General features: G+C 70.8%; 36 protein-coding genes (1 of these 36 running past the window's edge). 15 read left to right on the top strand and 21 right to left on the bottom strand.

Annotated elements, in window-relative coordinates; all coding sequences use genetic code 11:
- On the bottom strand, positions 1–1,135 hold the 5' portion of the coding sequence (locus ACIBBB_RS33715) for a protein kinase (RefSeq protein ID WP_398988834.1). Its footprint begins 116 nt before the window's first position; only the first 1,135 of its 1,251 coding nucleotides appear in the window; its start codon is at positions 1,133–1,135; its stop codon lies beyond the left edge, outside the window.
- 176 nt (positions 1,136–1,311) lie between these two features.
- Complete coding sequence (locus tag ACIBBB_RS33710) at positions 1,312–2,982, bottom strand: protein kinase (protein ID WP_398988832.1); 1,671 nt, start codon at positions 2,980–2,982, stop codon at positions 1,312–1,314.
- A 500-nt stretch (positions 2,983–3,482) separates the two neighbouring features.
- On the opposite strand from ACIBBB_RS33710, the gene ACIBBB_RS33705 reads away from it, so the two are divergent.
- From ACIBBB_RS33705 to ACIBBB_RS33685, 5 genes are all read left to right on the top strand, one after another.
- Positions 3,483–6,836 carry an FHA domain-containing protein gene (locus ACIBBB_RS33705; protein ID WP_398988908.1) on the top strand — a complete coding sequence of 1,118 codons (3,354 nt, stop codon included), beginning with the start codon at positions 3,483–3,485 and terminating at the stop codon, positions 6,834–6,836.
- Between the two features lie 321 nt (positions 6,837–7,157).
- On the top strand, positions 7,158–8,558 hold the full coding sequence (locus ACIBBB_RS33700) for an ABC transporter substrate-binding protein (RefSeq protein ID WP_398988830.1): 1,401 nt from the start codon (positions 7,158–7,160) through the stop codon (positions 8,556–8,558).
- Between the two features lie 4 nt (positions 8,559–8,562).
- Positions 8,563–9,927, top strand: a complete 1,365-nt coding sequence (locus ACIBBB_RS33695) for a carbohydrate ABC transporter permease (RefSeq protein WP_398988828.1) — start codon at positions 8,563–8,565, stop codon at positions 9,925–9,927.
- The gene (locus ACIBBB_RS33690) at positions 9,924–10,841 is read left to right on the top strand and encodes a carbohydrate ABC transporter permease (RefSeq protein WP_398988826.1); all 918 of its coding nucleotides are present in this window, start codon (positions 9,924–9,926) and stop codon (positions 10,839–10,841) included. The genes ACIBBB_RS33695 and ACIBBB_RS33690 overlap by 4 nt, the downstream gene beginning before the upstream one ends.
- A gap of 138 nt (positions 10,842–10,979) precedes the next feature.
- Positions 10,980–13,223, top strand: coding sequence for a CDP-glycerol glycerophosphotransferase family protein (locus ACIBBB_RS33685; RefSeq protein ID WP_398988824.1), 2,244 nt, complete (start codon positions 10,980–10,982; stop codon positions 13,221–13,223).
- Positions 13,224–13,279: 56 nt separating this feature from the next.
- Here the strand turns inward: ACIBBB_RS33685 and rph are convergent, their stop codons facing one another.
- The 8 genes from rph to ACIBBB_RS33645 all read right to left on the bottom strand — a co-directional run bounded on the left by rph (position 13,280) and on the right by ACIBBB_RS33645 (position 28,227).
- Positions 13,280–15,874 carry a rifamycin-inactivating phosphotransferase gene (gene rph / locus ACIBBB_RS33680; protein ID WP_398988822.1) on the bottom strand — a complete coding sequence of 865 codons (2,595 nt, stop codon included), beginning with the start codon at positions 15,872–15,874 and terminating at the stop codon, positions 13,280–13,282.
- Between the two features lie 136 nt (positions 15,875–16,010).
- Positions 16,011–17,177: a glycosyltransferase gene (locus ACIBBB_RS33675; RefSeq protein ID WP_398988820.1), complete on the bottom strand. Its 1,167-nt coding sequence runs from the start codon at positions 17,175–17,177 to the stop codon at positions 16,011–16,013.
- Positions 17,174–20,107, bottom strand: a complete 2,934-nt coding sequence (locus ACIBBB_RS33670) for a CDP-glycerol glycerophosphotransferase family protein (RefSeq protein WP_398988818.1) — start codon at positions 20,105–20,107, stop codon at positions 17,174–17,176. The genes ACIBBB_RS33675 and ACIBBB_RS33670 overlap by 4 nt, the downstream gene beginning before the upstream one ends.
- A complete protein-coding gene (locus ACIBBB_RS33665) occupies positions 20,104–23,655 on the bottom strand; it encodes a CDP-glycerol glycerophosphotransferase family protein (RefSeq protein WP_398988816.1) in 3,552 nt (1,183 codons plus the stop codon). Before ACIBBB_RS33665 ends, ACIBBB_RS33670 begins: the two co-directional genes overlap by 4 nt.
- A 76-nt stretch (positions 23,656–23,731) precedes the next feature.
- Positions 23,732–24,601: a TylF/MycF/NovP-related O-methyltransferase gene (locus tag ACIBBB_RS33660; RefSeq protein WP_398988814.1), complete on the bottom strand. Its 870-nt coding sequence runs from the start codon at positions 24,599–24,601 to the stop codon at positions 23,732–23,734.
- A 59-nt stretch (positions 24,602–24,660) separates the two neighbouring features.
- Positions 24,661–25,449, bottom strand: coding sequence for a methyltransferase domain-containing protein (locus ACIBBB_RS33655; RefSeq protein ID WP_398988812.1), 789 nt, complete (start codon positions 25,447–25,449; stop codon positions 24,661–24,663).
- Positions 25,450–25,583: 134 nt separating this feature from the next.
- The gene (locus tag ACIBBB_RS33650) at positions 25,584–27,287 is read right to left on the bottom strand and encodes a glycosyltransferase family 4 protein (RefSeq protein WP_398988810.1); all 1,704 of its coding nucleotides are present in this window, start codon (positions 27,285–27,287) and stop codon (positions 25,584–25,586) included.
- Positions 27,288–27,609: 322 nt separating this feature from the next.
- Positions 27,610–28,227: a TetR/AcrR family transcriptional regulator gene (locus ACIBBB_RS33645; protein ID WP_398988808.1), complete on the bottom strand. Its 618-nt coding sequence runs from the start codon at positions 28,225–28,227 to the stop codon at positions 27,610–27,612.
- A gap of 162 nt (positions 28,228–28,389) precedes the next feature.
- Here ACIBBB_RS33645 and ACIBBB_RS33640 point away from each other — a divergent pair, with 162 nt between their 5' ends.
- Positions 28,390–29,334 (top strand): ABC transporter permease, encoded by a 945-nt coding sequence (locus ACIBBB_RS33640; RefSeq protein WP_398988806.1) that lies wholly within the window; start codon positions 28,390–28,392, stop codon positions 29,332–29,334.
- Positions 29,327–30,154 (top strand): ABC transporter ATP-binding protein, encoded by an 828-nt coding sequence (locus ACIBBB_RS33635; protein WP_398988804.1) that lies wholly within the window; start codon positions 29,327–29,329, stop codon positions 30,152–30,154. The genes ACIBBB_RS33640 and ACIBBB_RS33635 overlap by 8 nt, the downstream gene beginning before the upstream one ends.
- A 75-nt stretch (positions 30,155–30,229) precedes the next feature.
- Here ACIBBB_RS33635 and ACIBBB_RS33630 read toward each other — a convergent pair whose 3' ends face one another.
- The 3 genes from ACIBBB_RS33630 to ACIBBB_RS33620 all read right to left on the bottom strand — a co-directional run bounded on the left by ACIBBB_RS33630 (position 30,230) and on the right by ACIBBB_RS33620 (position 36,893).
- On the bottom strand, positions 30,230–35,269 hold the full coding sequence (locus ACIBBB_RS33630; RefSeq protein ID WP_398988802.1) for an NAD-glutamate dehydrogenase: 5,040 nt from the start codon (positions 35,267–35,269) through the stop codon (positions 30,230–30,232).
- Positions 35,270–35,670: 401 nt separating this feature from the next.
- Positions 35,671–36,342: an HAD family hydrolase gene (locus tag ACIBBB_RS33625; RefSeq protein ID WP_398988800.1), complete on the bottom strand. Its 672-nt coding sequence runs from the start codon at positions 36,340–36,342 to the stop codon at positions 35,671–35,673.
- A 44-nt stretch (positions 36,343–36,386) separates the two neighbouring features.
- Entirely contained in the window at positions 36,387–36,893 is a 507-nt protein-coding gene (locus ACIBBB_RS33620) for a DUF6912 family protein (protein WP_398988798.1), read from the bottom strand.
- 295 nt (positions 36,894–37,188) lie between these two features.
- Between ACIBBB_RS33620 and ACIBBB_RS33615 the strand changes: the two genes are divergently transcribed.
- Complete coding sequence (locus ACIBBB_RS33615; RefSeq protein WP_398988796.1) at positions 37,189–37,635, top strand: Rv3235 family protein; 447 nt, start codon at positions 37,189–37,191, stop codon at positions 37,633–37,635.
- A 416-nt stretch (positions 37,636–38,051) separates the two neighbouring features.
- Here ACIBBB_RS33615 and secA read toward each other — a convergent pair whose 3' ends face one another.
- Complete coding sequence (secA, locus tag ACIBBB_RS33610) at positions 38,052–40,901, bottom strand: preprotein translocase subunit SecA (protein WP_398988794.1); 2,850 nt, start codon at positions 40,899–40,901, stop codon at positions 38,052–38,054.
- A gap of 240 nt (positions 40,902–41,141) precedes the next feature.
- On the opposite strand from secA, the gene ACIBBB_RS33605 reads away from it, so the two are divergent.
- Together ACIBBB_RS33605 and ACIBBB_RS33600 are read left to right on the top strand one after the other, a co-directional pair.
- Complete coding sequence (locus ACIBBB_RS33605) at positions 41,142–41,747, top strand: GNAT family N-acetyltransferase (RefSeq protein WP_398988792.1); 606 nt, start codon at positions 41,142–41,144, stop codon at positions 41,745–41,747.
- 54 nt (positions 41,748–41,801) lie between these two features.
- A complete protein-coding gene (locus ACIBBB_RS33600) occupies positions 41,802–42,992 on the top strand; it encodes a winged helix-turn-helix domain-containing protein (RefSeq protein WP_398988790.1) in 1,191 nt (396 codons plus the stop codon).
- Here ACIBBB_RS33600 and ACIBBB_RS33595 read toward each other — a convergent pair.
- The 7 genes from ACIBBB_RS33595 to mtnA all read right to left on the bottom strand — a co-directional run bounded on the left by ACIBBB_RS33595 (position 42,985) and on the right by mtnA (position 51,803).
- The gene (locus ACIBBB_RS33595; RefSeq protein WP_398988788.1) at positions 42,985–43,746 is read right to left on the bottom strand and encodes a response regulator; all 762 of its coding nucleotides are present in this window, start codon (positions 43,744–43,746) and stop codon (positions 42,985–42,987) included. The two genes, ACIBBB_RS33600 and ACIBBB_RS33595, sit on opposite strands and share 8 nt — an antisense overlap.
- A 191-nt stretch (positions 43,747–43,937) precedes the next feature.
- Positions 43,938–44,627: a ribosome hibernation-promoting factor, HPF/YfiA family gene (gene hpf / locus ACIBBB_RS33590; RefSeq protein ID WP_398988786.1), complete on the bottom strand. Its 690-nt coding sequence runs from the start codon at positions 44,625–44,627 to the stop codon at positions 43,938–43,940.
- A gap of 314 nt (positions 44,628–44,941) precedes the next feature.
- Positions 44,942–45,664: a ComF family protein gene (locus tag ACIBBB_RS33585; RefSeq protein WP_398988906.1), complete on the bottom strand. Its 723-nt coding sequence runs from the start codon at positions 45,662–45,664 to the stop codon at positions 44,942–44,944.
- Between the two features lie 144 nt (positions 45,665–45,808).
- Positions 45,809–47,662 carry an LpqB family beta-propeller domain-containing protein gene (locus ACIBBB_RS33580; RefSeq protein WP_398988784.1) on the bottom strand — a complete coding sequence of 618 codons (1,854 nt, stop codon included), beginning with the start codon at positions 47,660–47,662 and terminating at the stop codon, positions 45,809–45,811.
- Positions 47,652–49,742: an MtrAB system histidine kinase MtrB gene (mtrB, locus tag ACIBBB_RS33575; RefSeq protein ID WP_398988782.1), complete on the bottom strand. Its 2,091-nt coding sequence runs from the start codon at positions 49,740–49,742 to the stop codon at positions 47,652–47,654. Before mtrB ends, ACIBBB_RS33580 begins: the two co-directional genes overlap by 11 nt.
- A gap of 1 nt (position 49,743) precedes the next feature.
- The gene (gene mtrA / locus ACIBBB_RS33570) at positions 49,744–50,421 is read right to left on the bottom strand and encodes a two-component system response regulator MtrA (protein WP_005486885.1); all 678 of its coding nucleotides are present in this window, start codon (positions 50,419–50,421) and stop codon (positions 49,744–49,746) included.
- 233 nt (positions 50,422–50,654) lie between these two features.
- The gene (mtnA, locus tag ACIBBB_RS33565; RefSeq protein ID WP_398988780.1) at positions 50,655–51,803 is read right to left on the bottom strand and encodes an S-methyl-5-thioribose-1-phosphate isomerase; all 1,149 of its coding nucleotides are present in this window, start codon (positions 51,801–51,803) and stop codon (positions 50,655–50,657) included.
- Positions 51,804–51,986: 183 nt separating this feature from the next.
- Here mtnA and ACIBBB_RS33560 point away from each other — a divergent pair, with 183 nt between their 5' ends.
- The 5 genes from ACIBBB_RS33560 to ACIBBB_RS33540 are packed head-to-tail and all read left to right on the top strand — an operon-like array spanning position 51,987 to position 57,519.
- Positions 51,987–53,237: a hypothetical protein gene (locus ACIBBB_RS33560; RefSeq protein WP_398988778.1), complete on the top strand. Its 1,251-nt coding sequence runs from the start codon at positions 51,987–51,989 to the stop codon at positions 53,235–53,237.
- A 4-nt stretch (positions 53,238–53,241) separates the two neighbouring features.
- Positions 53,242–53,931: a DUF4129 domain-containing protein gene (locus ACIBBB_RS33555; protein ID WP_398988776.1), complete on the top strand. Its 690-nt coding sequence runs from the start codon at positions 53,242–53,244 to the stop codon at positions 53,929–53,931.
- Complete coding sequence (locus tag ACIBBB_RS33550) at positions 53,928–55,217, top strand: DUF4350 domain-containing protein (protein ID WP_398988774.1); 1,290 nt, start codon at positions 53,928–53,930, stop codon at positions 55,215–55,217. Before ACIBBB_RS33555 ends, ACIBBB_RS33550 begins: the two co-directional genes overlap by 4 nt.
- Entirely contained in the window at positions 55,214–56,197 is a 984-nt protein-coding gene (locus ACIBBB_RS33545; protein ID WP_398988772.1) for an AAA family ATPase, read from the top strand. The genes ACIBBB_RS33550 and ACIBBB_RS33545 overlap by 4 nt, the downstream gene beginning before the upstream one ends.
- A gap of 11 nt (positions 56,198–56,208) precedes the next feature.
- The gene (locus ACIBBB_RS33540) at positions 56,209–57,519 is read left to right on the top strand and encodes a DUF58 domain-containing protein (protein WP_398988770.1); all 1,311 of its coding nucleotides are present in this window, start codon (positions 56,209–56,211) and stop codon (positions 57,517–57,519) included.
- Positions 57,520–57,671: the final 152 nt, after the last annotated feature.

Raw genomic sequence — 57,671 nt, 5'->3', positions numbered from 1 at the left:
CACCCAGCGTTATACGGCGCTTGCGCACCGCCTCCGCCTTGTGGCGGGCCGACCCGGGCCTGCGCTGGCCGGCCGCGCGCGGGGCCCTGGCCGTACCGCGCGCACCGCCCGCCAGCTCGTCGGGGGCCGGGACGCGCATGCTCGTGTGGGTGTCCCGGTTGGAATCGGGGGCCGCTCCCGGAACGAGCGAGACGGCGCCCCGGCGGCGCTGCTGCTCGCCCGCCGGTACCTGCGGGGCGTCGGCGTCGCCGTACGGCCGCTCCTCCTCGGTGGGCCCGCTGTCGGGCTCGTCCACCTCCAGGGAGGGGATGCCCGCGAGCTGGGGAAGCTGCTCGCGGAGCCGGGCGGCCAGCTCCGAGGCGCGCAGCCGGGAGGCCGGGGCCTTGGCCAGGCACTGGACGAGGAGCTGCCACAGCTCGTCGGGGATGCCGGGCAGCGGGACGACGGTCTCGGTGACATGGCGGCGCAGGACGGCTCCGGGGTGGCCGCCGCCGAAGGGCGTGAAGCCGGCGAGGAGCTCGTAAAGGACCGTCGCGAGCGCGTAGATGTCGACGGCGGCGCGCGGTGGCAGGCCCTCCACGATCTCGGGCGCCAGGTAGTCCGGCGTACCGATGATCTTCGTCGCCTTCGTACGGCGGGGGGTGTCGATCAGCTTGGCGACGCCGAAGTCGGTGAGCAGCGCCGGGTGCGAGCCGCCGGGGCCGATCGGGCCCTCCATGTCGAGCAGGATGTTCTCCGGCTTGACGTCGCGGTGGACGACCCCGGCGGCGTGCGCGGCGGCGAGGCCGTCGGCGACATCGGCGACGACGGCGACCGCGGCCTCGGGGGCGAGCCGGCGCTCGCGGTCGAGGCGGGTGCGCAGGTCGGTGCCGCGCACCAGCTCCATGACGAGTGCCAGGTCGTTGCCGTCCACGACGAGGTCGCGGACGGCGACCACGTGCGGGTGGTCGAGTCCGAGCAGCGCGGTGCGCTCCTGGACGAAGCGCCCGACCAACTCCTGGTCGGAGGCGAGGTCCTCGCGCAACAGCTTGATGGCGACGGGCCCGTCGGGTCCCTCGCCGAGCCACACCGTGCCGGCGCTGCCCCGCCCAAGAATCTGATGGGCGGTGTACCGGCTGCCGATATTCCGTGCCAAGACTGCTCCCTCAGCGGCTGGCTTTGCCCATCAAAGTACGCGGGTATCGGGGTGTTCAGTGCCCGGTACCGCGTCAACGTTCACTTCTACGGGGGAATTGATCCCGCGGGAGTCGACAAAGCGACAGAAGCGTCGGAGCCGCACCGGTGCCGGTGGGAGCCCCACCGGCGCCGGTGTCAGTTGCCTCCGGTGGACCCGGAGGTGGTTCCCGAAGTGGATCCGGTGTCCGAACCGCCGAGTTCCGTGACCCAGTCGGACACCGTGTTGACGGTGTCCTTGATCGCGTTCCAGTAGCTCTTGCCCTCGCCGATCCAGTCCTGGAGCGGGGTGAGCTCCCAGACGAGCCAGCCGGCGACGAAGAGCAGGACCAGCGTGAACAGACAGCCCTTGAGGCAGCCGAGGCCGGGGATCCGCATCGGGTTGGCGCCGCGCTGCCGGGGCGGGCGCGGCGCGGGCTGCTGGGGCGGCGGCTGCTGCGGCGGTGCGTAGCGCTGCTGCTGCTGCGGGGGCGGCGCGTACCGCTGCTGCTGCGGCGGGTGGGGCTGCTGGGGCGGGTACGGCTGCGGGGCCCGCTGCTGCTGACGCTGACGCTGCTGCTGGGGCGGCGGCGGGGGCTGCTGGCCCTGGGGCCGCTGCGGCCTGCGCCGGAGCGGGTCCTCGCTCGGGTCCAGGTACTGGACCTGGGTCTGTTCGTTGCGGTCGCGCGCGGCCCTGAGCTGGCTCTGCCAGGGGTGCGGGTCCTCGGGCCGCGGTCCGGCGTCGGGGCCGCCCGGACCGACGGGCATCACCGACGTCCGGTCGGCCGCGCCGGCCGGGGCGCCCGGCGCGTTCGTCGGCATCACGCTGGTCGCGGCCGCCGGGTCGTACGATCCCGCGTTGCTCGGCAGGACCTGGGTCGGGTCGGCGGCGCCCGGCTCACCGGGGACGGCGGTGGGCGACGGGTCGGGCGCCAGCAGGGCCCCGACCCCCATCGCGGCGTTGACCTGGGCGGAGTTCGCGTGCACGCCGATGCCGGAGGCGACGGTGCGCAGGGCGCGGGCGAGATTCACCGCGCTGGGCCGCTCGTCCGGCTCCTTACGGAGGCAGCGCTCCATGACCGTCCACAGCGGTTCGGGGACGCTCGACGGACGGCGGGGCTCCTCACTGAGGTGGCGGTGGAGCACTTCGAGTGCCGTTCCGCCCGCGAACGGCGGGCGGCCGGTGACCAGCTCGTACAGCAGGATGCCGGCGCCGTAGATGTCGACGGCGGACGTCTGCGGACGGCCTTCGGCCGACTCCGGCGCGACATAGGCGGGCGTGCCGACGAACTCGTGCGTCCGGGTCAGTCCCGGGGAGTCCGCGAGCCGGGCGATGCCGAAGTCGGTCAGCATCGGGTGCAGCTGGTCGCCGTCGTCCTTCAGCAGGACGTTGGCGGGCTTCAGGTCGCGGTGTACGACGCCGTCGGCGTGGCTGGCGGCCAGCGCGTCCGCGATCTGGGCCGTGAGCAGCGAGGCCGCGACGGGACTGAAGGGGCCGTTCTGCCGCAGGTAGTGGTGCAGGTCGGGGCCCTCGACCAGATCCATGACAAGGGCGAGGAGGTCACCCTCGACGACGAGGTCACGGGTGCGCACGATGTTGGGGTGGGTCAGGCGGAGCAGGACGGAGCGCTCGCGCAGGAAGCGCATCACCACGTCCGCGTCGTTCGCCAGCTCCTCCTTGAGGACCTTGATCGCGACGGTCTCGCCGGGCTGCCCGGCCACCGCGGCCTCGGCACCGGCGGTCTCGCGCTGACGGGCTCTCCAGACGGTGCCCGTGGCGCCGCGCCCGAGGGGCTCCTCCAGGAGGTACTTGCTGCCTACCGGCCGCACGTCACGCTCTCCCTGCTGCTGGTGGTCCTTGCATGGCCCCGGGGCCACCCGGGTGTCCGACCCACTTTAGGGCCTGTCGTTCGAATCTTGCCGGGCTCGCGGGGTCCGGCACGCACGCTCCCTGATCCAGCCTGATCCGAAAGACAGACCCTAAGAGGTCGCGCGAGGTTTCCCGTCGCGGTCATGTTCGAGTGGAAGACGCGCGCCCCTGACGGATGGTTGCCAGTCACGTGTACCCGCGGGGTCCACGGATGATCCCAACCCGCTCCCAACCATGCACTTTTGCACCCACAGCCGACCATTCAAGATCACTTACCCATGGTCCGTGGGCGTGTTGTCAGTGGCAGGTGCGAAGATGCCATCCAGCACCCGGTGTGTGGGGTCGTTCGCTCACCGTCCGTGCCGACCTGTACCGGACGATGTGTCGGTGCCGGGTGGGGGGATTCACACAGGGCAGCACCCCTGCCGGGCACCCCGCGCAGAAGGGACCGCTGACGGCGATGCAGATCCGGCTGACCGTCCTCGCGCCGCGCGGCGGCCATCCCGCGGCGCGCGCGTGCGACGTGCTCGTCACCGCCCCGGCGGGGACGGCTCTCGCGGCCGTCGCCTCCGGTCTGGCCACGGCCGTCGCCGGCCCCGACGTCTCGGGCACCGTCGTGCTGTACGCGGGGCGGGAGCGGCTGGACGCACAGCGCCGCACCCTGGGCGAGCCGCCGCTGGTGGACGGCGCCGTGCTCTCCCTCCAGGTCCCCGGCGAGGACGACGCGCCCGCCGACGACGTCCCGGCCCAGCTCCATGTGGTCGCGGGTCCGGACGCGGGCGGGGTGCATCTGCTGCACGGCGGACAGGTCAGGATCGGCCGTTCGGCGGACGCCGACGTACCGCTCGACGATCCGGACGTCTCACGGCTGCACTGCGCGGTGACCGTCTCCGACGACGGTCACGTCTCGGTGGCGGACCTGCATTCCACGAACGGCACGACGCTCGAAGGCGTACGGGTCGGGTCCGCGGCGGTGCCGCTCCCGGCGGGCGCCCTGCTGCGGCTGGGCGAGTCCGCGCTGCGGCTCACCTCCGGCGGCCGGACGCCGACGCTGGCGGCCACGCCGGACGGCGAGGGGCATCTGCGGATCGCGCGCGGAGGCGTGACCGGCGCGGGCGGCGGCGACGCGGGACCGGGACCGGGGAGTTACGGGGGCGCGCGGTCCGGCGCGGACTCCGGGTCGTACGGAACGGACGCCGACGCCGGCGGGCGGACGGTCCAGGCCCACACCCACGGCGGTCATGGCGGCCCCGCCGTCACACCCCGCGTGCCCGACCCCCGCACCCCCCGCTCGGACGCCGACACCCGCTACGGCGACGCCCTGTACGTGCCGGTGCCCGGCGCCGCCCGGCGTCCCGCGCACGACCGGGCCGAGAGTGACGAGACTCACGGCGCAGCCGACGACGACGGCCCGCAGGGACACAGCCGTACGCCCGTCTCCCGACGCCAGGGCACGCCCACACGCGGCACGGAGCTTCCCGAGGGACCCGGCAGGCGACGCGGCGGGATAGGCGCCTGGGCGAGGCGGCTGGCCGGCACCCGCGACGAGGACTTCCCCGAGGACGGCGTCCCGGCCTCCACCGGCTCCGCCCCCCGCACCAGGGGCCGGGCGCCCCTCGACGAGACCTGGCCCGACCCCGCCTGCGTACTGATGACGGCGCTGGGCCCCGGCCCCCGGCTCTGGGAGCGCGGTCCCTCCCATCCCGAATCACTCGTCCTGCGCCTCGGCACGACGGAGCGCCCCTCGCCCGACGGATCCGGCCCGCTGCCCTCGGTCCCGGTGACCGTGAGCCTGCGGGAGGCCGGTTCGCTCGGTCTCGCGGGCCCCAGGGAGCGGCTGACCGGCCTCGCGAGGTCGGCCGTGGCGCAGCTCGCCGCGCTGCACTCCCCCGCCGACCTGGAGATCGTGCTGGTCAGCTCGGACCGGACGAGAAGTGTGGAGCAGCGCAAACGGGAGTGGGGCTGGCTCGGCTGGCTCCCGCATGTGCGGCCCGCCCACGGCCAGGACTGCCGGCTGCTCCTCGCCTACGACCGGGACCAGGCCACCGCCCGGCTGGGCGAGCTGATGCGCAGGCTGGACGACGGGCCGCTCGGTACGGGGTGGGCGTCGGCCGACAGCAGGTCGATCGCCGAGGCCGCCGGGCGGTACGAGGGGACGGCCACGCTGCTGGTCGTGGACGGCGACCCCGGTTCGTCGGCACTGCGCGAGACCACCGCGCGGCTGGCGGGCGCCGGTTCCGTGGCCGGTGTCCATGTGATCTGTCTCGCCGAGACCCCGGCGGCCTCGCCCGTCTCCCCGGTCGCCGCGACGTACGAGACGGCGTGCGCGGCCTCGCTGGCCTTCCGCGAGTGCGGGGCGGTGGCCATGCTGAGCGGCGATGTGGCGACGGCCCTGCGGCTCCTCCGTACGGCGGTGGGACAGCCCGCCGGGCACGGCACGGTCGCGACGGTGGACGCGGTGTCCCCGGCGTGGGCCGACCGTTTCGGCCGGGCGCTGGCCCCTCTGCGTACGGAAGCGGGCAGCGCCGCCGCCTCGGGCCGGAGCCGGCCGGCCGCGGAGCTGCCCAGGTCGGCCAGGCTGCTGGACGAGTTGGGGCTGGCGCGGGCGACGCCCGCGTCGCTGATGGCCCGCTGGGCGTCGGCGGCGGGGAACACCACGGTGCTCGGCACGGGGCCGCACGGCCCGGTGACCGTGGATCTGGTGGAGGAGGGCCCCCATCTGCTGATCGAGGGCCCGCCGGGCAGCGGCCGTACGGAACTGCTGCGCGCGGTCGCGGCCTCGCTGGCCGCGGGCGGCCGACCGGACAGGCTCGGTCTGCTCCTGGTGGACGGCGCGGGCGGTGAGCGCGGCGAGGGTCTGGGGGCCTGTACGGAACTGCCGCATGTGACCGAGCACCTCGTGGCCTCCGACCCGGTCCGGATGCGGGAGTTCGCGCAGGCGCTGGGGGCGGAGCTGAAGCGGCGCGCCGAGGTGCTGGGGCGGCTGGACTTCGCCGAGTGGCACAACAGACGTGAGGTCGCGGAGCGGATGGTGGGCCAGCGCGCGCCGAGCCCGGCAGAGCAGCGCGGTTCGCGGCGGGAGCGCGCCGAGCAGCAGGTCGCCGGCCCCGGGGCGCCCTCGGGGGGCACCTCTGGTGTGCCGGTCGCGGGTGAGCCGGAGCAGCAGCCGACCGCCGCGGGCACAGGCACCGGCAGCGCGGGCAGTGGCACCGGCGTCGCCCCGGACGGCGGCACCCTGCGGCTGCGCCAGACCTCTGCCCGTACGCGCGGCGAGCCCGGCCCCGGCCCCGTCCTCCCCCGGCTCATCGTCCTCGTCGACGACTACGACGCCCTGGTCGCGCCCGCGCTGGGCAGTCCGGGCCGCCCGGCGGCCGGTTCGGTCGTACGGGCCCTGGAGGCGATCGCCCGGGACGGTGAGCGGCTGGGCGTCCATCTGGTCGCCACGTCCGCCCGCCCCGAACGAACGTCGGAGACGGACCTGGCCGGCCGCACCCGGCTGCGGGTGGTGCTGGACACGCCACCGGCAGCGCCCGGCCCGGACGATCCGCTGCCGGGCCGCGGCAGGCTCGGGCATCCGGACGGCCGGGTGACGCCGTTCCAGGGCGGGCGGGTGACCGGCCGGATCCCGCGTACGGCGACGCTGCGGCCCACGGTCGTCCCGCTGGAGTGGGAGCGCATGGGCGATCCGCCGACGCGCCGGCCGGTACGGGAACTGGGCAACGGCCCCACCGACCTGGCCCTGCTCGCAAGTGCCCTGGAAAGAGCGGCCCGTTCGGTGTCGGCGGTGCCGGTGAGCCCCCTGGGCCGGGTCTGACGGCGCCCCTCGGCCGTCGGGCGGTCAAGGGGTCGCCCAGTGGCCGAAAGCGGACATCCTGAGGTCGGAATTCATTTCTGTCCGGATCTCGGCAGCCGCCCTGCCTTCACATCTCTGAAATTACCCCTACGTCCGTAAACCACGTCACGAGCCCATCACGATCTTCGAATTGAAGCTCAAGACAGTATTGCGGCCTACGGTCACGGCGCGTAGGACTTACCGCACGGGACAAGGACGGCGTCGTCGGCTCGCTCGGGGCGCCGGTCCGCATGCGTAAACATGCGTCAAGATCCGCACGCGCACGGGAGAGACGGGGCAGTCATGCGTACAACTCTTAATGGCCGCAAGGCGTTTGGAGCCGGAGCACGCTCAGCAGGCCGAGGTTCACACAGAGCGGCGGTGGCGGCCGTGGTCGTCGGCGCCGTGGTCCTCACCGGCTGCGGTGGCGGCTCCGATGACAAGGAGGACGGTGGCGGCGCGAGCGAGAAGCCCGCGGCCACGGTCGAACTGCCCACGTTGGACGGCGAGAAGATCCAGGTCGCCGCGGTGTGGACCGGCCCGGAGCAGGCCAACTTCACCAAGGTCCTGGACGAGTTCGAGAAGCGGACCGGGGCGACGGTGACCTTCGTCCCCGCGCAGGACCCGATCGTCAACTTCCTCGGCACGAAGATCGCCGGCGGCAGCCCTCCCGATGTCGCGATGCTCCCGCAGGTCGGCGCGATCACGCAGGCCGTGGAGAAGAAGTGGGCCAAGCCCGTCGGCGCCGAGGCGAAGGCGCAGCTCACGAAGAACTACAGCAAGGGCTGGCAGGACCTCGGCGCGGTCGACGGCGAGCAGTACGGCGTCTACTACAAGGCCGCCAACAAGTCGCTGGTCTGGTACAACAACACGGCTTTCGAGAACGCGGGCGCGGCCGAGCCCAAGACGTGGAAGGACTTCCTGGCGACCGCCGACACGATCTCGGCGTCGGGTGTCACCCCGGTCTCCGTCGGCGGCGCCGACGGCTGGACCCTCACCGACTGGTTCGAGAACATCTACCTGTCGCAGGCCGGCCCGGACAAGTACGACCAGTTGGCCAAGCACGAGATCAAGTGGACCGACCCGTCGGTGGCCACCGCCCTGACGACGCTCGCCGAGCTGTGGGGCAAGCCCGCCCTGATCGCCGGCGGCGCGGACGGCGCGCTCCAGACCGAGTTCCCCGCCTCCGTCACCCAGACCTTCACCGGCGGTGACGCGCCGAAGGCCGGTATGGTCTTCGCCGCGGACTTCGCCGGCGTCAACGTGACCGAGGCCGGCGCCAAGGTCGGCACGGACGCGAAGGTCTTCCCGTTCCCGGCCGTGGGCGCGGACTCCCCGGTGGTGACCGGTGGCGACGCGGCCGTGGCGCTCACGGACAGCAAGGGCGCCCAGGCGCTGCTGACCTTCCTGGCGTCCACGGACGCCGCGCAGATCCAGGCGGAGGCCGGCGGCTTCATCTCGCCGAACAAGGCCCTGGACGGCAAGGCGTACCCGAACGACGTGCAGCGTGACATCGCCAAGGCGCTCATCGACGCCGGTGACGACTTCCGCTTCGACATGTCGGACCAGATGCCGCAGTCGTTCGGCGGTACGCCCGGCAAGGGCGAGTGGAAGGCCCTCCAGGACTTCCTGAAGAATCCGAAGGACGTCAAGGGCGCTCAGCAGCAGCTGGAGTCGGACGCCGCCAAGGCCTTCAAGAGCTGACGCGGTGACGTCGGCGACAACAGGGGGCACCGACACCGCGGTGCCGGCGCCCCCGCCCCCCGCCAAGGGGAAGCGCAAGAGCGTGACAGGCACACGTAAAGGCCTCGCGGTGGCGTTCCTGCTGCCCGCGCTGGTCCTGCTGGGCGCGCTCGTGGTCTACCCGATCGGGTTCTCCGTCTACAGGTCGTTCCTCGACCAGTCCGGCGACAACTTCGCGGGCTTCGACAACTATGTGGAGATATTCACCGAGGACACCATCCGGACCGCGATCAAGAACAACTTGATCTGGGTGGTGGTGGCCCCGACGGTCGCCACCGCACTCGGTCTGATCTTCGCCGTACTCACCGAACGGGTGCGCTGGGGAACGGCGTTCAAGCTGATCGTCTTCATGCCGATGGCGATCTCGATGCTCGCGTCGGGCATCATCTTCCGGCTGGTGTACGAGCAGTCTCCGGAGCGCGGCATCGCCAACGCCGTCGCCGTGGGCGTGCACGACACGTTCTCCGAATCGGCCGGCTACCCCAAGGCCCGCCCGCTGCCGGTGCATCCGCTGAAGGCGGGCGACGCCAAGGGCTCGTTCGTCACCAAGCAGCCGGTCGCGGCGGGCACTCCGGTGCTGATCCCGCTGGTCGGTGTGCCGCCGGGCAAGATGCCGTCCGACGCCGAGCCGGCCAAGGCGGCCGAGAGCGGCGGCGGCGAGATCACCGGCACCGCCTGGCTGGACTTCACCAAGGGCGGCGGCGGCAAGCCCAACGTCGTCGACTCCAAGGAACTCGGCCTGGGCGGCCTCACGATCGAGGCGGTCAAGGACGGCAAGGTCGTCGCGTCGGCCAGTGCGGCGTCCGACGGTACGTTCACCCTGCCGGCCTCGGCCGACGGAGCCGTACTCCAGCTGCCCGAGAGCAACTTCAGGGAGCCGTACAACGGCGTGGACTGGCTCGGCCCCTCCCTCGTGACCCCCGCGATCATCGGCAGCTATCTGTGGATGTGGGCGGGCTTCGCGATGGTGCTGATCGGCGCCGGTCTGGCGAGCATGCCGCGTGAACTCCTGGAGGCGGCGCGGGTCGACGGCGCGAACGAGTGGAACGTGTTCCGCCGGATCACCGTCCCGCTGCTCGCACCGGTCCTGGCCGTGGTCATGGTCACCCTGATGATCAATGTGCTGAAGATCTTCGACCTGGTACTGATCATCGCGCCAGGCTCCTCCCAGGACGACGCGAACGTGCTGGCGCTCCAGCTCTACCGCTCCTCGTTCGGCACGGACGCCAACGTCGGCGTGGGCAGCGCGATCGCCGTATTCCTCCTGCTGCTCGTGATCCCGGTGATGCTCTTCAACATTCGCCGGATGCAGAAGGAGAACCGCCGATGAGTACGACTGACACAGCGGTACAGGCGAAGCGGCCCCTGCCGGCCGAGACATCGGTCAAGCCGAAGCCGTCCCTGCCCGCCCGGATGGCGGCGAAGGCCGGCGGCGGAGTGGTCTCGGTCTTCCTCATCCTGGTCGCGCTGTTCTGGATGATGCCGACGATCGGTCTGCTGGTCTCCTCGCTGCGCGGCTCGTCGGACATCGCGGCGAGCGGCTGGTGGGAGGTCTTCACCAAGCCGGCGCAGCTGACCACCGAGAACTACTCGGAGCTGCTCTCCAACGACATCATCACCAACTCCCTCTGGTCCACGGTGATGATCACGGTCCCGTCGACCGTGCTGGTCGTGGTGATCGGCTCGCTCGCCGGTTACGCCTTCGCGTGGATGGACTTCCCCGGCCGCGACTGGTGGTTCATGCTCGTCGTCGGTCTGCTGGTGGTGCCGGTCCAGGTCGCGCTCATCCCGGTCTCCGAACTCTTCGGCGAGATCGGGATCTTCGAGACGACCTTCGGTGTGGTGATGTTCCACGTCGCCTTCGGACTCCCCTTCGCGATCTTCCTGTTGAGGAACTTCTTCGCGGAGATCCCGCGGGAGCTCCTGGAAGCCGCGCGTCTCGACGGCGCGGGCGAGATCCGGCTGTTCACGCGGGTCGTGATGCCGCTCGGCGGTCCCGCGATCGCCTCGCTCGGCATCTTCCAGTTCCTCTGGGTCTGGAACGACATGCTGGTGGCGCTGATCTTCGCGGACTCCGACTCCCCGCCGATCACGGTCGCCCTCCAGCAGCAGGTACGGCAGTTCGGCAACAACATCGATGTGCTGGCGCCGGGCGCCTTCCTCTCGATGATCATCCCGCTGGCCGTCTTCTTCCTGTTCCAGCGGCAGTTCGTCTCCGGGGTCATGGCGGGGGCGGTCAAGTAGGGCCGCTTCGGCCACCCGTTCGACGCGGAAGTACGCCAAAAGGGGCGGGCCGGTTCAACTACCGGCCCGCCCGGCGTATTTGTCCCCCGTATGCCACGTCTGGCGTAACCAGGTCACTCCATCGGCCGTTCCCGAGCCATGGCCCGGTTCAGCATCATCGTCCCCGCGTACAAGGTCCAGGCGTACTTGCAGGAGTGTCTGCGGTCGGTGCTCGACCAGACCTATGAGGATTTCGAACTCATCGCCGTGGACGACGGATCACCCGACGCCTGCGGGGCGATCATCGACGAGACCGCCGCCGGGGACCCTCGCGTGGTCGCCGTGCATCTCCCGGAGAACGAGGGCCTCGGCCCGGCCCGTAACGCCGGAATGGCCCATGCCACGGGCGACTATCTGATCTTCCTCGACGGCGACGACACCCTCACCCCCGGCGCCCTCCAGACGATCGCGGACCGGCTCAAGGAGACCGACGGGCCCGACGTCCTTGTCTACGACTACGCCCGTACGTACTGGTCCGGGGAGGTCGTCCGGAACGTCCTCTCCGACCTGCTCGCCGAGAGCGGCCCCGCGCCCTTCCGACTCACCGACCGGCCAGGTCTGCTGAGGGTACTGATGGTCGTCTGGAACAAGGCCTACAGCCGCGAGTACATCGCCCGGCAGGGCTTCAGCTTCCCGCCCGGCTATTACGAGGACACGCCCTGGACCTTCCCCGTCCTGATGGCCGCCGAGTCGATCGCGACGCTCGACCGCGTCTGCGTGCACTACCGGCAGCGGCGCCAGGGCAACATCCTCTCCACCACCAGCCGCAAGCACTTCGACATCTTCGACCAGTACGACCGCGTCTTCGCCTTCATCGACTCACGGCCCGCGCTCGACGACTGGCGCCCCGTGCTGTTCCGACGGATGCTCGACCATTTCTCCAAACTCGTCGCGGCCGGCGGGCGGTTGCCGCGCCGCAGCCGCCCCGAGTTCTTCCGCCGGGCCCGCGCCCATCACCGCCGGCACCGCACCCCGGGCTCCGCGCCGCTGCTGCGGGCCCGGCTGCGCCACACCCTGCTGCGGTTCGGCGCCCACCGCACGTACCGCGCCCTGTGGACGGCGCAGCACCTGCAACTCGGCGCCCACCGGATCGCCACGACGCTCGGCCGGGCCCTGCGCGCCGGGGCGCTGCATCTGCACTACCGGATCCAACGGTGCCTGCCGGTACGGGAGAACAGGGCGGTCTTCGCGGCGTACGACGGCCGGGGCTACGCCTGCAACCCTGCGGCCATCGAGGAGAAGGTCCGCGAACTCGCCCCGCACATCGCCACGTCGTGGATCGGGCGCGCGGAGTACCACCACACCGTGCCCACCGCCACGCGCAAACTGCGCCCGGGCAGCTTCGGCTACTGGACGGCGCTCGCCCGCGACAAGTACCTCGTCAACAACGTCAACTTCGACCCGCGCCTCGTCAAGCGCCCGCGGCAGGTCCTCCTCCAGACGCACCACGGCACCCCGCTCAAATCCATGGGCCTGGACCTCCAGGACCACCCTGCCGCCGCGCGCCGCACCGAGTTCGACCGGCTCCTCGCGGGAGTCGACCAGTGGGACTACTCCCTCTCGGCGAACCGCCACTCCACCCTGGTCTGGGAGAAGGCCTATCCGGCCGGGCACACGGCGCTCGAATACGGCTATCCGCGCAACGACGTGTTCCAGCGGGCCACTTCGGCCGACGTCGCCCGGCTGCGGGAGTCCCTGGGCATCCCCGACGGCTTCACGGCCGTGCTGTACGCGCCCACACAGCGCGACTACCGGCGCACCCCGTACGTCCCGCTGGACCTGGAGCGGCTCGCCCAGGCGCTGGGTCCGCGCTTCGTGGTGCTGACCCGCGCCCACCACACGTACGAGGCCCCGCTGCCGCACACTCCGCACCCGCGCATCATCGACGTCTCGGGCCATCACCGGGTCGAGTCCCTGTGCCTGGCCGCGGACGCGCTCGTCACGGACTACTCGTCGCTGATGTTCGACTACGTGAATCTGGACCGGCCCGTGGTGATCCACATCGACGACTGGGACGCGTACGAGGCGGCCCGCGGCACCTACTTCGACGTCCGCGCCTTCCCCCCGGGCGCGGTGGCGCGCGACGAGGACGACCTGATCGACATCTTCACCACGGACCACTGGCGCGGCTCCCGCTCAGCCCAGCTGCGCGCGGCCTTCCGGGCCCGGTTCTGCCCGTACGACGACGGTCTCGCGGCCGAGCGGGTGGTACGCCGGGTCTTCCTCGGTGAGACGACCGGCCTGCCGGCGCCGGTCCCCCTGGAGAAGCGCACCCCGGCGCCCTCCCCGGTGTCGCTGCCGCAGCAGCGGCACGGGCGGAACATGTCGGAGGTGAGGCGCTGAGGCGCCGTCGGCGGGGCTGCTGGTCGGTCAGGGCGGGATCTCGACGTACCCGTCGGTCAGGGCAGGATCTCGATGTACCCGTCGGTTCCGTGCACGCGGATCCGCTGACCGTCCCGGATCAGCCGGGTGGCCTTCTCCACGCCCACGACGGCCGGCAGGCCGTACTCCCGGGCGATCACCGCACCATGGGTCATCAGGCCGCCCACCTCCGTCACCAGGCCCGCGATCCCGACGAACAGCGGCGACCAGCTGGGGTCCGTGAAGGCCGTGACCAGGATGTCGCCGGCTACGAGATCGGCCTCCGCCATGTCCAGGATGACGCGGGCCCTTCCCTCGACGGTCCCGGCGGAGACCGGCAGGCCGACCAGGGCGCCGGCCGGCACGTCGTCGCGCCGGTACGCCCCGGTGACGGCCTCACCGTCCGAGGTGAGCACCCGGGGCGGGGTGAGCGCGTGGTACGACCGGAACGCCTCCTTGCGCCGCTGGATGAGCCGGCCGTCCACCTGGTTCGAGCGCACGGCCTCATGGAGCTCCTGGAACGTGAGGGAGAAGATGTCCTCCTTCTCAGGAAGCACACCTGCCCGCACGAGGCGCCCGGCCTCCTCCAGCAGGGCCCGCTTGTAGACGAAGTAGCGGCTGACGATGCCGTACTTCGGGTACTCCCGGTATCCGACGAAGGCTCGGACCTGGTCGATCATCCGCTTGGTCTCATCGGCCTTCCGGTCCCCGTCCGGCAGGGCCCGCAGGCGTGACAGCACGTCCCGTTCCTTCTCCCGCGCCTTCCGCCGCCCTTGCTCGAAGCGCCGCCCGGCGGCGCCCGGCCCGAAGTTCCTGACGTTGTCGAGGATCACTGGCACGAGCGTGGTGGGGCGCTCGCGCCAACGCGGTCTCGTGATGTCGATCTCGCCGACGCAGCGCATGCCGTACCGGTCGAGGTACGCCTCCATGGCCTCGCGCGCCTCGGTCCCGCCCGCGAGTCTCGCCAGCTCGTCCAGGAAGGCTTCGTCCTCGGCGTGCTCGACGCCCCGCAGGAACGCCACCACCTGCGCGTGCGGGCGGATCACGTCCGCGACGTCGAGCAGCGCCAGTCCCATCTCCGACGTGACGTTGTCGGGGGCGGAGAGCGTCAGCGTGTCCGCCGCGTTCTTCTCGCCCAGCCACTCCCGCAGCTTGTCGTTGAGCCACCACGTGGCCTCCATCCCCGCCATGATCGCCTGATGGCTCAGCGGATCACCGAGGACCCGCTTGTGCTCCTCGAAGGCCTCCAGCAGGAAGTCGAACAGCGCCGGTCCGGTCTTCGTCCGGATGTCGCGCTCCAGGGCCGCGACGGAGACCCGGCTGCGCTCGATCAGCTCGGTGACGATGGCCGGATCGGGCTCGACCGGGGCGGACGCACGGCCGACGGGCGGCCTGTCCGGAAGCGACGGGATGAAGCCATCACGGTCGAGGACGGTCTCCAGAGCGTCCCGGATCAGCGGATCGCCCCTCCCCATGGCGTCCAGGAGGCCGGCGCGGCTCGCGGGTGAGGCCAGGCGCCGGGTGACATCGACGAACAGCCTCCCGCCGGCCTCGTGCATCGGCACCATGGCCGTCAGCTGCCATATGGAGAGCCCCAGGGGCTTCATGGGGTCGGTCATCATCTGCCCGTGGCCGACGGAGACGTAGACGTGATTCTCCTGGTCGCCGGTCTCGGGGATGGGGAACAGCGTCGTGATCGGCCGGCTCTGAACGAACTGGAAGCCGTCGTCGGCCAGGCACCATTCGATGTCCTGCGGGCGCCCGAAGTGCGCTTCGATCCGCCGCCCGAGCTCCACGAGCCGTACGACCTGCGCGTCCGTGAGCGCGGGCTGCTCCCGCCGCCGCGAGTCGACCGTCACTTCCCGCGTACCACCGGCCGGCAAGGCGTGAACGGCACGCTGTTTGGCGGAGATCGCCTTGGCGACGACTTCGCCGTGCCTCACCTTGAAGAGGTCCGGGTTCACCAGCCCGGAGACCAGGGCCTCGCCGAGACCGAAGCCCGCGTCCACGGTGGCGACCTTCCGGTCACCCGTGACGGGGTCGGCGGTGAACAGGACGCCGGCCGCCTGCGGGACGACCATGCGCTGTACAACCACGGCCATCTGGACCGTACGGTGGTCGATACCGTTCCGCCGCCGATAGATCACGGCCCGCTCGGTGAACAGCGAGGCCCAGCACCGGCTGACGTGCCGAAGGATCTCCGCCACCCCGACGACGTTCAGATACGAGTCCTGCTGCCCGGCGAAGGAGGCCGTCGGCAGATCCTCCGCCGTCGCGCTGGACCGGACGGCGTAGGCGGCCTCCTCACCGAGCCGGGCAAGCGCGCGGGTGATCGCCGCCGCGAGATCACCCGGGACGGCGACCCCTTCGACGGTCCGGCGGATCCGCGCGCTGAGCGTACGGATCGCCTCCCGGTCGTCCGGGTCCACGCGCGACAACTGATCGAGCTGATCGTCGATGAACGGCGCTTCCGCCATCACCCGCCGGAAGGCGTCCGTCGTCACACAGAACCCGTCCGGCACGCGGATGCCGTCGATCCGCGCCAGCGCGCCGAGGTGCGCGCCCTTGCCGCCCACATGGGCGACCCTCGTCCCGTCAACGTCTTGGAGATCCAACACGTACCGCTCGATCACTTTCGCGCCCCCATTTCCGCAGGCTGTGCCATCGGCCGCCGATTCTGCGCCACCCCCCGGGCCTTGCCGCAAGCCCCCCGGTGCGCTATACGTTGAGAGTGGCAAGGAGAGAGTTCTCCTTGCCATTGCCTTTTGCCTACCGGTCCAGCAGATCGAACAACTCGTGCCAGCGGCGCAGGATCTCCGTCTCGGAGTAGCGCTGGACGTTGGCGCGCGCCCGGTCTCCCAGGGTGTCCCGCAGGCGGGGGTTGCCCGTCAGCCGTAGCAGGCGGTCGGCCAGTGCGTCCGTGGCGCCCGGGGGTGCGAGAAGGCCGTCGTCGCCGTCCGTGATGATCTCCCGGACGCCCGGCGCGCAGTCGAACGCCGCGCACGGCAGCCCGCTCGCCATGGCCTCCATGAGGGCCAGCGGAAACCCCTCGCCCCGTGAGGACTGGACGAAGACCGAGCTCTCGGCCAGCGCGGCCGGCACGTCGTCGGTGCGGCCCAGCCAGTCGACCGAACCATCCAGCCCCAGCGCGGCGCACTGCTTCTTCAGTGCGGGCGCGTCCTGGCCGGCGCCGTAGATGCGCAGCCGCCAGTCGGGGCGCTCTCCGGCGACCATGGACCAGGTCTCCAGGAGCAGGTCGATGCCCTTCTGGTCGTCCAGTCTGCCGATGCTGGCGACGGTCTTCCCGGTGCGGGGCGAGGGGAGTTCGGGCAGGGAGCCGAGTGCGTTGGGCATGGCGCCGACGTTGTCGAAGCCCTCGCCGATCCAGGCGTCCGCGTCCTCCTGGGTGAGGGTGAGCCAGCGGTCGACACGGGGGTAGCTGTTCTTGATCCAGCGGTAGCGGTGGCAGCGCTTGCTGTATTCGTACGACTCGTGGCTCATCCCGATCAGCCGCAGACCCGTGGTGTCGGCCTCCAGGACCCACTCCATCGGCCAGACCTGGGTGACGATCACCAGTGCGCCGGGCCCGGCCGTCTGGAAGATCTCCGAGAGTCGGGCCACGGCCCGCCGCTTGTCCGCCACCCTGGCCGCTTCGCGGCGGCGGGCGCGCAGGTCGAAGCGGTCGAGTGGCGTGCGCGGCTGCCAGGGGGTCGGGGGGTGGGCGGGGTAGAGCGCGGTCACCGGATAGGCGGGCGGCTCGGGGAGGGTCAGTTTCAGCTCCGCCTCGTGGATGCCGACGACCTGGACGCGATGGCCGTTCGCGCGGAACAGGCGGGCCATCTGGTGGGTCCAGGCGGTGACACCGCCGAGGATGTCGGTGGCGTTGGCGAGGAGGATCAGCTCGCGGGGGACGGTGGCAAGCGCGGTGTCGGTCACCGGCGGGTCCTTCCTGCGAAGAGCACGTCCACGGCGGTACGCGCGGCCTGGCCGCTCTCGTAGCCGCCGAACTTCTGGGCGAAGCGGGCTCGGTCGGCCCGGTGCGCGGTGTCCGACTGCTTCAACTCGTCCATCGCCCGCAGCAGTTCGTCCTGTGTCCCGACCACCGGTCCGGGGGCTTCGGCGCGCAGGTCGAAGTAGCTGCCGCGCGCTGCCACGTACGCGTCCAGGTCCGGTGCGAAGAAGACCATCGGCCGGTCGAGCAGGGCGTAGTCGAACATGATCGACGAGTAGTCCGTGATCAACACGTCGGCGAGGCAGAGCAGTTCGCTGACGTCGTGGTGGCCGGACACGTCGATCACCGTGCCGGGCGGACAGACGGGCAGGACGGCGGACTCCAGATAGTGGGCCCGTACGAGCAGGACGTACTCGTCACCGAAGCGCTCCGCGAACTGCCGCACGTCGAGCGGCAGTTGGATTGTCCGGCCCTTCTTCGGCATCCCCCGGAAGGTCGGCGCGTACAGCGCCACCTTGCGGTGGTCGGGGATCCCGAGCGCGGTCGCGAGCGCCGGGCGCGGGAATCGCCCCTGGGTCTCGTCGGTGGCGCGGGCGCGCACGAGCCGGTCGTTGCGCGGATAGCCGCAGCGCACGAGGGATTCGGCGGGCTGCCGGTAGTCGCGCGCGAGAGTCGTCACGTCGTGCTCGGACCGTACGAGGAAGTGGTCGAACCGGGCGAGCGCGGTGCTCAGCTTGTCCCGCTCGGAGGCGTTCTGCGCCTTGATCCGGCTCTCCGCGAAGCCCATGCGCTTGTACGCGGAGCCGTGCCACGTCTGGAGGTACGTGGTCCGGGGAGGCTTCTTCAGGTCGAGCGGAAAGCCCTGGTTGTCCACCCAGAACTGGGCGCGGGCCAGGGTCCACAGATAGCGCCAGGACAGCCGCCGGACCAGCCGCGCGTCCGCCGGGAAACCGTCGGCGGACGACGCGTACGACCAGGTGCAGCGCACCTTGCGGCGGCCCTGCGCGCGCAGTTCCTCGTACATGGCGCGCGGGCTGTCGCCGTAGCACTTGCCCATATGGCTCTCGAAGACCACCGAGCCCTTGCGGACGGGGAGCCGGATCAGCAGCCGGTTGTAGACGCGCGTCTTGAACGGGCGGGCGGAGAGCCGGCCGAAGCGCCGGCGTGCCCCCTTGGCCAGCCTCCTCAGCTTGCGGGCCGGGCGGAAGTGGGTGAGGTAGTGGACGGCCGCCGCCGCGATCCGTCCGGGGCGGCGGCGCGCTTCGAGTTGCAGCGCGAGGTGGTGCTTGACCGTGACGTACGGCTTCCAGGTGTCGCCGAACAGCCGGCCCCGGCGCGGCCGCGCCCGATAGCTGCCCGCCGCTTCGACCCGGTCCCGCTCCAGGAACAGCGGGCCGCTGGTGGTGCCCACCGGCGTGTGAAGGGCGAAGTGCGGGTCGCACACGCGGTCCCGCGCCCCGCCGACGCGCAGCAGCGCGCCGATCTCGACGGAGGCACGCCAGCGCACGGCGTCGCCCTCGCGCCACACCTCGTCCACCGGGGCCCGGAACCTGCGCCGCCCGTCGCTGCCGCGTACCAGGAACTCCAGTGTGGCCGTCAACGGGGCGTCGGGAGCGAGCAGTCGGAGCGGCGCCGGAAGCCGTCCTTCGAGGACGAGCTTCTCGCCCTCCTGGCCGCAGTGGGTGAGGCGGTTCATCAAGGGGGTGCCTGCGAGGGGCCGGTACTGGTGGCCCAGCTCCGTGACGTCGAGTTCCGCCCGTTCCCCGGGGTCGTCGGGCAGCGCCGCGCGCCAGTACACCCGGCCGTCCCGCTCGGCCAGCGCCGAGGCTACGGCGTCGGGCCTGCCGAGCGCGTAGCCGGCGGCCAGTACACCGTCGGCGTCGCCGTCGGCGAGGAGTTGGAGACAGACCCGCTCCAGGGGCGGCAGGCCGGCCCGGAGTTCCGGGTCGGTCCGGGCCGCGGGCAGCGCTGCGACCAGGGCGGCGGCGCGGGCCCGCCCATCCGCGTCGAGCTTCGGGAACTGGCGTGCGAGCGGCACGAGTTGGTCGGCGAGGAAGGCCCGGTCGCGGGCCGCGCGGAGGGCCGCATCGTTGCGGAGCAGGGGCAGTTCGGCGACGCGTACGTGCGCGGCGAGCTGTCCTTCCAGCGCGTCGGCCGGGTCGGGGGCCGCCCGGCCGCTGACGACCAGGTTGGGGACGAGGGAGATCCGGCGTGCGGCGGCGGCCAGTTCGGCGCCGAACAGGATCTCGGCGCGGTCCAGGTCCTCGGCGTAACGCAGCCCCGCCCGGTCGAGGAGAGCGGTACTCACACAGAATCCGGTCACCAGGGCGTCGGCGACGACGAGTTCGGGGGCGTCGGCCAGATCGTCGACGGTGCGGGAGCGCGCGTACAGCTCACTCTCGACGATCCGGACCGGGGGCTGCTCCTTGGCGCGGCGGCCCGCGCGCCGGGTCCACCGGCCGGCCACGAGTTCGGCGCCGGAACGTTCGGCGGCCTCCCACAGATTCCGGCAGGCGTCCTGCTGGAGGCGCTCGCCCTCGCCGAGGACGGTGACGTACCGGCCTCGTGCCTGGTCCAGGCCGTGGTTGCGCAGCGCGGCGGTGGTGGGGGCCTCGGCTCCCGAGGTGACGACCCTGACGCGCGCGGGGTCGAGCGCGGCGAGTTCGTCGGCCACGGCGCGTACGTCCTCGGCGGCCGACTCGGCGTCGGCGAACCCCACCGCCCCGGCCCGCGCGCCACTGCCCGGCCCACCGTCAACGGGGCCGATGCCCGCCGGCCCCGCGACCGTCAGGCCGAGCACCACCACCGCCTCGGTGGCGCGCATCGTCTGGGCGACGACGGACTCCACCGACCGGCGCAGCGCCTGCGCGTCCAGTCCCGCGGTGACGACGCAGCTGATCTCGACCGCGCTCATGCCCCGCCCCCCACGGGCATCAGGTCCGCGACACGGGCGGCGGCGGTGCCGTCGTCCAGATCGCAGAACGTCTCCCGGAACCGGTCGTACGCGTCGCCGGGCACCCGGGTCCGGGGGGCGCGCAGGGCCGCCACGAGCGCGGCGGTGTCGGCCACCACCGGCCCCGGCGCCGCGGACTCGAAGTCGAAGTAGAAGCCGCGCAGGGTGTCCCGGTAGTGCTCCAGGTCGTAGGCGTGGAAGTACATCGGCCGGCCCGTCTGCGCGAAGTCGAACATCAGCGACGAGTAGTCGGTGACCAGGGCGTCGCTGATCAGCATCAGCTCGGCGACGTCCGGGTAGCGCGACACGTCCCGTACGAAGCCGGTCGCGCCGCGCCCCGCGCCCGGGACCGTACCGCCCACCAGGTAGTGGCGGCGGACCAGCAGGACATGGTCGTCCGCCAGTTCCCGCGCGGCCAGTTCCAGATCGAGCCGGAGGTCGAGCCCGTAGCGACCGCCCTTTCTGGGCTGGTCCTCCCGCCAGGTCGGCGCGTAGAGGATCACGCGCTTGCCCTCGGGAATCCCGAGGTGGTCGCGCAGGGCGGCGGCGACCTTGGCCCGGTCGGACGCGTACAGCAGGTCGTTGCGCGGATAACCGCACTCCAGGACCGTGCCGTCGTATCCGAAGGCGCGGCGCATGATCGGGGTGGAGAAGCTGTTGGGCGAGACGAGCACACTCCACTGCTCGGCGCGCCTCGGCAGGGTCGCGATGTACGCCTCGTCGGCGTGCGCGGTGCCCGTCAGATCGCGGCCGATGCGTTTGAGCGGGGTGCCGTGCCAGGTCTGGACGACGTGCTGGCCGTCCGCCCGCTCGAACCATTCGGGCAGTTGGGTGTTGCTGACGACGCATCGGCTGCGGGCCAGCGCCTCGTACCAGTCGGCACTGTGCAGTTCGACGGCGCGGACGTCCCTCGGCAGGGCCACCTGCCGGTCGCGCACGACCCACAGATGCTCCACGGGGGCCCGCCGGCGCACCAGCTCCTCGTGGACGGCGCGTGGTGAGTCGGAGTACTGCCTTCCGTCGAAGCTGCTGTAGAGGACGGCGTCCCGCGGCGGGCCCGCCGCGCGGGAGTTGGCATAGACGCGGCGCAGCCGCTGCTGCCGGTAGGCGCCCCGGTCCTGCTCCGGGAGCACGGACCCGGAGTGCAGCTGGAGCATGTCCTGCTGGTGCCGGTCCAGGGTGAACTCGCGTCCGTCCAGGGTCCGTACGAGGGGGAGCGTCTGGTGCCGCGAGGGCTGGATCCGGACGGGGGTGTAGCGTTCCGGGTCGCTCTCGCCCGGCTCGCGGACGTACAACCGCCAGCGTCCCTCGGGCAGTTGGCGCACGCCGTTGAGTCCCTCGACGGCGCCGGGCAGCAGGGCTGTCCGGAACCGGCCGTCCGGGAGGATGCTGACCGGGAAGACGTTCTCCTCGCGGTGACCGACGTGCCGCAGCACCAACTCGGCGGCGCGCAGGGCGGGTTGGCTGCCTTCCAGGACCAGCTCGCCGTCCGCCGTCCAGTCGACCGTGTCGGCCACCGGCTGCTCGGTCTGGTCGCTGAGGACGAGATCGCCCGCCGCGTTGGCGGTGACGAACAGTTCGCGGCCGTCGCCGAGGCCGTAGTGTCCGGGCCGGACGGCGCCCCGGGCGGCCACGGCGAAGCGGCTGCCGTTGGCCCGTACGAGATGGACGCCCCAGGGCACGGTGGACCGCCGTCGCGCCGCGGGGTCGCCGAAGACCGACAGCGGGACGTCGGCGCTGAATGTGCCGTCCGCGAGGCGGAGCGGGAACTCGTGGACGTCCTTGGTGTACCAGTTCTGGACGGCCAGCGCGCTCGGCGGGCGGTTGGTGGCGTGGAGCAGCCCCTCGATGCGCACGGCGCCGTCCGCCGCGTCCGTGCCGCCGTCCGCCGTCGAGTGGTGGCCGTGGCCGGTGAGCAGGGCGTGTACGGGCTCGACGCGCAGTTCGAGCTTATTGCCGGAGAGCGTGGGCACGACGCGCGTGGTGTCGTCCACGTAATGCACGGCCGGCACGGCGGGCCCCGCGGCCGAACCCGTCAGCCGCAGCGGTGCCCGGCGCAGCCGTCCCGCCCCGAACACCCCCATCTCCAGCTTCCACACGGTGCGGGAGATACGGGGACGAGCGGCCTTCGCCTTCGCGAGCCGGACCGGGTCGACCACGGTCTCGAACCCGGCCCAGTCGTAGGCGTGCAGCCCCTGCCTGGACTCGTACGTCGCCGCCGGCATCCGCACGGTGCGCGTCCGCAGCGGCAGCACTCGCCGCTTCCCCGTGCGCAGCCAGGCGACCTTGACGGACTTGCGGCGCGCGTCGGCCGGCACGTTGCGTACGTACGCGTAGCCCTTGAGGTGCAGTCGCCCGTCGCGCCATACGGCCTCGGTGAGATGCGAGGTCACCGGCAGCTCCTTGGGCCTGAGGGTGGCGACGGCCCGGGGCAGACCGCCGGTGAGCATCGGGTACTCGGCGCGGGACCTGCGCAGTCCCCGGACGCCGAAGGCCCCGGGGTCGGCCTTCTCATGGGCCAGCAGTGCGAGGAGTTCGGGCATCCGGCGTTCCCGGATCAGATGCCACTTGACGCGCAGATGCAGCGGCAGGGCGTCGAAGACACTCTGGTCGACCCTCGCGGCGAAGGCGTTGGCGTGGTCGAGGAAGGCCGTGTGGAATTCGGCGTCGCCGTCGGGCAGCGCCTCGATGAAGAGCCACAGATCACCGGAGAGGACATGGTGGTGGTAACGGCGCTCCGCGTCGGCCCAGTCGGTGTCGCCGCCGCCCGCGTCCGTACGCCGCTGCCCGGCGAGGAAGTCGCTGACCGACGACACGGCGGTGACCCGGTCCCGGATCCCCCTCGGCACGGCGCGCTTCGCGGTGATCGAACCGTCCCTGGTCCGCCAGTGGTAGACGGGCCCGGACAGCACGTCCACACCGCTCGCCAGGAAGTACGCGGGGAGTACGACGGCGATGTCCTCGTACAGCACCCCGACGGGAAAGGCGAAGCCGTGCCGGTCCCAGAAGGACTTCCGGAACACCTTGTTGCAGGCGATACGGTCCCCGAGCAGCACCCAGTCGCGGGTGATCCGCGTCCCGGAGCGCTCGGTCGCCATCGACTTACGGAACATGGGCGCCTGTACGAGCGCGCCGCCGGGACCGAGCCTGAGCACATTGCCGGTCGCGAAGTCGGAGCCGGAGGCGTCGAGCGCCGCGAGCATCCGCTCGTACGCGTCCTCCGGCACGACGTCGTCACTGTCGACGAAGGTGAGGAACTCCCCCCGGGCGCACGTGACTCCGGTGTTGCGCGCCGCGCCGAGCCCGGCGTTCTCCTGCTCGACCAGCCGGAAGCGTTCGTCCTGTTCGGCGAACCGTCTCGCGATCCGTGCGCTCCCGTCCGTGGATCCGTCGTTCACCATGACGATCTCGGAGTCGGCCATGGTCTGTCCGGCCAGTGAGCGTAGACAGTCGTCGAGATAGTCCTCCACGTTGTAGATGGGCACGACGACGGTGAGGCGGGGGGTCATGCGTGGTGCACGGTCCTTCCGAACTTCCGGACTTCCGAACTTCCGAATGCGGAACAGCGGTCGACTGGCGGTGGATTCAGGGCTTGACCGCGATCCGGCCCTCGTCCATGCGCAGCATGAGCAGCCGTTCGCCCGTCTTCTCCAGGAACTCGTCCACGGCCTGGCGGGAGCCCTGCCAGTAGCCGTAGTCGTCGATGAGCAGCACACCGCCGCTCACCAGCCGGGGGTAGAGAAACTCCAGTTCATGCTTGGTGGAGGCGTACCAGTCGGTGTCCAGGCGCAGGATGGAGATCCGCTCCGGCGCCTGCTGCGGCACGGTGTCCTCGACCATGCCCTGCACGTAGTGCACCCGCTCGCCGGGGTAGGGCACCTGCTCGAAGCCCGCCTGTACGTCCTCCAGCGAGGCGATGGCCCAGATCGGCCGGTCCTTGCCCTGCGCCGCGAGCAGGTCCTCGGCGGACTTGCCGTCGCGCCGCAGATCCTCGGCGGTGGGCGGCGGCATTCCCTCGAAGGTGTCGAAGAGATGCAGGCCGCGGTCCGTCTCGCCGAGGGCGAGCAGCGTCTTGGCGCAGGCCTGCATCGAGCCGCCGCGCCAGACTCCGCACTCGACGATGTCACCGGGGATGTTGTGCCGTACGACATGGCGGGTGGCGAGGATGAAGGCGTTGAGCCGTTCCGGGGAGGTCATCGTGTACGGCTTGACCGCGCGGATGATCGACTTCGCCTCGTCGTCGTAGTCGGCGGGGAGCGCCGCCGCTTTGGGCTTCGGCTTCGGCTTGGGCTGCGCCGGTGCCTGTGCCCCGGCCTTCGCGGTGGCCGGCCGGTCCGGCGCCGGTACGGCGGCGGGCGCCGACGTCGCCGACCGCGGAGCGGGGACCGGGAGCCGCCTGAGCTGATATCCGGTGAGCTTTTCGAGTGCGCCGTTCACTGCGCTTCGCCATGCCATGCCGACGGACGGTACGCGCAGAACTCAGCAGATGTCACCTTTCGTCAACTCCCGCTTGGTTATGCCTCTTTCGTGTTTTTCTTTGCCGTTACGGGCTGCGCGGCTCCGGGCTGTGCCTCCGGGGACGGCGCGGGTACGAGGGGGGCGGCGGGGGTCTTGGCGGGGGCGCCCCGGCCGCGGCGGTCGCGACCGGCGACCGGCTCGGGCAGCGGAACGGAGTCGACGCCGCCGACGCGGTTGGCGTACCGGACGGTCAGTTCACGTACCGCGTACTCCCACACCCGCCGCCTCGGCCGGCGCGGCCTGCGGAACACCCCGACCGAGTCGCCCCAGTAGGCGCGCTTGCCGTCGATGGCGGCGTAGTCGAAGCGGATGCCCCTCATCGGCGGGAAGTCCGTGTAGGCCTCGGCCAGTTCGAGTCCGGCGAAGGCGGCCATGGCCCTGAACCCGTCGGGGTAGTACCGCCAGCAGTCCTGCGCGTCGTGCACATGGCCGCGCGAGGGCGCCGTGACGAACGCCAGCCCGCCGGGCCGCAGGACGCGCGAGATCTCCATCATCGACGCCCAGAAGAACGGGATGTGCTCGAAGGCCTGGCCGGAGAGCACGAAGTCGGCGGTCCGGGACCGCACCGGGATGCGGTACGGCCGGGGCATCACGATATCGACGTTGGGACCGTCGAGCACGTCGACGCCGATGTACTCGACATCGCGCCCGTCGAGCAGACCGCGGTGGGTGAGCGACTGGTTGGGCGAGATGCGCGAGCCCAGGTCGACCACCCGGTGGCGGCCGGACGCGGGCATGTACTCCTTGACGCAGAGCTCCATCTGCTCGTACGCGGACTTGTGCACGGTGACTCACTTTCAAATCCGGCTCGTTGGGTGCGGCGCTCCCCCGACGCCGGTCACGTCTCGTCTCCCGACGTTCGAGGACATCAACGCCCGTACGGCCGTATGGTCACGTGATCACCCGTCGGCCCGACCGGTCAGTTCGCGGTCGCCCCCGCCGGGTCGCCCGGCTCCGTCTCCTCCCCCGGACCTGGCCGGCCTCCGGGCGCCTGCCCGCCTCCGGGTGCCGTTTCGCCCACCCCCGGTTTGCCGAGGGCCGCTCCGTCCAGCGGGACCGTCGCGGCGACGGTCGCCTTCGCCGGGGCCGCCAGCAGCTTCCGGTAGACCCCGTCGAGGATGTCGGCCTGCGTCTCCCAGGTCCACTGCTCCAGCAGTCCCGGGCGGTCGTACGCCTTGCGGTAGGCGGCCGGATCGTCGAGCACGGCCCGCGCCGCCCGTACGAAGTCGGCCGTGTCCTCGGCCCGGAACACCTCGCCCTGCCCGGTCTCGCGCACCTTCGCGGCCATGGTGCGTACGTCGCTGACGACGATGGGCAGCCGGGCGCGCGCGTACTCCATGAACTTGGTGATCAGGGCGAGTTCATGGTTCGGCCAGTGGTGGATAGGGATGACGCCGATGTCGGCGGGGGCCAGGAAGGGCACGATCTGCCAGTGCGGTACGTACGGCAGCGGGTGGACGCGGTCGGCGACACCGAGCTCCGCCGCGTGGTCCAGCACCTTGCGTACGACCCACCCGTCGGGCGCGGGGACGATGAGCGCCGCGTGCGCGCCCGGCAGTTGGGGCAGCGCCTCGATGAGGGTGGCGAGCCCGCGCTGCGGGGCGAGGGCGCCGCTGTAGACCAGCAGCGGCGTGGCGGCGTCGATGCCGCACAACTCCCGCAGATCCGGGACCGGTTCATGGGCCCGCCCGGCGGGCGGGCCGGCGTCCGGGGCGTTGAGCACGACGACGGGCGTCCGGGGCAGCCGGTGCTCCTTGTGAAGCAGCTCGGCCAGCGTCTGGGAGACGGTGACGACGGCGTCCGCGCACCGCCCGTACTCCCGCTCGTGCGCGACATGGGCGGGCATCCAACGCCGGTATCCGGCACGGGGTTTGATGCCCGGCAGATACTCGTGCGCGTCCCACACGAGCTTCACGCTCCGGCCTCTGCCCCGCGCGCGGTGCACGGCACGGGCGGCGACTCCGATCATCCGGAAGTCGTTGGCGTGGATGAGGTCGGGTTCGAGTGCGTCGACGACGGGGCCGAAGGCGAACTCGTAGTCCCACAGATACGGTTCGAGTCTGCGCCAGCAGCGGTCGCCGAGCAGGGCGCGCCACATGGCCGTACGGAGTCGCTCGGGCAGCGAGTCCGGGTTGCGTCTGCCTTCCACCAGGGCGAGTTGGCGATGCCGGAAGCCGACCCAGCGGGCCAGGATCCGGGCCGCCGTACGGCGGATCAGGAATCTCCGGCCCTCGGCGGACCTGCGGGCCAGCAGATCGGCGCGCCAGGCCTTGACCCACTGCTTGCGGTGGTGGGCGATGCCGCCGCGCCGGTAGGCGAAGAGCCGGGGCAGAACGACTCTGCGGTAGTCCCTGCGGCGTTTGGCGAGGGTCATCACGACGGGGACCAGCTGGACTTGAGCGTCGCCGATGGTCCAGCGGTGCCGGTCGCGGTCCGGCGACTGGCCGAGCAGCACCACGTCCCAGCCGGCGTCGGCCATGGAGCGGGCGGCCTTCTGCACACGGGAGTCGCCGTTGACCGCGTTGTCGACGAGCATGACGACCCGCCCCCGGCCGCGTCCCCGGGCGCCCGCGGCGACCGGCTCCCGGGGCCGCCCGGAATCTGGTGTGGAAGCGACCGTCATGGCGCCCGTCCTTCGGCTCGTCCTCGCGCGTTCGGCTTCGCGCCCGTCTTCGCGGAGGGACCTGCCCTGGTCCGCCCCACCGGGCAACGAAGGTTCGTCCACCAGGGCTACGGAGGCGGGGGTCATGTCACCCGTACGGCGGCTGCGAGCGGCCGGGAGGGCGCGCATGGGCGCGAGGGGGAGCGCGTAGATGCGAAGGTGCGCGCGTTGACGCGCTCGTGCGCGTACGTGATGAGCGGGCGTACGTGATGAGCGGGCGTACGTGGTGAGCGTGAGGTCGCGCGTCGGGCCGGGCGGTTGGGATGCGGGCGGCGCGGCTCGATCAGGCGGTGCGGTCGCGGGTCAGCGCGGCGACCGCCGTGGTGGCGAGGTCGTCGAGATAGCCGGCGGGCAGGTCGCCCCGTACGACGACGAGACGCCAGTAGAGCGGACCCGCGATGAGGTCGAGCGCCCGGTCGGGGTCGGTGCCCTCGGGCAGTTCGCCGCGGGCGACCGCCTCGCGTACGACCACGGCCGCGATGCCCTTCTCCTTGTCCAGCAGCGCCGATTTGATCGCCTCGGAGATCTCCGGATGCCGGGCCGCCTCCACCAGCAGGTCGGGGATGACTCGGGAGGCCAGCGGGTGACGCAGCGCGTGCGACGCCACTTCGAGCAGGGCGCGTACGTCTCCGTACAGCGAACCGGTCGCGGGGACGGGCAGCCCCTGGGCCGCGACGGCGGAGACGAGGTCGAGCACCAGCGCCAGTTTGGACTTCCAGCGCCGGTAGACGGCGGTCTTGCCGACACCGGCCCGCCGGGCGATGCCCTCGATGGACATCCGCGCGAAGCCGACGGCGGCCAGCTCCTCGAAGACGGCGGAGCGGATGGCGTCGGTCACATCCTCACGGAGCACGGCGGCTCCCGCTGGGGCGCGGCGCGAGAGGCGGGGGTCCGTGGGCATGCCGACGAGCATAGCGTCATGGACGTCACGACGAAACGGTTGCGTTGCGACGTGCTTCCGCTCTAATCTCATCGTTACGACGAAACGGTCCCGTTCCGTCGGTCCGACCCTGCTATCCCCCACGCCGTCTTCGTTCGATGTCCCTCGTCGAAAGCGACCTCTGTGAGCCAGACGACCGCATCCCCCGCCCCGGTCCGGGCCCCCGAAGCACCACCGCGGGCATCGGCCCTTCCGCTCCCGGACGACCTGCGCGCGCTCGCCGCCCGGCACGGCCTGACCGAGAGCGGCGCCCGTCCCACGCTCCTCGCCTATCTGCGCGGGCTGTACTCCCGCCGCCACTTCGTCACCGCGCTCGCCACCGCCCGGCTCACCTCGCAGTACAGCCAGGCGAAGCTCGGCCAGCTCTGGCAGATCATGACGCCGCTGCTCAACGCGACGGTCTACTACTTCATCTTCGGCGTCCTGCTCAACACCAAGGACGGCGTGCCTGACTACGTCCCGTTCCTGGTCACCGGTGTCTTCATCTGGACGTTCACCGCCGGCACCATCACCGCGGGGACCCGCGCCGTGTCCGGCAACATCGGTCTCGTACGCGCCCTGCACTTCCCGCGTGCCTCGCTGCCCCTCGCGTTCGCCCTCCAGCAGTTGCAGCAGCTGATGTTCTCCCTGGGCGCGCTGACAGTCATCCTGGCCGTCTTCGAGCAGTACCCGAGGCCCGCCTGGCTGCTGGCCGTGCCCGCCCTCGCTCTCCAGACCGTGTTCAACACCGGGCTCGCGATGATCTTCGCCCGGCTGACCGCGTCGACGCCCGACATCGCGCAGCTGATGCCGTTCCTGCTCCGTACCTGGATGTACGCGTCCGGGGTGATGTGGAGCCTGGACACGGTGTTCAAGGACGAGGCCGTACCGCATCTGGTCCGGCTGGCGCTCGAATGCAACCCGGCGGCCGTCTACATCGACCTGATGCGCTTCGCGCTCATCGACAGTTTCACCGCCGGTCAGCTCCCGCCCCACGTCTGGCTGGTCGCCACCGGCTGGGCGGTGCTGGTCGGGGCCGGCGGATTCCTGTTCTTCTGGCAGGCGGAGGAGAAGTACGGCCGTGGCTGAGACCGAGCGTGTTCCGACCGTCGTCGTCGACGGCGTCCACATCACCTACAAGGTGCACGGCACCAAGGGCGGCAAGGGCAGCGCCACTTCGGCGCTGAGCCGGATCGTCTCGCGCCGGCCGGCCCCGGGAGTGCGCGAGGTGCACGCCGTACGGGGCGTGAGCTTCGTCGCGTACAAGGGCGAGGCCATCGGCCTCATCGGCTCCAACGGCTCGGGGAAGTCGACCCTCCTCAAGGCGGTCGCCGGTCTGCTGCCACCGAGCCGGGGCAACGTCTACACACGGGGCCAGCCCTCACTCCTCGGGGTCAACGCGGCGCTGATGAGCGATCTGACGGGCGAGCGCAACGTGATACTCGGCGGGCTCGCGATGGGCATGACGCGCGAGCAGGTCAGGAGCCGTTACGCCGACATCGTGGAGTTCTCCGGGATCAACGAGAAGGGCGACTTCATCACCCTGCCGATGCGCACCTACTCCTCCGGCATGGGCGCGCGGCTCCGCTTCTCCATCGCGGCGGCGAAAGCCCATGACGTGCTGCTGATCGACGAGGCACTGTCCACGGGGGACGCCCGGTTCCAGAAGCGGAGCAAGGAGCGCATCGCCGAGCTACGTGCGGAGGCGGGCACCGTCTTCCTGGTCAGCCACAGCAACAGGACGATCACCGAAACCTGCGACCGGGCGATCTGGCTGGAGTCGGGGACGCTGCGGATGGACGGGCCCGCGGCGGAAGTCGTCGCGGCGTACGAGGAGTTCACGGGCAAGAAGCCCGGCGGGAAGCCCGCCGCGAAGAAGCCCGCCACGCCCGCCCGGCCCATCACGTAGCGCCGTACGAAACGTCGTACAACGCGGGAGGGGCGCCCGGCTCCGGCCGGCGCCCCTCCCCTCACTCATGTGCCGTTACGCGTGCGTCCGCAGCAGCGTACGCATCGTCCGCATCGCGACCGACAGATTCGCCAGGTCGAAGGAGTCCGAACTCTGGATCTCCTCCAGCGTGGTGCGTGAACGCCCGAGGATCGCCGCGTTCTTCTGCTCCCACGCCTTGAAGCGCTCCTCCGGCGTCGACGTCCCGTTGCCGACGGACAGCACGTCCGACGCCAGGGCGGCGTGCGCCGCGTACAGGTCCTCGCGGATCGACGCGCGGGCCATGGACTGCCAGCGGTCGGCCCTCGGCAGCTCGATGATCCGGTCCATCAGCTGCGTGATCCGCAGCCGGTCACCGAGGTCGTAGTACACCTCGGCGACGGCCAGCGGGTCCTTGCCCGTACGGTCGGCGATCTGCACGATGTCGAGCGCCGGGAACGCCGCGGAGAATCCGGCGACCCGCAGCGCCAGCTTCTCGGGCACGCCCACCGAGGTGAGCTCCTCCACGATGTTCTGGTACCACTCCAGGTCGGCGCCGCGCAGGAGTCGTGGCAGCTGCCCCCACACCTGCTCCACGCCTTCGGAGAAGAACTCGACCGTCTCCGCGATCTCCACCGGCTGCGGCCGGTTGCCGAGCAGCCAGCGCGTGCCGCGCTCGACCAGTCGCCGTGAGTGGAGCCGGATCCGGGTCTGGACGTCGGCGCCGACGGTGTTGTCCAGCGCCTCGACCGCGTCCCACACCGGACCGAGACCGAAGATCTCCCGGGCGGCTGTCTGCGCCCGTACGATCTCCTCGATCGACGCCCCGGTCTCCTCGCGCAGGCGGTGCAGGAAGGTCGAACCTCCCGCGTTCACCGTGTCGTTGACCAGCACCGTCGTGATGATCTCGCGGCGCAGCGCGTGCGCGTCGATGTGCTCGGAGAACTTCTCGCGGAGCTGCGCGGGGAAGTACGCGTGCAGCAGCTTGCGCAGATACGGGTCGTCGGGGAGCTTCGTGGAGATCAGCTCGTCGGCGACGGTGATCTTGGTGTACGCGAGCAGGACGGCCAGCTCGGGCTGGGAGAGCCCCTTGCCGCCGTTGAGCAGTTCGCGGATCTGGCGGTCGGTCGGCAGGAATTCGAGCTGCCTGTTCAGGCTGCCGTCCCGTTCCAGCCGGCGCATGAACCGCTGGTGGGCGTGGAGCAGGGAGGGGGCCTGGAAGACCGCGTTGGCGAGCGCCACGTTCTGCGCGTAGTTGTTGCGCAGGACCAGCTTGCCGATCTCGTCGGTCATGGCCGCCAGCACCTTGTTGCGCTGCTTGACGGTCATGTCGCCTTCCTTGACAAGGCCGTTGAGCAGGATCTTGATGTTCACCTCGTGGTCGGAGGTGTCCACACCGGCGCTGTTGTCGATGGCGTCGGTGTTGATCTTGCCGCCCTGGCCGTCGGCGCCGCGCCGGGCGAACTCGATCCGGCCGAGCTGCGTCGCGCCCAGGTTTCCGCCCTCGCCGACGACCTTGGCCCGCACGTCCTCGCCGTTGATACGGATGGCGTCGTTGGCCTTGTCGCCCACATCCGCGTTCGACTCGGCGGACGACTTGATGTACGTACCGATGCCGCCGTTCCACATCAGGTCGACCGGGGCCTTGAGGATCGCCCGCATGAGATCGGCCGGCGTCAGCTTGGTCACGCCCGCCTCGATCCCGAGCGCCTCACGCACATGCGCGTTGACCGGGATCGACTTCGCGGTACGGGGGTGGATCCCGCCGCCCTGCGACAGCAGCGACTTGTCGTAGTCGGCCCAGGAGCTCCGCGGCAGCTCGAAGAGACGGCGGCGCTCGGCGAACGAGGTGGCCGCGTCCGGGTTCGGGTCGATGAAGATGTGCCGGTGGTCGAAGGCGGCGACCAGCCGGATGTGCTCGGAGAGCAGCATGCCGTTGCCGAAGACGTCACCGGACATGTCGCCGACGCCCGCGACGGTGAAGTCCTCGGTCTGGGTGTTGTGGCCCAGTTCGCGGAAGTGCCGCTCGACGGACTCCCAGGCGCCGCGCGCCGTGATGCCCATGCCCTTGTGGTCGTAGCCGGCGGAGCCGCCGGAGGCGAAGGCGTCGCCGAGCCAGAAGTCGTAGGCGATCGCGACCTCGTTGGCGATGTCGGAGAAGCTCGCGGTGCCCTTGTCGGCGGCGACGACCAGATAGGTGTCGTCCTCGTCGTGCCGCACGACGTCGGCCGGGGGCACGACCTCGCCGCCCACCAGGTTGTCGGTGATGTCGAGGAGGGCCGAGATGAACGTCTTGTAGGAGGCGATGCCCTCGGCCAGCCAGGCGTCCCGGTCCACGGCCGGGTCGGGGAGGTGCTTGGCGACGAAGCCGCCCTTGGCGCCGACGGGCACGATCACCGTGTTCTTGACCATCTGCGCCTTGACCAGACCCAGGATCTCCGTACGGAAGTCCTCACGCCGGTCGGACCAGCGCAGACCGCCGCGGGCGACCTTGCCGAAGCGCAGGTGCACGCCCTCGACCCGTGGCGAGTAGACCCAGATCTCGTACGCCGGGCGGGGCGCGGGCAGGTCGGGGATGGCCTGCGGGTCGAACTTCATCGACACGTAGGTGTGGTGCTTCTCGCCCGCGCCCCTGCGGCCTGTCCCGTCGTGCAGCTTGCTGGCGCTCTGGAAGAAGTTCGTCCGCAGCGTGGCCTTGATGACGGTGAGGAACGAGCGCAGGATGCGGTCCTCGTCGAGGCTGGCGACCTGGTCGAGGGCGCCGGTCAGCTCTTCGAGAAGCCCCTCGATGAGCTCCGTGCCGGCCCGCTGGCGGTTGGGCGCCATCCGGGCCTCGAAGAGGGAGATCAGCAGCCGGGTGGTGTGGACGTTGTTACGGAGGGTGTCCTCCATGTAGTCCTGGCTGAAGGTCGCGCCCGCCTGGCGCAGATACTTCGCGTAGGCGCGGAGCACCATCGCCTCGCGCCAGTTGAGCCCGGCGCGCAGGACGAGGGAGTTGAAGCCGTCGTTCTCCGCCTCGCCCGTCCAGACGGCCGCGAAGGCGTCCTGGAAGCGTTCGCGGGCGTCCTCGGCGAGGTGGTCGTCCTTGGCGTGACCGCTGTCGCCGTACGGCATGCGCAGCCCGAAGTCGTAGATCCAGGCGTGCGCGCGGTCGGAGCAGCGCAGCTCGTACGGCCGCTCGTCCACGACCTCCACGCCGAGCTGCTGGAGGACCGGCAGGACGGCGGAGAGGGAGACCTGCTCGCCGGTGCGGTAGATCTTGAAACGACGCTCGCCGGGGCCGGCGCCGACCGGCTCGTAGAGGGAGAGCGCGAAGTCCTGCTCCTCCCGGCTGAGCTCCTCCACCCGGACGAGGTCGGCGACAGCGGCGCGCGGTGAGTGGTCGGCCTTGTAGCCCTCGGGGAAGGCGTTGCCGTAGCGGCGCAGCAGCTCGGCGCCGCGCTCCTCGCCCAGCTCGGCGTTGAGCGCCTCACCGAAGCCGTCGGCCCAGGAGCGGGCGGCCTCGACGAGCCGCGCCTCGATGCGGTCGACGTCCGGGTCGGTGAGCCCGGCCAGCTCGGTGCCCTGCGGAACGCGTACGACGAAGTGGAGCCGGGACAGGATCGATTCGGTGTTCCAGGCGGTGAAGTCGACGCTGGTGCCGCCGAGCTCCTCCTTGAGGATGTCGATCAGGCGCAGCCGGACGCCGGTGGTGTAGCGGTCGCGCGGCAGGTAGATGAGGGCGGAGTAGTAACGCCCGTACTCGTCCTGGCGGAGGTAGAGGCGCAGCCGGCGCCGCTCCTGGAGGTACAGGACGCTGGTGACGATGGAGCGCAGTTGGTCGACGGGCGTCTGGAACAGCTCGTCGCGCGGGTACGTCTCCAGGATCTGCATCAGGTCGCGGCCGTCGTGGCTGTTCGGCGAGAAGCCGGCGCCCGCCAGGACCTCGGCGACCTTGCGCCGTACGACGGGCACGCGGCGTACGGACTCGGTGTACGCCGCCGAGGAGAAGAGTCCCAGGAAGCGGCGCTCGCCGACGACGTTGCCCTTGTCGTCGAACTTCTTCACGCCGACGTAGTCGAGATAGCTCGGACGGTGCACGGTGGAGCGGCTGTTGGCCTTCGTCAGGACGAGCAGCTTGTGCTCGCGGGCCTTGGCACGCGCGTCGGCCGGGAGCCGGTTGAACGACGGGCTCACCGGGTGGGCCTCGTCGTCGGTGTGTTTCGGGTCGGAGCGCAGGATGCCGAGGCCGGTGCCGGGGACGGCGGTCAGGGCGTCGTCGCCCGTCAGTTCGTACTCGCGGTAGCCGAGGAAGGTGAAGTGGTTGTCGGCGAGCCAGCGCAGCAGCTCGCGGGCCTCTTCGACCTCCTGGTCGCGCAGGTCGTCCGCGGTCGGCTCGTTCGGCAGCTCGTCCGCGATGCGCAGCGCGGACTTGCGCATCTTCTCCCAGTCCTCGACGGCCTCGCGGGCGTCGGAGAGGACGCGCAGCAGGTCGGAGGTGATCTGCTTGAGGTCGGAGCGGTCGGTCTCGCGGTCGATCTCGACGTGGATCCAGGACTCGATCAGGGTGTCGTGGGTCAGCTCGGCGCCCTCGGTACGGGCCTCGGGAAGGATCTCGATGAGCTTGCCGGTGATATCGCGGCGCACCAGGATCTGCGGGTGGATGACGGCGTGGATGCCGCGGTTCTGCCGGGAGAGCTCGTTGGTGACCGAGTCGACCAGGAACGGCATGTCGTCGGTGACGACCTCGACGACCGTGTGCGTGCATGTCCAGCCGTTCTCCTCGACGGTCGGCGTGTGGACCCGCACGTTGGCCGTGCCCTGCGGGCGATTCTCGGCCAGCCGGTAGTGGGAGAGCGCCGCGCCGTAGATGTCGACCGGATCGCGGTCGGCGAGGTCGTCCGGGGCGGTGTGCAGGTAGTACCTGTGGAGGAAGGCGAGCAGCGCCTCGTTGTCCGGATGCTTCTCGTCGTACGTACCGTCGTCGGTCGCCGTCGCGGCCGAGTTGTTCCGGGAGGCGCCCCCCAGACCCCCAGCCCCCCCGGCTGGGCTGTTCTCAGCGACCCGTGCCGCCCGTGCGAGCAGCTCGGCCTTGGCTTCGTCCAGCTTGGTCTGCATGTCCTCTGGCTCCTGTCGCGCGCCATTGCGTGACGTCGATGAAAGAAGCGGCACGACGCCACGACGCGGGGTGTCCGGTCGGAGTCGACGCTATGCCGCGATGAGAGATGTCCGGGACGTTATTGGCCAAATTTGACGGCCACGCCGGATTGTGGGGATCAGGGAGGCCCGGGGCGCTGTGGCACTCCGGGCGCGGGCCGGGAGCTTCACTGCTCCCACGGCGTATCGCACTGATCACGACCCCAGGTTATCCCGCCGCACCCCGGCCCCGTCATGAACCGCATATGTACAAAAGAAGGGCAGGAAATTTGCCGTTCCGGCCAATGACAAGCGGCGGGGCGAGGGTCGGTGGAGGCCCGGCGGTGTGCGTTTGATGGTGTGCGGTCGGTGGTGTGCGGCGGTCAGCGCGCGATGCTCCGCGCCAGCTCGACGGCCTCGGCGAGACTGTCGACGACGGGGACGCCCACCGCCTCCAGGCTCTTTCGGCTGTGCGATCCGCCGGTGTAGAGCACGGCCCTGGCCCCCACATGGGCGGCGGCCAGGGCGTCGTCCACGGCGTCACCGATCACCACCGTACGCTCGGGGGCTATCCGGCCCTCCTCGGCCAGCGCGGCCAGATGACGCTCCATGTGCACGGCCTTCGTGCCGCCGGAGGGTCCCGTCCGTCCGTCGACCCGGACGAAGTGCTGGTGGATCCCGTAGCCCCGCACCACGGGGACCAGTTGGTCGTGCTCGTACATGCTGAGGATGGACTGGCTGCGGCCGGCCAGCGTCCACTGCGTCAGCAGCTCCTCGACGCCTTCGGTCAGCAGGCACTCGACGCGGCGCTCCACATAGTGCCGGTGGAATGTCTCGTCCATGACCAGCCACTCGGCGTCCGTGGGGAGACGCCCCATCAGACGCTCGTAGAAGACCGGGATCGGCATGCAGTACAGATCCCTGTACCGCTCCGCGGTGATCTGCTCAAGACCGATCTCGTCGAAGGCGGCGTTGGTCGCCCCGATGACCGCGCTGAAGTCGTCGAGCAGTGTGCCGTTCCAGTCCCAGACCAGATGTGTGTCGTACTTCCCCATACCGGAAACGTTACCGGCCGACTCCGACAACGCGCCGCGGAACCTTACGCGACGATGCCCGGGATCTCCTGCACCCCGAACCAGAGCAGTTCGTGGTCCTCGGCGCCGTCCACCGTGAACTGCGCGTCGTCGTCGCCGTGGTCGGCGGCGCCCAGCGCCGCGGCGGCGGCGGAGACGTCGGCCTCGGCGTCGTCCGCGTCGATGTGCACGGCGGCGGCCTTGGCCAGGGGGACGGCAGAGGCGATCCGAACCTCGCCGAGCCCGGCGGAGTCCACCCCGCGGTCGGGATCGGCCGCGGCGTCCCTGTCCGGTACGTCGACGGCGATCACGACCCGGCGACGCGCGGCGGAGGGGTCACCGGCGAGCAGCCGGAGCGAGCCGGCGGCGGCGCGGTTGAGGGCCGCGTACTCCAACTCCTCGATGTCGTCGGAGAGATACCACTCGCGCAGTCCGGGCGTCACCGCGTAGGCCGTCAGCGGCCCGGGACCCAACTCGCCCGTCTTGTGCGCCTCGGCGAGACCGGGAAGGGTCAGGGGGACGTAGACGCGCATGCGATGACCGCTTTCGTAGTCGGAAGAGCGGTTCAAGGATACGTGCGGCACATCCGGGCGATCCCTCGTCGGGGTGACACTGCGGAGCCGTTCAGCGTCCACCTGGACACACAGAGTGACGCCTCCAGCCCTGCTGCGGCTTGCCCAGCCACTCGGACAGGTGACATCCGACGAGCACGCCACCCCGGAATCCGGGCCTTGCGGCGGCCGCGGATCACCCGTAGAAGATCCCCAACACAAGTTACCGCCCGGTAACGCGATCGCGGACCGGGCCGGCGGAACGGGGGCGATCTGCGTGAGCGACACAGAGACCAGCAGGACGTACGACAGGCCGACCGCACGGACGGTCGGCCCACCGACAAGGCGCGACCCACGCAGGCCGGGCCGGGTGATCTCCCAGCGCCGCCAGCCCTGGCTCCAACCGCACGAGCGCTTCGCGGAACTGCTGCTCGCGGTCCTCAGCGGTCTGCGACCGGTCCACTCGATGCTGGGCCAGACAATCGGCGAGGCGTACGACCAACTGGTCCACCTGGCCCCGACCACCCCACTCCGCGCCCGCAACACCACCCCGGTGATCCGCACCTGCCGGAGCTTCCACCCCCGCCCGGGAGTGGTCGAGGCCTGGGCAAGCATCGCGGCGGGCGACCGCGTCCGCGCGATGGCTTTCCGCCTGGAACAGGGCCCAGACCTCCGCTGGCGCTGCGCGGCGGTCGAGGTGGCGGCCCGCCGACCCCGGGGGTAGGGGCGAAGCGCCCGCGCGTGCGCCAACGCGGACCCACAAGCGCCGGGCGGACCACCTCAGCCCGCCCGGCGCCTGAGGCCAACACCCACCGGGCCGCACGGACCACCTCAGCCCGCCCGGCGTTTGAGGACGAACCAGCCGCCGGACGGACCCGTTCCAACCCGCCCGGCCACACCCAGCCCGCCCGGCGCCTGAGGGCAACACCCACCGGGCCGCACGGACCACCTCAGCCCGTCCGGCGTTTGAGGACGAACCGGCCGCCGGACGGACCCGGCCCTACCGCTCACCAGGGCCACAGGGCCCTCGTACGGCCCCGTACGGCCCCCCGGGCCCCTCACACCAAGCAAACGGCGGCCGGGCCCGGACATCGTGTCCAGGCCCGGCCGCCGCACCGTTCCGTGTAGAGCGACCGCCGCTTACTTCTTGCGGCGCCGCCCCCCACCCTTCTGCGCCTTCCGCCGCTCCGCGCGAGTCGTCCCCGCACCCGCCTCCGTGCGATCCGCGCCGCCGTTGCTCTCGAAGTCGCCCTCGACGACGCCGCCCTCACCGTCCACCGTCGGCGCGGAGAAGTGCAGCCGGTCGCGGCGCTGCGGGGCCTCCAGGCCCTTCGCCCGGATCTCCGGACGCCCACCGCCACCTCGCGTACCCGCGCCCGCGCCCGCCGGCGCGTCCGCCTTCGCCAGCGACGTACGCTCGGGCGCCGCCGCGTCCTGCACCGGGACCTCCTCGACCTGCTGCTCGACCTGGACCTCCAGGTTGAACAGGTAGCCGACGGACTCCTCCTTGATGCCCTCCATCATGGCGGTGAACATGTCGAAGCCCTCGCGCTGGTACTCGACCAGCGGGTCCTTCTGCGCCATCGCGCGCAGCCCGATGCCCTCCTGGAGATAGTCCATCTCGTAGAGGTGCTCACGCCACTTGCGGTCCAGCACCGACAACACCACGCGCCGCTCAAGCTCGCGCATCACGTCCGGGCCCAGCGACTTCTCGCGCTCGTCGTACTGCTCGTGCGCGTCGTCCTTGATGGATTCGGCGATGAACTCCGCCGTGATCCCCGCGCGGTCCCCCGTCGCGTCTTCCAGGTCCTCGACGGTGACCTTCACCGGGTAGAGCTGCTTGAAGGCGCCCCACAGCCGGTCCAGGTCCCACTCCTCGGCGAAGCCCTCCGCCGTCTCCTGGCGGATGTAGTCGTCGATGGTGTCGTCCATGAAGTGCCGGATCTGCTCCTGGAGGTCCTCGCCCTCCAGGACCCGGCGGCGCTCGCCGTAGATGACCTGACGCTGCCGGTTGAGCACCTCGTCGTACTTCAGGACGTTCTTACGCGTCTCGAAGTTCTGCTGCTCCACCTGCGACTGCGCCGACGCGATGGCACGGGTGACCATCTTGTTCTCGATCGGGACGTCGTCGGGGACGTTCGCCATCGACATGACGCGCTCGACCATCTGCGCCTTGAACAGACGCATCAGGTCGTCGCCCAGCGACAGGTAGAAGCGGGACTCGCCCGGGTCGCCCTGACGGCCGGAACGACCGCGCAGCTGATTGTCGATCCGGCGCGACTCGTGACGCTCCGTACCGAGGACGTACAGCCCGCCGAGCTCGACGACCTCCTCGAACTCCGCCTTCACCGCCTGCTCGGCCTTCTCCATCGCGGCGGGCAGCGCGGCCGCCCACTCCTCGACGTGCTCCACCGGGTCGAGCCCGCGCTGCCGCAGCTCCGCCTCGGCGAGGTCGTCGGGGTTGCCGCCGAGCTTGATGTCGGTACCACGGCCGGCCATGTTCGTGGCGACCGTGACCGCACCCTTGCGCCCGGCCTGGGCGATGATCGGCGCCTCACGGTCGTGCTGCTTGGCGTTCAGCACCTCGTGCTGCACACCCCGCTTCGAGAGCTGCTGCGACAGATACTCGGACTTCTCCACGGAGGTCGTGCCGACCAGGATCGGCTGGCCCTTCTCGTGCTTCTCGGCGATGTCGTCGACGACCGCCGCGAACTTCGCGACCTCGGTGCGGTAGATCAGGTCGGGCTGGTTCACCCGGATCATCGGCCGGTTCGTCGGGATCGGCACGACGCCCAGCTTGTAGATCTGCTGGAACTCGGCGGCCTCGGTCATGGCCGTACCGGTCATGCCCGAAAGCTTGTCGTAGAGGCGGAAGAAGTTCTGCAGGGTGATCGTCGCGAGCGTCTGGTTCTCGTCCTTGATGTCCACCCCTTCCTTCGCCTCGATCGCCTGGTGCATGCCCTCGTTGTAGCGGCGGCCGGCGAGGATACGGCCGGTGTGCTCGTCGACGATCATGACTTCGCCGTCGATGACTACGTAGTCCTTGTCGTTCTTGAAGAGCTCCTTGGCCTTGATGGCGTTGTTCAGATAACCGACGAGCGGGGTGTTCACCGACTCGTAGAGGTTGTCGATGCCCAGCCAGTCCTCGACCTTCGCGACGCCGGACTCGTGAATCGCGACGGTGCGCTTCTTCTCGTCGACCTCGTAGTCGCCGGTCTCCTCGATGCCCTTGAGCTGGTTGCCCGCCTCGCCCTTGGTGAGCCGCGTCACCAGCTTCGCGAAGTCGCCGTACCACTTCGTGGCCTGGTCCGCGGGGCCGGAGATGATCAGCGGCGTACGGGCCTCGTCGACCAGGATCGAGTCGACCTCGTCCACGACCGCGAAGTTGTGACCGCGCTGGACGAGCTCCTCCTGGGACCACGCCATGTTGTCGCGGAGGTAGTCGAAGCCGAACTCGTTGTTCGTGCCGTACGTGATGTCGCAGCTGTACTGCTCGCGCCGCTGCGCGGGCGACATGTTCGCGAGGATGCAGCCGACGCTCAGGCCCAGGAACTTGTGGACCCGGCCCATCATCTCGGAGTCGCGCTCGGCCAGATAGTCGTTGACCGTGATCACATGAACGCCCTTGCCGGACAGCGCGTTCAGGTAACAGGGCAGCGTGCCGACGAGGGTCTTGCCCTCACCGGTCTTCATCTCGGCGACATGGCCGAGGTGCAGCGCGGCGCCGCCCATCAGCTGGACGTCGTACGGACGCTGGCCGAGCACGCGCTTGGCCGCCTCACGGACGGTCGCGAAGGCCTCGGGGAGCAGGTCGTCAAGACTCTCGCCGTCGGCGTAGCGCTGTTTGTACTCGTCGGTGAGGGCCTGCAACTCGGCGTCGGAGAGGGCGGTGAAGTCCTCCTCGATGGAGTTGACCTGGTCCGCGATGCGGTGCAGTTTGCGCAGGATCTTGCCTTCGCCTGCACGCATGAGCTTGTTGAAGACGGACACTGAGGTTGGTCTCCTTGCCGGTCGGGCCTGGCACTGGGTCTGGTGATGGACACTGGCGCGGGCGCGGCAGGCCGACCCCACCGCAACGGCCATCGTAAGCGAGGACCCGGCCGCCTCGGGAGGGCCACGTGACGCCGGCCTCCTGTCACCCGCCCTGAGAACGCGCGGGAGGCGCCGAAGGTGCCGGTGAGCTGTTGAAAAGCGCTCGCGTCGGGGAACCCCGCTCACCAGAATCCCTCCATGGAGCCACTCACCCCCGATTCCGCCCCTCCGGACGCCTCGGCCATCTCCTTGATCACCGAGCGTCTGCGGCTGCGGCCCCTGGTCCCGGACGACATCGACGCCGTGTACGCGGCCTGCCAGGATCCCGACGTCCAGCGGTGGACGACGATCCCTTCTCCGTACGAAAGAGAGCACGCCGAGCACTTCATCGAGCGGGTCGTCCCGGACATGTGGCAGGCCGGGACCAACTTCGTCTTCGCGGTCGAGCCGGTCGGCGGCGGCCCGCTGCTGGCCTCGATCAACGCCCACAGCCAGACCGGTGTGTGGGAGGTCGGCTACTGGACGGTCAAGGAGCACCGGGGCCGGGGCTACACGACGGAGGCGCTGTGCGCCCTGGTCCGCTGGATCTTCACGGAGCTGGGCGCCGAACGCGTCGAGTGGCGGGCCGAGGCCGGCAACGTGGGATCGCGGGCCGTCGCGCTGAAGGCCGGTTTCGTGCCGGAGGGCACCCTGCGCGCCGCTCTCCTCACGAAGGAGACGACGCGTGACGTCTGGATCGGCGCGATGCTGCCCTCCGATCTCGGCCTGCCGTCCAGGCATCCGTATCTGCCCGCCCGCCCCTGAGGGCGGCGCTCAGCGCCCGGCGGGCTGTCAGTGCCGCCGTCTATCGTTCGGGGCATGACCACTGTGCCGCCACCCGCCGCCGAGCTGTCCGCCGACGAAGCCCGCCGTCTGGCACTGCGCGCCCAGGGGTTCCTCGGCGCGCCCGACCGTCGCGGCGGCGTGCGCGGTGTGCTGCGCCATCTCGGGGCCGTCCAGCTGGACACGATCTCGGTGCTCGCGCGCTCGCACGAGCTGATTCCGTACGCGCGGCTGGGTGCCGTGGGCCGCAGGAAGGTCGAGGAGTCGTACTGGACTCAGGCGGCCACCGACGGTGACCCGCCACGGCCGCACGCCTTCGAGTACTGGTCGCATGCCGCCTGCCTCCTCCCGATCGAGGAATGGCCGCATTTCGCCTTCCGGCGCCGCGCCTACCGCGCCCGCCCGCACTGGCACCACGAACTGTCGGACGGGGCGTACGACGCGGTGATCAAGCAGCTGCGGGCCGAGGGGCCACTCACGGCGACCGAGCTGGGCGGCGCGAAGAACGGCGGGGAGTGGTGGGACTGGTCCGAGGCGAAGGTCGCGGTCGAGCGGGCGCTGATGCACGGCGAGGTGGTGTGCACCGGGCGCCGAAGCTGGAAGCGGGTCTACGACCTCGCGGAGCGGGCCATTCCCGACGAGGTGCTGCACGACGATCTGGATGACACCGAGTGCCTTCGCCGGCTCGTACGGCTCGCGGGCCGGTCGCTCGGTGTGGGCACCCGCTCGGACATCGGGGACTACCACCGCATCAAGGGTGAGCAGGTCGACGCGGTGATCGCGGACTCGGGGCTGGTGCCGGTGACGGTCGAGGGCTGGGCGAAGCCCGCCTGGGCCGACCCGGACGCGCTGGCGAGCGTCCCGCGCGGGCGGCACCGTACGACTCTGCTGTCACCGTTCGACTCGCTGATCTGGGAGCGCGCCCGCACCGAGCGGATCTTCGGCTTCACCCACCGCCTGGAGGCATACGTCCCCAAGCCCAAGCGGATCTACGGCTACTTCGCGATGCCCCTGCTGTCGGGCGGGAAGCTGCTCGGCCGTGTCGACCCGGCGCGTGAGGGCAGCACGCTCGTCGCCCGGCAGGTGTCGCTCGACACCCCCGCCGCCGTCGAGCCGATGGCACGGGCGCTGCGGGAGGCCGCCGAGTGGGTGGGCTGCGACTCCGTGCGGATCGAGCGCGTCGACCGCCCGGACCTGGCGGCGGCGCTGACGCGGGCCGTCATCTGATTTCGAGGATCTTCTCCCGCATCGCGTAGACCACGGCCTCCATCCGGGAGTGCAGCTGCAACTTCTCCAGGATGTTGCGGACATGGTTCTTCACGGTGTTCTCGGAGATGAACAACTCCTTGGCGATATCACGGTTGTTCATTCCCGTCGCGACCAGCTTGAGGACTTCGAGCTCGCGTTCGGTGAGCCTCGGTGCGGGCACGAGTCTGCGTTCGTCGGTGCGCTGAATCATCGACTTGAACTCGGTCAGCAGCTTGGAGGCCATGGAAGGGCTGATTTGTGACTGCCCGTCGGCGACGGCGCGAATCGCGGTGGCCACCTCGTCCGTCGAAATCTCCTTGAGGAGATAGCCGGTGGCGCCCGCCTTGATCGCGTCGTAGAGGTCGGCCTCCTCGTCGCTGATCGTCAGCATGATGATCTTGGCACTGGGGGCCACCTCCTTGATGGAGGTGCACGCCTCGATGCCGCCGCGCTTGGGCATCCGGACATCCATCAGCACGATGTCGGGGAGCAGGTCGGCGGCCTTGTCGACGGCCTCCGCGCCGTCCCCGGCCTCGCCCACGACCTGGATGTCCTCCTCCTGGGCGAGGACGATCTCCAGCCCCCGGCGGAAGAGCGCGTGATCGTCCACGACAAGGACCCTGATCGGTTCCTTGCCGGAGTCGTCCGGGGCCGCGCCGCTGCCCGGTCCGGCACCGCCGGTCGTACCGCCGGCACCGTGAGCGTGGTGCACCGGCCCGAAGCTGTCCGCCATCGTTCCTCCCCCTGAAGGCCATGGGCCGAAGTACATGCGAGCTACACCAACCCCAGGTCAGGGAAAGGGTGTTGGCGTGCGTGGCCATGATTTCATGCCCGGCCGACAGAGCGGTGATCCAGTAGTCGCGCGGTGGTGCCCCCGAGGCCGGATCAGGACCGCGGGGGCACCACCGAGGGGTGTCGTTTCTCTCAGCCGCCGAGCGCGCCGCCCGCGCCCGCCGCCTCGGACTCGGCCAACTGGTCGGTCCTCAGGTGGATGACGCCGTAGTCGTAGGCATGCCGCCGGTAGACGACACTCGGCTCCTTGGTCTCGGAATCCACGAACAGATAGAAGTCATGTCCGACCAACTCCATCTCGTAGAGAGCCTGGTCGAGGGTCATCAGGGCCGCGGTGTGCGTCTTCTCGCGGACCACCAGCGGTCCTTCGCCCTGCACTTCGAGCGAGCCGATCCTGGTGGTGCGTACGCCGTTCGACGACTCGCTCACGGGGGCGGGGCCCGCGCCGTTCAACTGGGCGACCCCAGGAACGACGTCGACGACCTCGGCGGCCGAAAGCCTGCCGTTGCCACGGCGGTTGAAGCGCTTCTCGTGCTGCCTGCGCAGCCGCGCCTCCAGCTTGCCGGTGGCCAGGTCGAGCGCTGCGTACGGGTCGGCGGCGGAGGCTTCCGCCCTGATGACGGGACCGCGGGAGTGGAGCGTGATCTCCACCCGGTCGCAACGGTCCGCCTGACGCGGGTTGTGCTCCTTGGACACCTCGACGTCGAGGCTGATCACCTTGCCGTCGAGCTTCTGGATCTTCTCCAGCTTCAGCTTCTCGGCCACGTGCTTGCGGAACCGCTCGGGTACCTCTGTCTTGCGGCCCTTGACGACGATGTCCACGCAGAACTCCGTTCCCGGATTCGCTCCGCCGCGTTGCGGAGCTACTCCCTCTTGCACCCGACCTCGATGGTCATCGAGGCCTCGGACTTGGTGACTTTCACCTCCTCCTCCCCCGTGGGCAAGATCCCCATTCCCTCTGTCTCCGAGGTTCTGGAAAACGCTCCAACACGCCACTGCATATCGGTGAGTACAGCTTCCGCTTTCCTCACAACCGAACATAGCTCTCTTGGACGGGTATCGGCACCCGCTACCCGCGCGTACGTCCGTTCCGGTGTTTTATGACCCTCACCACCTGCAACGAAGCAAACTTGCGGTCAGTTCCGGTTTATTTCGAAAGAGAGCGGAGGCGCGGCGACCACAGCGGCGCTCACCTGTGCGAATAGCGAGTTCCCCGGTCGCGTCGCGGCATGCACCGCACGCGAAGCCTCCACAAGCGAGGCGCCGGTCGTCATGAGATCGTCCACCAGCACCACTCTGCCGCCCGCCAGGAGCCCCGCGCCCCCGACTGCGACCTCCAGAGCCCCGGACAGATTGGCGAGCCTCTGACGGGCGCCCAGGCCCGACTGGTCGGCCACCGCGCGCCGCTGCCGCAGCACCGGGAGCACGCGGGCCGAGCGACCCGTACTGCGCAGCTCCCCGGCCGCCGCCAGGGCGATACGCCGGGCCGCGTCATGTCCCCGGGCACCGACGGCGCGTTTCGTCGACGGAACCGGCACGAGCATCAACGGCCCGACACCGGTGCCCTGCGGCACGGCTGCCTCGATCGCCCCGGCAAGTGCCCTGCCCAGGGGCTCGGCCAGCCCGAGCGTGCCACGCTCCTTGTGGGCCAGCAGCACGGCCCGTACGGCGTCCTCGTACGGCGCGGCGGCGTGCACCACCGGCAGCCCCACGGGCTCGGGAACCGGCCGCACCCGGCCGGGCCACGTCCCGTACAGCGCTCTCCCGCACGCGTCGCACAGCGGCGTCCTGGGACTCCCGCAGCCGCCGCAGGCGACCGGAAGCACCAGCCCGGTGATTTCTCGCCACCACCCCCGCATGTCATCCACTGTGCCAAGGTCTCGGACCTGCGGCCACCCCTGTGGATAACCCGGTTCGGGATCCGGCCACAAACGGGCGATCCGACAACACGGCGAGGTGCCGTAGCTGTCGTCGTGCGCCCGCCGGGGATTACGGGACAGCCCTTAGCCCGGATAGACGGGTGACGAGCCCTCCTGCACCAACGTCTGCCAGTTCGCGCCGGTCGGCAGCCGCACGATGCCGGCGTCGTCCGAGTCGGCCACCAGCGGCTGCTGTTCGTCGTCGGTGGCGGCGATCCCCGTGACCTGATTCAGCCCCGGCAGCACACCCGCGGCCGACGTCGAACCGTCCGTCTGGATGTAGCTCACCTGCTGCACCCCGCCGGCCTCCTTGCCGACCACGACGAGCCGGCTGGGACCGGCCCACGACACGGCGGTCACGGTCTCCATACGAGGTGCCACGGCCTTCAGCTCCGTCACCGACACCGTCTGCTGGGTAGCGGGTCCGCGACGCTCCACGCGGCCGATCTGAAGGGTCGTACGCCCGTCCTCGGAGAGGAGCAGCGCCACCCGTACGCCGTCGGCGGAGACCCGCAGCGCTTCGATACGCGCGTCACCGAGGCCGTCGACCGTGACCTCGCGCGGCGCGTCCGCGCCGTCGGCGAGGCGCAGCAGCCGGGGCTGCTTCGGATCCCGGTCCGCTATCCACAGATCGCCGTTGCCGTCCCAACTGGGCGCCGACAGCCGGTCCTCCTTCTTCTCGGCCTTGCTGACGACCAGGGCGTCGCCCACCTCGCCCGCCGAGATGATGGACCCGACGTACATGGACTTGGCGTCCTGCGACACGCCCGCCGCGTGCTTCTCGTCCCGCGCCACGGCGACCTGACCCAACGGCATCGTGCCGTCGCCGAACGGGCCCCGCACACGCGGCGGGTCGATCGGCTCCTTGCTGCTCGCCGACAGTTGCGCGAGGCGGCCCTTCGCGTCGATGAAGTACGGACTGTCCGGGCTGCCGGACGTACGGTCGTCGGCGGCGAACTCCTCGGCCTGGTCACCGCTCAGCACGCACAGCGAGGAGCCGTCCTGCCGCAGCAGCTCGACCTGTTCGCCCCGGGTGGACGTCAAGTCGCGGAGTGTGAAGAGCAGTTGCGCCGCCATCTTGCGGCACTGCTCGCGCCCGACGTTGTCGACCCTTGAGTTGAGCGGCACCTTCAGGGCGTTCCGGTCGTCGAACTCAAGTGTCCGGGTGCCGCGTTTGAGCTCCGTACCGGTCGGGAAGGGCGAGTCGACCACGGGCCGCATCCAGTCCGTGGGCCCTTCGAGGAGCACCTTGACGGCCTGGGTGACCGGGTCCATCCGCGTCACGGGGTCTATCCGCTGCCGGATGTAGACGGGGTCGGCGACGAGCCAGCCCTGCCCGGACGCGAAGTAGTACTTGTTCACCGCACGGTAGTTGCGCTGGAAGTCGGACTCGCCGAGCACCAGCCCCTGCGGAAGGTCGTCGATGCGCCATTCCTTGGCGTCCAGCACGTTCTCCTGGACGAGGTGGATGGAGCCGCTGTACGGCTCCGGCGCCACCGGCTGGTAGGCGTGCCCCGCGTCGACGGCGGCGATCTGATCGCCGAACAGCGGGTAGGTGAGGCCGGGGCCGTCAGGACCGGACGGGCCCTGAGGGTCGGCCGGGTCGGGGGCGGACGCCAGCACCGTCGTACGGTTCGCCGGCTGCCAGCTCTGCGACGCCTGCTTGGTCAGATACTTCCTGGCCACCGCGAAATCGGGGTCGTCGCTCGTCATCGCCTCCAGGAAGCCGTCGACGATCTCGTTCGGATCGGCCCCCTCGGCGGGAGCGACGGGATACACCCGCACCTGGGAGTCGCCGCGCGGGGACGCCTTGACGGGCTCGACGTCCCCGCTGTTGGGGATCGACGCACAGCCGGCCAGCAGCAGGGCACCGCACCCGAACGCGACGGGCAGCCGCGCCGCGCGCCCCCGGCCGTGACGAAGGCGGTCAACGCCCACGAGTTGTGTCCTCCCGCTGCGGTGCCTGCGCCGCGGACGCGGCCGCCGAGGCAGATGACGATGTGGTCCTCGACGTCGAGGGTGAAGACGTGGGCGCGGAGGTGTCGGGATCCCGTTCCACGGGCTCCCCGGCGGTACGCGGCACCACCCGCGCGCCGTTGCCCGGCAGCGCCGTCGGGTCGACCACCCCGGCGGGGGGTGGCACCGGCGCCCGGGGCGGCACCGGAAGCGGAGACTGCGTCGGCGACTGGGAAGGCACGCTCGCCAGGCGGTGGGCGCTCTCCTTGGCGTCGAAGGCGGAGCGCTCCCGGCCGCGCCGCGAGTCCTCCGGCTCCAGCGGTATGGGCGAGCCCCGCAGCGGCTCGTCGGCGGTGCGCGGCAGCGTCAGCCGGAACTGCGACCCGCCGCCCGGCTCGCCCCACGCCTGGAGCCAGCCGCCGTGCAGGCGCGCGTCCTCGACGGCGATCGACAGGCCGAGGCCCGTACCACCGGTGGTACGCGCCCGCGCCGGATCCGCCCGCCAGAACCGGTTGAAGACCCGGGTCGCCTCGCCGGGCTTGAGGCCCACTCCGTAGTCCCGTACGGCCACGGCGACGGCTCCGCCCGCCACCGCCATCCGCACCACCACGTCGCGTCCCTCACCGTGCTCGACGGCGTTGACGACGAGATTGCGCAGCACCCGCTCCACGCGCCGGGCATCGGCCTCGGCGACGACCGGCTGCTCGTCGCCCATGACGCGGATCCGGGTGCCCTTGCGCTCGGCGAGCGGTTCCGCTCCGCCGATCACTCGGCGTACGACCACCCGCAGGTCTATGGGCTCGGCCTCCAGCGCCGCGGCGCCCGCGTCGAACCGGCTGATCTCCAGCAGATCCGAGAGCAGGGACTCGAACCGGTCGAGCTGGTCACCGAGCAGCTCCGCCGAGCGCGCGGTGACGGGGTCGAAGTCGACCCGGGCCTCGTGGATGACGTCCGCGGCCATCCGGACCGTGGTCAGCGGGGTACGCAGCTCGTGCGAGACGTCCGACACGAAGCGGCGCTGCATCCTGGAGAGCTCCTCCAGCTGCTGGATCTTGAGCTGAAGATTCTGGGCCATCTTGTTGAAGGCCTCGCCGAGACGGGCGATGTCGTCCTCGCCGGTGACCTTCATACGTTCCTGGAGACGCCCGGTGGAGAGCCGCTCGGCGATCCCCGCCGCCATCCGTACGGGCGTCACGACCTGCCGTACGACGAGCCAGGCGATGGCCCCGAGCAGCACCACGACGAACAGCCCCGCCGTCGCGAGGGTGCCCTTGACGAGGTTGAGCGACTGTTCTTCCTGGGTCAGCGGGAACAGGTAGTACAACTCGTAGGAATTGCCGTCGACATCAGTCAGCCGCTTGCCGATCACCAGCCCGGACTCGGGCTCTCGGCCGTCCGTGTACTCGATCAGGGTGTACGTCTGGAACGTCCCCGTGCCCTTGGCGACGTCCGACCGCAGATCCGCCGGAACGCTCGCGATGTGGTCCACGCCGCCGGACGCGCGCGGGAAGCGGCTGCTGGATCCCGCGCCGTTCGCGTCGGCGCTCAGCGCCACCACGTTGAACGCGCTCTGTCCGCCACTGGCCAGCTGTACGACGAGGTCGGAGCGCCAGTTGACGGAGTTACGTCCCGACCTGCCGTCCCCCGCACCACCGTCCTGGCCACCCGGCTCGACCGGCGCGTCGGCCTTCTCCTTGGCGACGGTGAAACCACCGGCCGCCTGGCTCTGGGCCGCCTTCTCCTTGGCGTCGAGCAGACCGTTGCGGACCTGCCCGATCACGACGAAGCCCAGCAGCAGCACGACGCCCAGCGACATCAGCAGGGTGGTGGTGACCACCCTGAGCTGGATGTTCCGCCGCCACAGCCGTACGGCGGGCAGCACCGGACGCCTGAGCCAGCGCACGACGAGCCGCAGCACCGGACTGCCCGCCGCCCCGTCCTGGAGCAGCCGGCCACGGCGGAGAAGCCTGCCGAGGCGTGAGGCCCGACGATCCCGGTCGGCAGTCCGCCCCGCACGGACTCCCGGCTCCCCGGGCTTCGGGGCAGCACTGCCGCTGGACATCTCAGCTCGGTCCGGCCTTGTAGCCGACACCGCGTACGGTCACGACGATCTCCGGGCGCTCCGGGTCCTTCTCGACCTTGGAGCGGAGCCGCTGCACATGCACATTGACCAGGCGGGTGTCGGCCGCGTGACGGTAACCCCACACCTGCTCAAGGAGCACCTCACGGGTGAAGACCTGCCACGGCTTACGGGCCAGTGCGACGAGCAGATCGAACTCCAGCGGCGTCAGGGCGATCGACTGCCCCTCACGCTTCACCGAGTGACCTGCCACATCGATGACCAGATCGCCGATGGCCAACTGCTCCGGAGCCGGCTCCTCGGACCTGCGCAGCCGCGCCCTGATCCTGGCGACAAGCTCCTTGGGCTTGAACGGCTTGACGATGTAGTCGTCGGCGCCCGATTCGAGCCCCACCACCACATCGACCGTGTCGCTCTTGGCCGTCAGCATGACGATCGGCACACCGGACTCGGCCCTGATGAGCCGGCACACCTCGATACCGTCGCGGCCGGGAAGCATCAGATCCAGCAGCACCAGATCCGGCTTGGCCTCACGGAAAGCGGCGAGAGCCTTGTCGCCGTCCGCTACGAACGACGGCTCGAACCCTTCACCTCGCAGCACGATGCCGAGCATCTCGGCCAGTGCGGTGTCGTCATCGACGACAAGGACGCGTCCCTTCATATCGACATCATCCCATTTTCATTTCCGTTGCGTAGACTTGCGTGATCCAGCTCACTGACCTGGGACGACGTGGACGGCTGTCCTTCGTGGACCGTCGCGGTTCGTTGCTGTTGACGTCAACCTCAGATGTCAGGCCCTGTCTCGTTGACCTTCTCCGTACAGGAACCATAGCGAGCCGACCGCCCGGTCCACCCCGACAACGTGTCTCCCCCACTCCCCGCGCACCTGTCCCGTCAGCCCCGCGCCTCCTGTCGCGCCTGGGCGCACAGCTCCGCGATCCCGTCCCGGGTCACCGGCGACAGCGCCCCGTACTCCGTGACCAGCGCCGTCACCAGTTCCGGAGGCGTCACATCGAAAGCCGGGTTGTACGCCTGTGTCCCCAGCGGCGCGATCGGCATCCCACCGCCCAGCTCCACCCCGGCCCCGGCCGCCTGCGGAGCCGTGAGCTCGGTGACCTCCTGCCCCGGCCGCTGCTCCACCTCGATCGCCGCGCCGTCCGCGGTCTCCAGGTCCAGCGTCGTGGTCGGCGCGACCACGATGAACGGCACATGGTGATACTTCGCCTGCACCGCCAGCGGATAGCTGCCCACCTTGTTCGCCACCGAGCCGTCGGCGGCGATCCGGTCCGCCCCGATGAGCACGGCGTCCACCTCACCCGCCGCGAACAGCGAACCGGCGGCATTGTCCGTGAGCAGCGTGTACGCCATCTCGTTGCGAGCCGCTTCGTATGCCGTCAGCCGCGCCCCCTGCAACAGCGGACGGGTCTCGTCGACCCACAACCGCCTGAGCCGCCCCGCCCGGTGCGCCGACAGCGCCACGGCGAACGCGGTGCCCTCGCCGCCCGACACCAGCGCCCCGGTGTTGCAGTGGGTCAGGATCCGGTGGCTTCCGCCCGGCAGCAACTCGTCGAGGAGGGCCAGCCCGGATGCCGCCATTCGAGCGCTCGCCAGGGCGTCCCGCCGGTGCAGCTCCCTCGCCTCCGCCAGCGTCGCCACAGCCGCCTGCGCCTGGTCGGCGCCCCCGGCGATCGCGGCACGGTGCACCTCCAGCGCCCGCCGTACCCCGTAACCGAGGTTCACAGCGGTGGGGCGGGCGCTCTCCAGCAGCGCCGCCGCCTCGTCCACGTCATATCCCCGGGTGGCGGCGAGAGCGACGCCGTAGGCCCCGGCGATGCCCAGGAGCGGCGCCCCGCGCACCGCGAGCGTCCGGATCGCCTGGACCAGGGCCGGCACATCGGTACAGACCAGTTCGGTCTCCTCGACCGGCAGCCTCGTCTGGTCGAGAAGGACCAGTACGGGCCCTTCAGGCAGCTCGTCCCAGCGCAGCGCCGGAGACATGGACGGCTCGGCAGCGAGCGGCGATGGTGCGTACTGATCGGTCATCCGCCCAGTCTGCCCGGTACTGCTCGGACTATGAAGGCGAGAAGGAGATGGAGCACCCCGCCCACCAGCGGGCCACGCGTGGCACGATGGCTGCCAGCCTCCCGCTCTGCTTCGCAGACAGGCACCGTTGAAGCGCCGGCTCCCCGAGCCTGCCTCCGTAACCAATCCACGAGGTGGACGACCGTGAACGACACTCCGGGCTGGGCCTCGCCCGGATCTGCCCCGTCCGATCGCCAGGACGCGAGCGTGCCCCGGCCCGCCGTGCCCGCCGACGACACCGGCACTCCCTCGGACTCCCCCTCGAAGTGGTCCAAGACCCAGCCGCCGCCCGGCCAGTGGTCCGCGCCCGGCACCCCCGGCCCCGTACCCCCGGCACCCAGGCCCGCACCGGGATGGGGCGGCCCCGGCCCCGGCGGCGGACGGCACCCCGGCTGGGGACAGCCGCCCCTCGCGGCCAAGCCCGGAGTCATCCCGCTGCGCCCCTTGGGCGTGGGAGAGATCCTCGACGGTGCCGTGTCCACGCTGCGCGCGCACTGGCGCACCGTCCTCGGCGTCACCATCGTCGTCGCGGTGATCTCGCAGATCGGCGACATACTCGTCCAGCGCTATCTCCTGCCGGAGCCGGTGGACATCGACCGGGACGCGAGCCCGACGGAAGCCCTGAACCAGGCCGTCGACGCGATGCAGTCCAGCCTCCTCGCACTGGCACCATCCCTGTTCATCACCATCATCGGCACGCTCTTCACCACGGCCGTGCTGACCGTGGTCATCAGCCGCTCCGTGCTCGGCCGCGGCGTCACCCTGGCTGACGCCTGGGCCGAGGCCCGGCCCCGGCTGCTTCAACTGCTGGGCCTGACGCTGCTGTTGCCCGTCATGGGCGCCGCCATCGTGACCGTCGGCATCCTGCCGGGAGTGCTGATCGGCTCCGGTGCGGGAGTCGTACTGACGATGCTCGGCGGACTGGCCGCCGCTGTCGTACTGATCTGGCTGATGGTCAGCTTCAGCCTCGCCTCGCCCGCCCTGATGCTCGAACGGCAGGGGATCGTGGCGTCCATGCGCCGCTCCGCCAAGCTCGTGAAGGGCACCTGGTGGCGGATTTTCGGCATCCTGTTGCTGACGATGCTGCTGACCTTCGTGGTCTCCATGATCATCGCCGTGCCCTTCAGCCTCGTCGCCATGGCGGTGGACGGCGACGGAGTCAGTGGTCTGTTCTCCGAGACCGGCCCGGATTTCGGTTGGCCCTTCCTGATCATCACCGGCATCGGCACCGTGATCAGCACCTCCATCACCCTGCCGATCTCCGCGGGTGTCTCCGTGCTTCTCTACGTGGACCAGCGCATCCGCCGCGAAGCCCTGGACCTCGAACTCGCACGCGCCGCCGGCGTACCGGGCTACGGCGCCGAGCGGCCTGGCAACGACGCCCCCAGGGGCTGATGCGGTGTTCGGCACGGGGGGCTCGGCAACGGCTTGGCTGACGGCACTCACGAGCGACGACATACCGGTGGACACCCCGCGTGTCCCCGCTCGTGAGGCCGCCGAGGACGAACTGTCCAAGCCGATGTACCACGAGAACGACCCGAATCTCCTCCAGCGCGCCATGGACCGCTTCTGGGAGTGGATCGGAGACCTCTTCAACTCCGTCGCCGGCTCCGGCGTCGCGAGCCCGATCGGCCTCGCCGTGATCGCCGCCCTCGTCGCCGCACTTGGCGCAGCCCTCTGGTGGCGACTCGGCACTCCCCGGCGCACCACCCTCCACAAGGACGCGCTCTTCGACTCCGGCCCGCGCGGCGCCGCCGAGCACCGCGTCAACGCTGAGGAACACGCCGCTGCCGAACGCTGGGCCCAAGCTGTCCAGGAGCGGATGCGCGCCGTCGTCCGCTCCCTGGAAGAACGCACGATCCTCGACCCGCGCCCCGGCCGCACCGCCGACGAGGCCGCCGCAGACGCCGGCCGGTCACTCCCCGAGCACGCGACCGCCCTGCGCGCGGCGGCCAGAGCCTTCGACGACGTCACGTACGGCGGACGCACCGCGGACCGGCAGACATACCTGCGCCTGCGCGAGCTGGACCTGGCGCTGGAGAGCAGCAAACCCCAGCTGAGCGGCGCCACCCAGGGAGCGGCCGAATGACCGGCACCGGGACCGGCGCCCCAACTCGGCCCGCGACCAGCACCACGTCGATGTCGCCCAGCGCCCAGCAGGTCTGGAAGCGGCTCCGAGGGCTGCTGTTCGCACTCGCCATCCTCCTCGTGGCCGGGATCGCACTCGCGGCCGTACGCTCCGGCGACCAGCACGGCCGCCTCGACCCCCGCTCCGCCGACCCGCTCGGCAGCCGCGCTGTCGCCGAACTGCTCAAGGACCGCGGCGTCTCCACCCGCGTCGTCACCACGCTCGCCGAAGCCACCGCGGGAACCGGCCCGGACACCACCCTGGTCGTCACCTCCCCCAATCTCCTGACCTTCCACCAGCAGCGCACTCTGCAGGCCGCTGCGGAGCTCTCCGGCGGTCGCACCGTCCTGCTGTCGCCGGGGCCGCCCTCCGTCGACACACTCGCGCCGGGCGTCACCTCGACCACCGAGACACCGGTAACCGCGCGAGACCCCCGCTGCTCCCTGCCGGCCGCCCGCGAGGCAGGCGCCGTCGACATCGGCGGATGGCGCTACACCACCGACTCGCCCAACAGCGACGCCTGCTACCCGACCGACGGGCGGCCGTCCCTTCTCCGAGTCGACACCACGGCCGACGGCGACACCGTCCTGCTCGGCTCCCCCGACCTCCTCTACAACGAGCGCCTCGCCAAACAGGGCAACGCTTCGCTGGCCCTTCAACTCCTCGGCTCCCGGCCTCATATCGTCTGGTACCTCCCCTCACTCAGTGATCCCTCCGCCACCGAATCCGGCAGCGGCATCGGCAATGGCAATGGCAATGGCGACGACAGTGGTGACAGCAGCGGCGAGGAGGACCAGGACGGAGGAGACAACGAATCGAGCTTCCTCGACCTGATCCCCTCCGGCTGGCTCTGGGGCACACTCCAACTCGCCCTCGCCGCCGTACTCGCCGCCGTGTGGCGCTCCCGCCGGCTCGGCCCCGTGGTGGCCGAACGGCTCCCGGTCGCCATCCGCGCCTCCGAGGCCACCGAAGGCCGCGCCCGCCTCTACCGCAAGGCCAACGCCCGCGACCGCGCCGCCTCGGTCCTCCGTACGGAGACCCGCACCCGCCTCGCTTCCCTCCTCGGTGTCCCACCGTCCGAGGCCCACACCCCGGAGGCCCTCGTCCCCGCCGTCTCAGCACAACTCCCCGACGACTCGCGGGATCTCCGCACGCTGCTCTTCGGCCCGGCGCCGGCCGACGATGCCGCTCTCATCCGTCTGACGGACCAACTCGACGCCCTCGAAAGAGAGGTACGCGCCTCATGAGTGCCCCGACCCCCGAGACCGCTGAGAACTCGGACAGTGCCCGCGCCTCCCTGGAGGCCCTGCGCACCGAGATCGCGAAGGCCGTGGTCGGCCAGGACCCCGCCGTGACCGGGCTCGTCGTCGCCCTGCTCTGCCGGGGCCACGTCCTCCTCGAAGGAGTCCCCGGCGTCGCGAAGACACTCCTGGTACGGGCCCTCGCCGCCTCTCTCGAACTCGACACCAAGCGCGTCCAGTTCACCCCCGACCTGATGCCGAGCGACGTGACGGGCTCACTCGTCTACGACGCGCGAACGGCAGAGTTCTCCTTCCAGCCCGGCCCGGTCTTCACCAACCTGCTGCTCGCCGACGAGATCAACCGCACCCCGCCCAAGACCCAGTCGTCGCTCCTCGAAGCGATGGAGGAGCGCCAGGTCACGATCGACGGGACGCCCCGGCCACTCCCCGATCCCTTCCTGGTCGCCGCCACACAGAACCCGGTCGAGTACGAGGGCACCTACCCCCTCCCCGAAGCACAGCTCGACCGTTTCCTGCTGAAGCTGACGGTCCCCCTCCCGTCACGCGACGACGAGATCAGCGTCCTGACCCGACACGCGGACGGCTTCAACCCACGCGACCTCCAAGCGGCCGGCATACGCCCCGTCGCCGGCCCGGCCGACCTCGAAGCGGCACGCGCCGCGGTCGCCAAGACCACCGTCTCCCCGGAGATAGCGGGCTACGTCGTCGATATCTGCCGTGCCACTCGTGACTCCCCCTCGTTCTCCCTCGGCGTCTCCCCGCGAGGCGCCACCGCCCTGCTCTCCACCGCCCGTGCCTGGGCCTGGCTCACCGGCCGCGACTACGTCACGCCGGACGACGTGAAGGCTCTGGCACTACCCACCCTGCGGCACCGCGTCCAACTCCGACCCGAAGCGGAGATGGAGGGAGTCACAGCCGACTCCGTCATCACCGCGATCCTCGCCCACGTCCCCGTACCCCGATGAGGCGATGAACCGTGGCCCTCACCGGACGAGCGGCGCTCCTCGCCGCTCTGGGCTCGCTTCCCGTCGGCATCCTCGCCCCCAGTTGGGCCGGGATGCTGGCGGTCAACGCGCCCCTCTCACTCGCAATTCTGTGCGACTACTGCCTGGCCGCGCCAGTGCGAACGCTCCAGTTCACTCGAAGTGGTGATACCTCAGTTCGACTCGGCGAAAAGGCAGAGGTCCAGCTCACCGTCGCCAACCCCGCACGCCGCACTCTGCGCGCCCATATCCGCGACGCATGGCCCCCGAGCAGCTGGCCGGCCGGCACCGAACAGGCCGCCTCCCGCCACGAGTTGACCGTCCCGGCCGGTGAACGCCGCCGCATCACCACACTGCTCCGGCCGACCCGCCGCGGCGACAGGCGTACGGAACGAGTAACCGTGCGCTCCTTCGGCCCCCTCGGCCTGGCGGCCCGCCAGGGAAATCACGATGTCCCATGGACGGTGCGCGTCCTGCCACCCTTCACCAGCCGCAAGCACCTTCCGTCCAGACTCGCGCGTCTGCGGGAGCTCGACGGCCGGACAAGCGTGCTCACCCGCGGCGAGGGCACGGAGTTCGACAGCCTGCGCCCCTACGTACCGGGAGACGACATCCGGTCCATCGACTGGCGCGCCACCGCCCGCCAGTCGGCAGTGGCGATCCGTACCTGGCGACCCGAGCGTGACCGCCACATCCTCGTCGTCCTCGACACGGGCCGAACCTCGGCCGGCCGCGTGGGCGATGTCCCGCGCCTCGACGCCGCGATGGACGCCACGCTGCTCCTCACCGCACTCGCCACCCGCGCCGGAGACCGGATCGACCTGCTGGCGTACGACCGCCGGACACGCACCCAGGTCCGGGGCCGCTCGGCGAGCGACGTACTGCCCGCGATGGTGAACGCGCTCTCCACGCTGGAGCCCGAGCTCGTGGAGACAGACGCACGAGGCCTGGCCGCCACAGTCCTGAAGAGCGCACCACGACGTTCACTCGTCGTGCTGCTGACCAGCCTTGAGACGGCCCCGGTTGAGGAGGGGCTTCTGCCTGTCCTCCCTCAACTCACCCAACGCCACACAGTGATTGTCGCCTCGGTGGCCGACCCGCACGCAAAGGCCATGAGCACGGCACGCGGTTCGGTGGACGCGGTGTACGAGGCTGCTGCGGGCTCCCAGGCCCAATCCCAACGACGTCGTACGTCGGAGAAGCTCCAGCGCTACGGCGTTACGGTCGTGGACGCCGTGCCCGACGCACTGGCGCCGGCATTGGCGGACGCCTATCTGGCTCTGAAGGCCGCGGGTCGCCTCTGAAGGGACGTGTACGGGGAGGGCGAAATACCTCGTGCGCGTAAAAGGGTCTTGAACGCAGAAATGCCCCGCACCATAAACGGTGCGGGGCACTCCCACAAAAATTGTTCGGCGGCGTCCTACTCTCCCACAGGGTCCCCCCTGCAGTACCATCG

It is taken from the genome of Streptomyces sp. NPDC051217 (genome assembly GCF_044455465.1).
Lineage (GTDB): Bacteria > Actinomycetota > Actinomycetes > Streptomycetales > Streptomycetaceae > Streptomyces.
This window is presented reverse-complemented; position numbering and strand designations above follow the sequence as displayed.

Bases quoted from the DNA above. Each gene is read 5' to 3' on its own strand.
- ACIBBB_RS33550 (WP_398988774.1), top strand. From the start codon at position 53,928: ATGACCGGCACCGGGACCGGCGCCCCAACTCGGCCCGCGACCAGCACC.
- ACIBBB_RS33605 (WP_398988792.1), top strand. From the start codon at position 41,142: ATGGAGCCACTCACCCCCGATTCCGCCCCTCCGGACGCCTCGGCCATC.
- ACIBBB_RS33585 (WP_398988906.1), bottom strand. From the start codon at position 45,664: ATGCGGGGGTGGTGGCGAGAAATCACCGGGCTGGTGCTTCCGGTCGCC.
- mtrA (WP_005486885.1), bottom strand. From the start codon at position 50,421: ATGAAGGGACGCGTCCTTGTCGTCGATGACGACACCGCACTGGCCGAG.
- ACIBBB_RS33705 (WP_398988908.1), top strand. From the start codon at position 3,483: ATGCAGATCCGGCTGACCGTCCTCGCGCCGCGCGGCGGCCATCCCGCG.
- ACIBBB_RS33665 (WP_398988816.1), bottom strand. From the start codon at position 23,655: ATGACCCCCCGCCTCACCGTCGTCGTGCCCATCTACAACGTGGAGGAC.
- ACIBBB_RS33545 (WP_398988772.1), top strand. From the start codon at position 55,214: ATGAGTGCCCCGACCCCCGAGACCGCTGAGAACTCGGACAGTGCCCGC.
- ACIBBB_RS33650 (WP_398988810.1), bottom strand. From the start codon at position 27,287: ATGACGGTCGCTTCCACACCAGATTCCGGGCGGCCCCGGGAGCCGGTC.
- ACIBBB_RS33685 (WP_398988824.1), top strand. From the start codon at position 10,980: ATGGCCCGGTTCAGCATCATCGTCCCCGCGTACAAGGTCCAGGCGTAC.
- ACIBBB_RS33700 (WP_398988830.1), top strand. From the start codon at position 7,158: ATGCGTACAACTCTTAATGGCCGCAAGGCGTTTGGAGCCGGAGCACGC.
- ACIBBB_RS33595 (WP_398988788.1), bottom strand. From the start codon at position 43,746: ATGGCGGACAGCTTCGGGCCGGTGCACCACGCTCACGGTGCCGGCGGT.
- ACIBBB_RS33660 (WP_398988814.1), bottom strand. From the start codon at position 24,601: ATGGCATGGCGAAGCGCAGTGAACGGCGCACTCGAAAAGCTCACCGGA.
- ACIBBB_RS33670 (WP_398988818.1), bottom strand. From the start codon at position 20,107: ATGAGCGCGGTCGAGATCAGCTGCGTCGTCACCGCGGGACTGGACGCG.
- ACIBBB_RS33600 (WP_398988790.1), top strand. From the start codon at position 41,802: ATGACCACTGTGCCGCCACCCGCCGCCGAGCTGTCCGCCGACGAAGCC.
- mtnA (WP_398988780.1), bottom strand. From the start codon at position 51,803: ATGACCGATCAGTACGCACCATCGCCGCTCGCTGCCGAGCCGTCCATG.
- ACIBBB_RS33620 (WP_398988798.1), bottom strand. From the start codon at position 36,893: ATGCGCGTCTACGTCCCCCTGACCCTTCCCGGTCTCGCCGAGGCGCAC.
- ACIBBB_RS33625 (WP_398988800.1), bottom strand. From the start codon at position 36,342: ATGGGGAAGTACGACACACATCTGGTCTGGGACTGGAACGGCACACTG.
- ACIBBB_RS33645 (WP_398988808.1), bottom strand. From the start codon at position 28,227: ATGCCCACGGACCCCCGCCTCTCGCGCCGCGCCCCAGCGGGAGCCGCC.
- ACIBBB_RS33690 (WP_398988826.1), top strand. From the start codon at position 9,924: ATGAGTACGACTGACACAGCGGTACAGGCGAAGCGGCCCCTGCCGGCC.
- ACIBBB_RS33630 (WP_398988802.1), bottom strand. From the start codon at position 35,269: ATGCAGACCAAGCTGGACGAAGCCAAGGCCGAGCTGCTCGCACGGGCG.
- mtrB (WP_398988782.1), bottom strand. From the start codon at position 49,742: ATGTCCAGCGGCAGTGCTGCCCCGAAGCCCGGGGAGCCGGGAGTCCGT.